Raw genomic sequence first — 57369 nt, 5'->3', positions numbered from 1 at the left:
TTCTTTTTTGTTCGCGCTTTCCTCGCGATTTGGGGAGCGGGTGCCTTGTTTGCTGCCATTACCGGATTTCAGGATGATCAGCGATTTCGGCGTGATGGCGTTGCCATCATGGCAACTTATGTAAATCCTGATCGATCTCTCGATCGCCAGGTTCAAATGGGGGTCCTGCAATATCAGGTTGATGGCGTCGTTTATCGCTTGAACTCTATTTATGGAATCGGCCTGTTCGAAGTGGGTGAGCGGGAAAAGGTTTATTATTTGCGCTCTAACCCGCAGGAGGCCCGTCAAGAGTCCTATTCGAACTTCAACTTGCTTTGGCTTGTGTTCGGCGTGCTCGGGCTATTTGCCTCAATCTTCGGCGGCATGATCGCCAAGAGAATCTGGTAAATCACGGCAGTCGTTCCCATTGGCAACACGAGTTCGGAGCATCGACTCCCCCCCTTTCGCAAGTGCAGCAATTCCGCTAATCGGGCGACCGATCATTTCTACGTCACGGAGTCTCCAGTCATGACCGCCACCGATCCCGTCGTTTTTCTGTCCTATGCGCGCACCCCGATGGGCGCGATGCAGGGCTCGCTTTCCGACGCCAGCGCGACCGATCTCGGCGCGACCGCGGTCAAGGCGGCGGTCGAGCGCGCGGGCGTGTCGGGAGACGATGTCGAACGCATCTATATGGGCTGCGTCCTGCCCGCCGGGCTCGGCCAGGCGCCTGCGCGTCAGGCGGCGATCAAGGCCGGCCTGCCCAAGTCGGTGCAGGCGACCACGGTCAACAAGGTCTGCGGATCGGGCATGCAGACCGTCATCATGGGCGCCGAAGCGCTCGCCGCGGGCAGCGTCGACCTGATCGTCGCGGGCGGCATGGAATCGATGACGAACGCGCCCTATCTGCTCAAGAAGCACCGTTCGGGCGCGCGCATCGGTCATGACACGGCCTATGACCATATGTTCCTCGACGGGCTCGAGGACGCCTATGACGCAGGCCGCGCGATGGGCACTTTCGCGCAGGACACCGCCGACGCCTATCAGCTCTCGCGTCAGGCGCAGGACGATTACACGATCGAATCGCTGAGCCGCGCCAAGGGTGCGATCGCCGACGGCGCCTTCGCCGCCGAAATTGCGCCGGTGACGATTTCGGGTCGCAAGGGCGACGTGATCGTCGACACCGACGAGGCACCGGGCAAGGCGATGCCCGACAAGATCCCGACGCTGCGCCCGGCCTTTGCCAAGGACGGCACGATCACGGCCGCGACCAGCTCGTCGATTTCGGACGGTGCCGCCGCAGTCGTGCTGACGCGCCAGTCGGTCGCCGAGGCCAAGGGCGCGAAGCCCGTCGCGCGCCTCGTCGCGCATGCCGCGCACGCGCAGGAGCCCAAGGATTTCACCGTCGCCCCCGTCGGCGCGATCAACAAGCTGCTCGCCAAGACCGGCTGGAGCATCGGTGATGTCGACCTGTTCGAGGTCAACGAAGCCTTTGCCTGCGTCGCGATGTTCGCGATGCACGATCTCGGCATCCCGCACGAAAAGATCAACGTTCACGGCGGCGCAACCGCGCTCGGCCATCCGATCGGCGCGAGCGGCACGCGCATCATCACGACGCTGATCGCCGCGCTCCAACGCCACGGCAAAAAGCGCGGCATCGCGAGCCTGTGCATCGGCGGCGGCGAAGCGACGGCGGTTGCGGTCGAGCTGGTATAAGGCGGAACCGGGCTAGACCGAACCACCGACTTCCCTGTCTTGTAATCCCGGCGAAGGCCGGGATGACGTTGCAGCGTCGAACGATCGCGCGCCAATGAATGTGTCGTCGCCGCGACAATTTGCGACACTAATGTCTTCAAAATAAACGCAGCGTTCCGAATCCGTTCAAATCGCCGCGCCTAATCCTTTCGCTGTCATCGGGCAGATCCCCTCCCCCCTGACGGAATGAAAGGAATGGCAAATGAAGAAGACCAATTTTCTCGCCGCCGGCCTGATCGCCGCGATGATGGTGCCCGCCGTCGCGCAGGCCCAGTCCCGCGAAATCCGCGAAGACCGCCGCGAAGTCCGCGAGGAGCGGCGCGAATATAATCAGGCGCTGCGCCACGGCGACCGCCACGACATTCGCGAGGAACGCCGCGAATATAACGACGCGCGCCGCGACCTGCGCGACAGCAAGCGCGACTGGCGCCGCGACCATCGCTATCAAAACTATCGTGCGCCCTTCCGCTATCAGCAGTTCCGCGTCGGCGCGACGCTGCGGCCGAGCTATTATGCCCCCGCCTATCGGATCGGCTACGACCGCCGCTGGGGCGTTCCGCAGGCCGGACGCAACCTGGTCTATGTCCGGCATTACAACGACCTGCTGCTGGTGAACGTCCGCAGCGGCAAGGTCGTCCGCGTCTATCACAACCACTTTCGCTGGCGCTGAATCAGCTGGCAAAAAGGGGCCGGGCGGGAAACCGCCCGGCCCTTTTGCATCTGCGGACGGGGGTGTTGAGATCGAGAGCCGTCGTTGCAACCGCCCCCCGACCCGGAAAAAATCGGTGCTGATCGCTTGCCTTTCGCGCCCGGCGTTGCTTCGATTGCGCAGATGACAAACCGCCCGACTCACCTCGACGACAGCGGCGCCGCGCATATGGTCGATGTCGGCGCCAAACCCGTAACGCAGCGTCGCGCGGTGGCCGGGGGGCGCATTGCCATGGCGCCCGCGGCGCTCGAAGCGATCCGCAACGGCAACGCGCCCAAGGGCGACGTCCTCTCGACAGCGCGGATCGCAGGGATCATGGCTGCAAAGCGCACCGCCGACCTCATTCCGCTCTGCCACCCGCTTGCGCTCAGCAGCGTCAGCATCGATTTCGATTGGGAGGCAGACGGCCTTTCGGTGCGCGCGACCGCAACGACCAGCGGACCGACCGGGGTCGAGATGGAAGCGCTCACCGCCGCTTCGGTCGCGCTCCTCACGCTTTACGACATGGCGAAGGCGCTCGACCGCGCGATGGTGGTCAGCGATATCCGTCTTCTCGAAAAGAGCGGCGGCCGTTCGGGCGACTGGCGCGCCGAATGAACGCGCTGCTCGCCGTCGAAACCGCCCAAGCCCGGCTTTTCGCGCTGCAGGCGCCACTTCCGTACAAAGAAATATCTATATTCGAGCTATTTGGACGCTATCTTTCACAAGACGTGATAGCGAAACGCAGCCAGCCCGCAGCGCCCTTGTCGGCGATGGACGGCTATGCAATCCGCTTTAACGACCTGCCCGGTCCGTGGCGCATCGTCGGCGAGGTGGCGGCAGGTTCGGTGCCGCCGCGCGCTCTCGCCACGGGCGAGGCCTTCCGCATCTTTACCGGCGCGATGGTGCCAGCGGGCGCCGACACCGTCGTCGTGCAGGAGGATGTTGCGGTCGATGGCTCGACCCTGACACTCACCGGCGAAGGCCCCGGGGCGCGCGGGCGCCATATCCGCGCAGCCGGGGGAGACTTCAGCACGGGCGACCTCCTCCTAGAAGCAGGGTCGCTGCTCACCCCCGGCGCGATTGCGGCGGCGATTATGGGCGGCGCGGCGCGGGTTGCGGTCGGCTCGCTGCCACGCGTCGCCATCCTCACCACCGGCGACGAGCTTGTCGCACCGGGCGCACCGCCAGCACCGGGGCAGATCCCCGACAGCAATGGCGCGATGCTCGCCGCGATGCTCGCGCACCAGCCCGCCCGGCTCGGAGATATTTGCCATATCGGCGACGATCGCGCCTCAATGTCACAGCTAATCAAGGATTTGGCGCGACGTCACGACGTCATCGTGACCGTCGGGGGCGCCTCGGTCGGCGACCATGACCATGTGCGCGGCGCGCTTGCCGACGCGGACGGACGACTCGACTTCTGGAAGATCGCGATGCGCCCCGGCAAGCCGCTGATCGCCGGGACGGTCGGCGACGCAGTACTCCTCGGCCTGCCCGGCAACCCATCGTCGGCCTTCGTGACCGCGACGCTATTCCTGCTGCCGCTCCTCCGCCACCTCGCGGGCGCGCGCGATCCGCTGCCGCGCATTGAATATGCGCCGCTCGGCGCGCCGCTCGGCCCCGGTGGCGCGCGGCGCGACTATCTGCGCGCGCGGCGCGTCGGCGGTGCGATTGTGCCGCTCGACAGTCAGGACAGCGGACAGACGATGCCGCTCGCCAACGCCGATGCCCTGCTCGTTCGCGAGATCGATGCAGCTGCGGCCGAGGTGGGCGCCCCCGCCGCCTATATCGCGATCGCTTGACAAGTTCCGCTCTGTTCCACTATCGTTCCCCTTATGTCCGGTAATGGCCATTTGGAGAACGACCGATGTTGACCGCGAAGCAGCATGAACTGCTCCACTTCATCCAGGAGCGCCTCGACGCGAGCGGCATTTCGCCGTCGTTCGAGGAGATGAAGGAAGCGCTGGGCCTCAAGTCGAAATCGGGAATCCACCGGCTGATAAGCGCGTTGGAAGAAAGGGGTTTTCTTCGTCGCCTCCCCAACCGCGCCCGCGCGCTGGAGGTGCTGAAACTGCCCGAAGGCGCGAAGGCCGCGCCGGCACGCGACAATATCGTTCCGCTGCGCAAACCTGCACCTGCGCTCAAGCCGATTGCCGCGAACGACATCATTGAAGTGCCGCTGCACGGCAAGATCGCCGCCGGCGTCCCGATCGAGGCGTTCGAGGATCACAACAATCTCGCCGTTCCCGCCGCGCTGCTCGGCGCGGGAGAACATTATGCGCTCGAGGTGTCGGGCGATTCGATGGTCGAGGCGGGGATTTTCGACGGCGACTATGCGCTGATCCAGAAGGCCAGCACCGCGCGCGAGGGCGACATCGTCGTCGCGCTGGTCGACGGGCAGGACGCGACGCTCAAATATTTCCGCCGCGAAGGCACGATGATCCGGCTCGACCCCGCGAACAGCGCCTATGAGCCGCAGCGCTATCCCGCCGAGCGCGTCATCGTGCAGGGCCGTCTGTCGGGACTGCTTCGTCGTTACCACTGAGCTGATGCGGGATGCGCCAAGGGTGGCGGTCGCCGGGGCGTAGCGCCGTCGCGACGCGCGGCTCGGCGCCGAGGTAGATTGCGAGGCCGCCGCTCGTCTCCAGACTGTCGCGGTCGATCGTCAGCCAGCGCGCGACGCACTCGCGCGGTAACCAGCGCTCGCTGATCACGACATCGGCGGCCGCGCACGCCGCCGCCATCTCTGCTCCCTCGATTCGGTCGCGCCCGCGCGAGGCGAGGATCGTACGCCGCCCCGCGCCCTCGCCGCCCTGCTCCCAATGGCAGAAGTCGCGGTTGCACGTCGCTGCGTCGTTGTCGGCGATTGCGGCAAAGGGCAGGTCATAGCCCGCCGCCTCCGACAGGCTGTCGCGGACATACTCGCCCGCACGGTCGCGCAGCAGCGCATAATCGCCGTTCGGCATCGCCGCCGCTATGTGCCGCCCGTCGCCGGTGACGAGGAGATCGGGCCGCGGCTGCATCAGCAAGACAGCCATCCCGGTCAATGCCAAGGGGACGCCCGCCCAGCGCCAACCCGTGCGCCACAGGAGCGCCCATAACCCGCCGAAGATGGTAACGCCGAACCCCCACGACGGAAACACCGGCAAGGTAGCGACTGCGCCCGGTGCGTCGGCGACGGCGTGAGCCAGCGCGATCAGCCCCCGCAGCGCATGGTCGGCGACCCACCAGAAGGGCGCTCCCGCCCCGACACTGTCGAACAGCAAGGCGAGCGCCTCGGCGGGCATGATGACAAAGGTCGTCAGCGGGATTGCGATAACATTGGCGAGCGCGCCATACAGACCCGCCTTGTGGAAATGAAAAAGCGCGATCGGTGCGAGCGTCGCCTCGACGATCAGCCCCGTCAGCAGCAGCCCCACCACGCCGCGACCGAAGCGCAAAACCCATGGTTCTTCGCGACGTGCAAGGAACGCCTGTACGCGGCGGTTCTCGTGGAGCGCGATGATCGCCGTCACCGCAGCGAAACTCAGCTGAAAGCTGGGCCCCGCGAGCGCCTCGGGCCGCCACAGCAACACGAGCAGCGCCCCCGCCGCGACGAGCCGCAAGGTAATCGCCTCCCGCCCCAGCAGAAACGCCCCGAGGACGAGCAACGCGGCGATGCACGAGCGGATCGTCGGCACTTCGGCGCCCGTCAGCCAGGTGTACCCCACCCCCGCCAGCGCCGCGCCCGCCGCCGACGCGACCATCACCACCCCGCGAAGCGCCAACCGCTCGCTGAGCGCCAGTAGCCGCATCAGCAACAGCATCGTAAAGCCGACGACCGCGGTGACGTGCAGCCCGCTGATCGACAGCAGGTGGGCAAGCCCGCTGCGTCGCATGGCTTCGGCATCAGCGTCGCTGATCGCGCCGCGATCGCCGCTCACCAGCGCCGCCGCAATCCCACCCGCCGACCCCGGAACCCGGCTTTGCACATGCGCGCTCAGCCGCGCACGCAGCGGAGCGCCTCGGGCGCCCGCATCCGGCGCGCGCGCCACGGGACCGAGCACGGTGCCCACCGCCCCGATCCGGTCGAACCACGCACGCTGGGCAAAATCATACCCCCCGGGCAGCGCCGCAACCGGCGGCGGCATCAGTCGCGCCCGCACGCCGATATGCTCGCCCGCAACCAGGCCGGCGCCCTGCTCGGTACGCAGCGTCAGCCGCACGCGCGGAGGCAAATCGGTGCGCGCGTGCGGGCGCACGACAAGGCGCATCTGTCCGCGCGCCGGCAGTGGCTCGACGCGTTCGATCTCCGCCGAAAATTCGGTGGCTACCGGCTGCGCGAGGACCGGCGCCGCGATCCACCAGGCGCGCGTCCAGATCAGCAGCAGCCCCATCGCAGCAGTCGCCGCCGCGATCGTCATCGCCCGCCCCGCACGCCGATGCCATCCAATTGCATAGCCGCTCAGCGCCACCGCACAGAGGATCAAGAGTGCGCCGGTCCAGTGCATTTCGCCCGGCAGCGCAAACCAGGCCGCGATGCCGCCGCCGAGTGCGACCGGAAGCCATAGCGCAACGCGCTCGCGTTCGGCTTCCAGCCGCGCCTCGATCGCATCGAACAGACGAAAAAAAGCGGGAAATCGAAGCGGGCCAAAGGAGATTTGAAGCTGCCTTGTCGCCATGCTAGGGGCAGCCCCCGATCCCCGTTCCGCCCCATCGGCGCGCGCGGCAAACTGAGTGAAAGAAACCAGCGTGGCAACCGAAAATCCAACCGATCTGGCAGAAGCGACCGGCGCCGACGTCGTGACGCGCTTTGCGCCCTCGCCTACCGGTTTTCTGCACATCGGCGGCGCACGCACCGCGCTGTTCAACTGGCTGTTCGCGCGCCATCACGGCGGTAAGTTCCTGCTGCGGATCGAGGACACCGACCGCGCGCGCTCGACCGAGCCGGCGATCGAGGCGATTCTCGACGGGATGCGCTGGCTCGATCTCGACTGGGACGGCGAAACGGTGTTCCAGTTCGCGCGCGCCGATCGCCACGCGGCAGTCGCGCACGAACTGCTCGCCAAAGGGGCGGCCTATCGCTGCTACCTGACCCAGGACGAACTCGCCGCCATGCGCGCCGAGGCGCAGGAAAAGCGCATGCCTTTCCGCGTGCGCAGCCCGTGGCGCGACCGCGACGACGGCGATCCCGCCGCGCCGCACGTCCTTCGCCTCCGCGCGCCGCAGGACGGCGCGGTGACGATAACGGACCGCGTCCAGGGCGACGTCACCGTCCAGAACGCCGAGCTCGACGATTTCATCCTGCTGCGGAGCGACGGCACCCCGACCTATATGCTCAGCGTCGTCGTCGACGATAACGACATGGGCGTCACCCACGTCATCCGCGGCGACGATCACCTCAACAACGCGTTTCGCCAGCTCGCGCTGATCCGCGCGATGGAGTGGCGCGAGCCCGTCTATGCGCATGTGCCGCTGATTCACGGCGCCGATGGCGCGAAACTGTCGAAACGGCACGGGGCGCTCGGCGTCGACGCCTATCGCGACGACATGGGCTATCTGCCCGAAGCGGTGAACAATTATCTCCTCCGCCTCGGCTGGGGGCATGGCGATGCCGAAATCATCAGCCGCGAACAGGCGGTCGAATGGTTCGATCTCGACCATGTCGGGCGGTCGCCGTCGCGCTTCGACTTCAAAAAGCTGGAAAATCTCAACGGCCACTATCTGCGCGAAGCCGATAATGACCGCCTTGCCGATCTTGTCGCGCCGCGAGTCGCAAAACGCGTGGACCGCCCGCTCGACGGCGCCGACCGCGATTTGCTGGCGCGGGCGATGGATGCTCTCAAACCGCGCGCCAGGACGCTCGACGAGATCGCCGAAGGCGCCGTCTTCCTGTTCCTTCCCGACCCGTTGACGATGGACGAGAAGGCGGTCGAGGTGCTAAAGGCAGCGCCGCAAGGACTGCTCTCCGCCACGGCGAAGCGTCTGCGCGAAATTGACGATTGGACAACAGAAGAGCTGGAAGCGGCGGTGCGCGCCGAAGCCGAAGCTGCCGAACTGGGGCTCGGCAAGCTGGCGCAACCCTTGCGCGCTGCGCTGACTGGCCGAACGGTTTCCCCGGGAATTTTCGACGTGCTGCTCCTGCTCGGGCGCGATACCAGTCTCGCGCGACTTGACGCAGCGCAACATTATCCGGCAGGGGCGTAGCCAATCTCTCTCTCGCCGTCATAACAGGGGACAAGAATGACCGACCAGACCGCCACGATCACCCTGGGGGACACCAGCGTCGATAGCCCGGTTCTCAAGGGCAGCGTCGGCCCCGACGTCGTCGACATCCGCAAATTCTACGGCCAGACCGGCGCTTTCACCTATGATCCGGGCTTTACGTCGACCGCCAGCTGCGAATCGAAGCTGACCTATATCGACGGCGACGAAGGCGTGCTGCTCCACCGCGGCTATCCGATTGGCGAACTTGCCGAGCATTCAAGCTTCATGGAGGTCGCCTACCTCCTCCTCAACGGGGAACTCCCCTCGGCCGACGCGCTGGCGCATTTCGACAATACGATCACCCGTCACACGATGCTGCACGAACAGCTCGCGACCTTCTATCGCGGTTTCCGCCGCGACGCCCACCCGATGGCAATCATGTGCGGCGTCGTCGGCGCATTGTCGGCCTTCTACCACGACTCGACCGACATCCAGGACCCGCATCAGCGCATGATCGCGAGCCACCGCTTGATCGCCAAGATGCCGACGATCGCGGCGATGGCATACAAATATTCGGTGGGTCAGCCCTTCATCTATCCGCGCAACGATCTGAGCTACACCGGCAATTTCCTGAACATGACATTTGCCGTTCCGGCCGAAGATTACGAAATTCACCCCGCCGTCGAACGCGCGCTCGACCGCATCTTCATCCTGCACGCCGATCATGAGCAGAATGCCTCGACCTCGACCGTCCGCCTCGCGGGCTCGTCGGGCGCCAATCCCTTTGCGTGCATCGCGGCGGGCATCGCCTGCCTGTGGGGGCCCGCGCATGGCGGCGCCAACGAGGCGGCGCTCAACATGCTGCGCGAAATCGGCCGTCCGGAGCGCATCCCCGAATATATCGCACGCGCGAAGGACAAGGACGATCCGTTCCGCCTGATGGGCTTCGGCCACCGCGTCTACAAGAATTACGACCCGCGCGCGACCGTGATGCAGAAGACGGTGCGCGAGGTGTTCGCGGCACTCAAGGTCAACGATCCGGTCTTCGAGGTTGCGCTGCAACTCGAAGAAATGGCGCTCAGCGACGATTACTTCGCCGAAAAGAAGCTCTTTCCGAACGTCGATTTCTATTCGGGCGTCATCCTGTCGGCGATCGGTTTCCCGACGACGATGTTCACCGCACTCTTCGCGCTCGCACGCACTGTCGGCTGGGTCGCGCAGTGGAACGAGATGATCTCGGACCCCGCGCAGAAGATCGGTCGCCCGCGCCAGCTCTACACCGGCCCGACGCAGCGACCTTATGTTCCGGTGGACAAGCGCTAAGCCACGACAAACCAACGATTTGCGAGGGCGGTGCCGGCAACGGCGCCGCCCTTTTTATCCGTCGCGCGCGGGAAGGCTCAGCGTGAAGCGCGCGCCCTGCCCGGGGGCGCTGTCGACCGCAAGGTCGCCGTCCATCGCGAGCGCGAGGCGGCGCGCGATGTAAAGACCAAGCCCCGATCCGCCGCCGTCGGTGCGCCCCAATCGCTCGAACTTGTTGAACACGACGGTTTGGTCTTCCGCCGACATCCCCTGCCCTTGGTCAGCAACGGTCACTGTCGCCCGGTCGCCTTCACGATCGAGGCGAATCCATATCTGCGAATGGTCGGGCGAATAGCGGATCGCATTGCCGATCAGATTGAGCAGAATCTGCAGCACCCGTCGAAACTCGCCCGTTGCCGGCATCAGATCGTCCTTGCGCGGCGCATCGATGCGGATGTTCTTTTCCTCTGCCTTCATCGCCAGCAACCCGACCGCGCGACGCGCAAGGTCGCCAAGGTCGATTTCGTCGCGCGCCGCCTTGAACCCCGGACGCTCGATGTTCTGAAGGTCGGCAAGATCGTCGACCAGCCCCAGCAGGTGACGCCCGGCATGGGCAATATCGCCGGCGTAGCGCGCATAATCGGCACGAATAGGACCGTCGAACTGTCCCGAAATTGTCTCGGCTGTCGCGATGATACGGCTCAGCGGACCGCGCAGCGCGCCGTCGATACGCCGCCCGAATTGCGGGTCGGACAGCGGGAGCGATCCGAACGCCGGGTCGGTTGCAGGCGCCACCACGGCCTCGTCACTCGCCTCGAAGGGCGCAACGCTACCGCGAAAGCCCGTGAAGCGTCGCGTGCCGTCGAAAACCGGATCGCCCGACAGCGCCATGCCGACGCGCGCGTCGGGCGTCGCGATGCGGACCCGCTGCCCCTCAAAATGCGCTTGCCGTGCCAAAGCGCGCAGAACGGGAAAATTCCCGTCGTCGTCGGGTTGCAATTCGAACACTTCGGACAGCGATCGACCCTCCCACCCCGCGGGAACCGGGGGCGCGTCCGATCCCGAACGCAAGGCTACGAGACGCAGTTGCTGGTCGCATTCCCAGGTCCATCCGCGCGGGTCGGAAATGGCGCCGGCCGCCAGCGAGCGCTGCGGATCGACGATGGGCCGCGTCCGCCAATCGCTGATTTCCAGGTTTGCGCCGTCGTCATCGGGAAGGATGCGAACGATCGCATGGATGTCGCTATGATCGTCGGCTGCATAAAGCGGGCGGGTGACTTCGCGCCCGAGCCGCTGCGCCAGTGCGACGAGCCGCGCCAGCTGTGGCAGCGCGAGCGGCCGGTCGAGGCCGCCGCCCGCGCGCTGCTGAAGGCGGAGCAGCGGCGTGTCCGCACTCACAAGCGTGCCCGACTGGTCGATCCGGGCGCGGACGATCCGCTCCGTCGTCATGCGCCGTCCCCCGGCAGACCGTCGAAGGAAGAGAATGCGGCGAGCCGCGCGGCCGGTTCGTCTCCGGCATTGGCGCCCGACACCGCGCGCGCAGGAAGCATGGCCAGCGATACTTCGAGAGGCGCAATCGTGCGTCGGTCGAGTCCCAGCGGCGCGAGCAACGCTGGCAGCGACGCAATCTCGGCCGTCAGCAGCGCGATCGCCATCGCGCCATAGCTTCGCTGCGTTTCGACCGCAGCCAGCGCAATCAGCGACGGCCAGTCATGGCGTGCGATCGCGATCGCGGACGCTCTGCCGATGTCTGGGCCGAGCGCGGCACGATAAGCCGCAGCCGCATGATCGATGCCATGATCGTTCGGCGCGGCCTCGATGGCGGACCGCACGGCCTCGCCCAACAGCGCAGCACCGTCCACGTCTGCACTGGACCGGGCGAGTTGCCACGCCGCCACGTCGAGGAGCAAGGCGCGACGGACATCGGCGTCAAGGTCGACAAGCGCGATACAGGGGTTGCCCTGCCCGTCGAAGCGACGGCGATCGGCAATCCGCAGCGCGAGCGCGGTGCGGTCGACGTCGCTCGATATGGCCTCGGCCGCGTCCTCTGCGATCTCGGCGCCAGCATCGTCGGCTGTCGGCGTTTCCCCACCCAACTGGGCGATCTGCCCGCGCCAGCGATGCTCTTCGGCGCGCGCAAAACAGGCGACGGCGATGCGCTGTGCCGACGGAATGCCGCCGCGCAGCCAGTCGCTCCACAGCGCCGCGGCATCGATCCCGACGTCGAGCTGCGCGGCTATGTCGGCGATCAGACGCCGAGCAATGCCCAGCGCCAGCGCGCGCTGTTCCTCGGTCAGCCTTCCCACCGACGGCGCCGCCAGATAGTCGCCCAGCTCGCGCAGGCGCGCCGACAGCGTCGGCGACGGCAGATCGATGCCGGACGAGGGAAAGGGTTCAATCATGCACGATGGCCAATATCAGCTTAGCGTTAATACGCGCTAAACCTTGAACGCCGCTGTTTTACTGCACTTGCGGGCGACGAGCGAAGCGGAGCCAGACGAGGATCTGGAGCAGCGCCAATAGCGGCAGGATTGCGAACATCAACGTCGCGATTCCGAACAGCAGCGCGGGTGCGAGCATGATCCATGCCTGCTCGGCATCGGGCAAAAGCCAATGAAACCGCCGCTTTTCGCCCACATCCTCATAAAGGGCGCGCGCCAGCAGGATGGCGGCGGCGAGGCAGGGTGCGAGCGCCGCTTCGGAATAGCTTGGCGCGGCGGGCGCGGGTCCGCCGAGCGACACCAGCCACGGGAAAAAGGCGAGCAGTATCAAACCGAACGCACGAATTGTGGCGCGGGCGCGGTCGTGCGCGGCGCTTTCGGCGCGAAAGGCGGACAGGAAGCGCATGGCGGCGAGCCCCAGCCCACCGGTCACGGCGACAAGGGCCCCCGCCGCCGCCAGGCCGCTGCCCGCCAGCGCGGCCGCCGCAATCCACAGCAGCCCCGTGACGACCGGAAGATAGCGTGCGGTCAGCGGCGAGCGGACGACCAGCGGCCCCGCCAAGCGCACCAGCGGCATCAGGAACGCCGACCGGCCGAACCCCATGCCGCCATATTCGACCTGCTGGAGGCTCGACTGCTCGATCGCCGCCGCTGTCGGGCGGTCGGCGACAATCGCGATCTCACCCTGCTCGAACAACGCCGGCTCGCAATAGAGCCGCCGCGATCCCGCCTGCACCGCGACGCGCAGCAAGGTCAGCATCATATCCCACTCGCCCGGCATTGCCGCGAGTTCGGCGACCATCGGCTGCGATATGTTTGCGAGCCCGCCCCAGCGCCGCGCCGCGTCGATACGCTCGAACCCCTGCGTGAGCACCGTGTCGCCGGTGACGAGAATTGCGGGCGAACCGGGACGCGCAATGGCCGCATAATGCGTCGGACCCGCACGCAATCCGTCCGCAACGAGCAGGAGCCGGTCGTCGGCGCGCACCATGGCGAGCAGGTCGGCCGCACTCCGTACCGGCGTGACGGTCAACCCGCGACGCCGGATGCGATCGCAGGTCGCGAGCAACTCGGACGGCACCGCACCGACCGCGACGGCGATCTGCGTCACGCCGACGTCGGCGAGGCGCGCCGCCTGTCGTTCGATCAGCGTTTCGCCCGCCACCGTTACCAGCGCGCGGAGTCCGCCGTCGGGCAGCGTCTCAGTCGCTCCGACCAGCGCGATCAGGGCCACTTGTCCCCCCGGAAATGGCAAAAAATCATCGCCCAAAAGCTTTAGGGCCGAAGGCACAATTGGCAAGCCGCGATGTTGCGCCGGAATGTTGCCGCCCGCGATGCCAAAGCGCGCGCTTCAACGGCGTATCCGGGCGAAAAAATTCGTCGAAAACCGTCCGAATCGCTGGCCTTCGCAGCGCCCATCGGCTAGGCAAAAAGCATCTCCCGAAAAGAAGAAAAAGGCCGGGTCTTGACCGAAGAAAATTCGCCTATGCCGCCGTCGGACGATGGGATTTCGTCGATCAACATCGTCGATGAAATGAAGACGTCCTATCTTGATTACGCGATGAGCGTGATCATCAGCCGCGCGCTCCCCGACGTGCGCGACGGCCTCAAGCCGGTGCATCGCCGAATTCTCTATTCGGCCTATGAAAGCGGCTATGTCGCCAGCAAGCCCTATCGCAAGTCGGCGCGCATCGTCGGCGATGTCATGGGTAAATATCACCCGCACGGCGACAGCTCGATCTACGACGCCCTGGCGCGCATGACGCAGGATTGGTCGATGAGCGTCCCGCTGATCGACGGTCAGGGCAATTTCGGGTCGATGGACCCCGATCCGCCGGCAGCGATGCGTTACACCGAATCGCGCCTCGCCAAGGTCGCAATCACGCTGCTCGACGACCTCGACAAGGAAACGGTCGATTTCCAGCCCAATTATGACGGCTCGGAGAGCGAACCGACCGTGCTTCCCGCGCGCTTCCCGAACCTGCTCGTCAATGGCGCCGGCGGTATCGCGGTCGGCATGGCGACGAACATCCCGCCGCACAATCTTGGCGAGGTCATCAACGCGACGCTCGCGACGATCGACAATCCCGCGATCACGCTCGAAGAGTTGATGGCGATTGTCCCCGGTCCCGATTTTCCGACCGGCGCGATGATTCTTGGCCAAGGCGGCGCGCGCAATGCCTATGCCACCGGCCGCGGCTCGATCATGATGCGCGCCACGCATGAGATTGAAGAAGGACGCGGCGATCGCCGTTCGATCGTCCTCACCTCCATCCCCTATCAGGTCGGCAAATCGGGCCTTGTCGAAAAGATTGCCGAGGCCGCGCGCGACAAGCGGATCGAGGGCGTCGCCGATATCCGCGACGAAACCAATCGCGAGGGCGTGCGCGTGGTCATCGACCTGAAACGCGACGCGACACCCGACGTCGTGCTCAACCAGCTCTGGCGCCACACGCCGGCGCAGTCGAGCTTCCCCGCGAACATGCTCGCAATCCGCGGCGGTCGCCCGGAGATGATGGGGCTCAAGGACATTCTGACCGCCTTCATCGCGTTCCGCGAAGAGGTGATTACCCGCCGCTGCAAGTTCGAACTCGCCAAGGCGCGCGATCGGGCGCACATCTTGCTCGGCCTTGTCGTCGCGGTCTCGAACCTCGACGAAGTCGTCCGCATTATCCGCGGCGCCCCCAACCCCGCTGCCGCACGCGAGGCACTGATCGCCCGCGAATGGCCGATGGGCGAAATCGCCCCCTACATCCGTCTGGTCGAAGCGATCGAGGGCGAGATGGAAGAGGCAGCGAGCTACAGCCTTTCCGAAGCGCAGGTAAAGGCGATCCTTGACCTTCGCCTCCACCGACTGACCGCACTTGGCCGCGACGACATCGGCAACGAACTCAAGGCCCTCGCGACCGAGATCGAGGAACTTTTGTCGATCCTCGCCGACCGCGCGAAACTCTATGCGGTGATCCGCGACGAACTCGTTGCGGTGCGCGACGAATTCGCGACACCGCGCCGAACGCTGATGGCGCCTGCCGCCGACGGGATCGAGGACGAGGATCTGATCGAGCGCGAGGAGATGGTCGTGACCGTTACCCTCGACGGCTATATCAAGCGCACCCCGCTCGACACTTTCCGCGCCCAGCGCCGCGGTGGCAAGGGCCGCGCGGGCATGGCGACCAAGGACGAGGATGTCGTCACCGAGTTGTTCGTCACCTCGACGCACACGCCGGTCCTCTTCTTCTCGACCGCCGGCAAGGTCTATCGCATGAAAGTGTGGCGCCTGCCCGAAGGCGGCCCCGCAACGCGCGGCCGTCCGATGGTCAACCTGCTCCCGCTCGCGCAGGGTGAGACGATTTCGACAGTTCTCCCGCTGCCCGAGGATGAGGAAGAATGGGGCAAGCTCCACGTCATGTTCGCGACCGCGAAGGGCAGCGTGCGCCGCAACAGCATGGACGCCTTCACCAACGTCCCCTCGAACGGCAAGATCGCGATGAAGTTCGAGGGCGATGACGAGGACGACCGGCTGATCGGCGTCGCATTGCTCGACGAGAGCGACGACGTGCTGCTCGCGACGCGGCAGGGCAAGGCAATCCGCTTTGCCGGCGACGATGTGCGCGAGTTCCAGAGCCGCAATTCGACCGGCGTCCGGGGCATGAAGCTGGCAAAGGGCGACGAGGTGATCTCGCTGTCGATCCTCCACAAGGTCGGCATCGCCGATCAGGAGGAACGCGAGGATTATCTGCGCCATGCGCCGTGGAAGGGCGAAGATCCCGACCGCCAGCCGCGCAAGATGAACGACGAACGTCACGCCTTCCTCGCCGAACGCGAACAGTTCATCCTCACGGTATGCGCCAATGGCTATGGCAAGCTGTCGTCGGCATTCGAATATCGCCGCACCGGCCGCGGCGGCCAGGGCATTACCAACATCGACAATATTGGCCGCAACGGCCCCGTCGTCGCGAGCTTCCCCGCGACGCAGGCGCACCAACTCATGCTCGTCACCGACCAGGCAAAGCTGATCCGTATGGGGCTCGACAGTCTGCGCGTCATCGGCCGCGGTTCGGCGGGCGTGCGGTTGTTCGACGTCGCCGAGGGTGAACATGTCGTGTCGGCGGCGCTGATCGAGGATAGCGAAGAGGAAGCGGAGGGCACCGACGCGGAAGCTTCGGCCGAAGCCGCGCCCGAATGACCGCCACCACCGCGTTCAAGATCCTGACCGCCGAGCAGTGGGCGGTGTTCGAGCGCGACCGCGTCTTTCGCGGCGCGCCGGTGGACATCGCCGACGGCTATATCCACCTTTCGACCGCCGAACAGCTCGATGGCACGCTTGCCAGGCATTTTGCGGGCCAGAAGCGACTGACCATTGCCGAGGTCGACCTGACCAGGGTCGCCGACACGATACGCTGGGAAGCGGCGCGCGACGGCGATCTGTTTCCGCACATCTACGGCGACCTGCCGATGGAAGCGGTGATTGGCGTGCGACCGCGCGACTAGGTTCCTGACCCTAGCGCGAACGCCTCGATCCCTAGGTCAGCAACTTGAACAGGGCTGCGCCAAATGAGCGATGCGGCCCCTGGTCGAAAAACGCCACTTCAAGGCTCTGCTCGATGAAGAGCGCGGGCGCCACAAAGAGCCATGCGGCCCGAACAGATTGTTCGGCGATCGCCCGCCGGCCACGCCCTTCCGAACTTCGGCGCTGCATGCTCCCGGACCTCATATTTGCGAAAAGAGCCCCGCCATCGCTGGCGGAGCTCTTCCAGGCCGCACACAGCACAACGCTGTCGAGGACCCTTGCCCTGTCGCTCGGGGTCGCGGCGAGCGGCAGGAATCGGATGGTGTCCCCACGCTCATCCTTGTTGGCGGGCGAGACTGCGAGAGCCTTAACCCTTGGCAAGCCGATGCTTATTTGGATTGCGCGGGCCGTTCATCCCCCTCAAGGGGGATGGTCAGCCGAGCACAGGAGCGAGAAGCCGCATCAGCTCGGCCTCGCCGTCGACCGCACATTTAAGGTAAATCTGCTTGATCTGCCCACGCAGCGTTTCGGGCGTCACTCCCCGCTCGTCCGCGATTTGCGTGCGCGGCTTTCCCTCGAACAGGCGCACGGCAATGTCGGCTTCCGCGGGACTGAGCCGATAGATTGCGGACAGATAGAGCGCGACGCCCGACCGATCGCGCTTGGGGCCGCTCGCGACGAGAATGGCGTGGGGCAATTTGCCGAGCGACCAGTCGCGCCGCGGCAAGCGGAATCCTTCGATGATGACGGCGGGACGGTTGCGCCGGACCGGCAAGCTCGTCCGCACATGATCAAACCCGTCATCGACAATGAGCGCCTGCACCGCCTGGCCAAGCGTCAACGGTGCTCCCGCCGCATCGATCGACGCCCCGGCGAGCCGGACGTCGCCCGATTTCAATAGAGATTCCGCCCCCGACGTATGGGCAAGCAGGTGCCCGCGCGCATCGACGATAAACGCGCTGACATTGATCGCATCGAACGCCCCGGCCATCAGCTTTGCCTGCTCACCCTCGATCTTTTCCTGCAGGCGAACGGCGCGGCGCGCTGCTGTGGCGCCCGACGCGAACCGCCTGCGCTGGTCCGCGGTCGTGCGGCCGTCCTTGCGGTTGCGCAGGGTCGCGAGACCGATGACGCCGAATTTGTCGATGACCAGGTTCGTCTGGCACCCGAACGGGATGCCGATTTCCTCGCACCATTCGACATATTCGAGTGAAGCGAGGCCGGGCATCACGGCGTCGTAATGATCCTCGTGCAGCACCGGGTCATAATAGCCGCGTTCGACATGCCGGTTCGAAGCGGCAACGCGGAAATTCTGCGTTTCCGCGCCCCAGCCTTGCTCGGCAAAATGTTCGACCAGCCCGGGTGCGAAATTTGTCACGAGGTTGAACGGAATTTCACGGGCGCCGCCGACGCCGATCAACTGGCCGTGGCTCGATCCGGTATGCCGCGCCAGCGCGTCGAGCGCGTCGAGCCATGTCTCGGGCTGCAACGCAGCCTGCATGAAAATCTCGTCCCAATCCGGTTCGGCACGCCGCCCCATCGCCCCCGCCAGCAAAGCCCGCCGGGCATGATCCCCCGACTGAATTGGTTCTATCGCCGAAGTTTCTAAATTTGCTAGCAAAACGCGACGAACCGATGTCCGCCGGATAGGATCTGGCCAATCCGGCACCCCTGGGGCGCCGCGATTGCCATTCGAACCGTTTCAATCGCGGAAGCGCGAAGCCTTCCTTACGCCGGCTTCCAGCTTTTGCGTTCTTCGGCCTGTTTGAGCACCTCGAACGCCGCCTGTCCCGTCGCGAAGCGTTTCGCCGCCTCCTCGTCGCCGGGTTTGACGTCGGGGTGGCATTCCTTGGCATAGGCGCGCCACGCCTTTTTGGTCGCGTCGAAATCGGCGTCGGGGTCGAGCCCCAGCACTTCGAGCGCGCGCATTTCGTCGGCGCTGCGGCTGCCGTCACCCGCGCCGCCCCAGCTATAATGCTGTGCGCGGGCATAGCTGCGCGCACCGCGTGCTTCCTCGGCAGCGCGTTCGGCGGCGTCTTCGGCCGACAGTCCCGCAAAATAATCCCAACCGCGGTTATACTCGGCGGCATGCGCTTCGCAAAAATACCAGCGTTCAGGACTGTTTGGCGATTTGGGCGCGGGACATTTGCCCGGCGCCTCGCAGCCGTGCCGGTCGCAGAGACGCACGCGCTGCGCCTCACGCGACGCGCCATAGGCGCGCCAGCGGGGAAAGCCCCAGTCGTCGGATCTCTTCGCACGGCTCATCGCGTCGATGTAGCGAGTGGCGCCGCAGATTGCTAGCCGTGCCTAGGCCTTGGGCGCGTAGCCGAACGCCTTTTCGGCCAGTTTCACCACTGCGGGGTCGCGTTCGGGCGGCGTCATCGGCACCGCGGCCTCGAGCACTTCGGCCACATGGGTGAGCGCAGCGATCCGCGCCGCCTTCTTGTTGTTGCCGTCGATCACCTTCCACGGCGCCCAGCGCGTATCCGTCTGCTCGAACATATCTGCGAGCGCGATCATATAGGCCTTGCGCTTTGCCCTGTTGCGAAAATCCTCGGTCCCCGTCTTCCAGCGCTTCCACGGCTTGTCGAGCCGGTCGGCAAAGCGCTTGTCCTGTTCGTCCTGCGTGACATGAACGAACAGCTTGACGAGGTTGGTGTTGCTCCCGGTCAGCTGCGCCTCGAACTCGTTGATCTCGTCATAGCCCTTGCGCCACTCGGCCTCGCTGGCGAACCCCTCGACGCGTTCGACGAGGACGCGGCCGTACCAGCTGCGATCGAAGATCGATATTTCGCGGTTGCCGGGAAGCCGCTTCCAGAAGCGCCACAGAAAATGGCGTGCTTTTTCCTCGTCGCTCGGCGCACCGATCGGCCATACTTCGAAATAGCGCGGGTCGAGCAGCGCGGTCATCCGCTTGATGATCCCACCCTTCCCCGCGGCGTCCCAGCCTTCGAGCATGATGACGCTGCGCTGTGCGTGGGTGATATGCGCGGCCTGCACGCGTTCGAGCCGCTCCTGCAGCGTCTTCAGTGCTTCGCCGTAATTGCCGTCAAGTTTCGCGCCGGACTCATAGTCGGCGAGATCGATCGTCATCGCAAAACCCCTCGCGTGAACGCCGCTGCTACCACAGCGGCGCCCGCGAGGCGAAGCGGCAAAGGGGGCGAAGCTGTCCCGTTTGGGAACGGAATCGCGCGCGCGATCAGCTCTTGGGGCCGTCAACGATCCGGATGCCGAGTTCTTTCAGCTGCTTGTCGCTGACCGGCGCCGGCGCGCCCATCATCAGGTCTTCGGCCTTCTGGTTCATCGGGAAGACCACGACCTCGCGAATATTGGGCTCGTCGGCGAGCAGCATCACGATGCGATCGACGCCCGGTGCCGATCCGCCGTGCGGCGGCGCGCCGAACTTGAACGCGTTGATCATGCCGCTGAAATTCGCATCGACCTCGGCCTGCGAATAGCCCGCAATCTCGAACGCCTTGTACATGATATCGGGGCGATGGTTCCGGATCGCGCCCGACGACAGTTCGACGCCGTTACAGACGATGTCATATTGCCAGGCGAGGATGTCGAGCGGGTCTTTGGTCTGGAGCGCTTCCAGCTCGCCCTGCGGCATCGAAAAGGGGTTGTGGCTGAAATCGATCTTGCCGGTGTCCTCGTCGGCCTCGAACATCGGGAAGTCGACGATCCAGCACATTTCGAACTTGTTTTCGTCGATCAGCTCAAGCTGTTCGGCAACGCGCGTGCGCGCCAGACCCGCCAGCTTCGCCGCGACCGCTTCCTTGCCCGCGGCAAAGAACAGCCCGTCATCGGGGCCGAGACCGAGTTCGGCGGCAAGCGCGTCCATCTTCTCCGGGCCGTGGTTCTTGGCGATCGGGCCGCCCCACTCGCCGCCCTTGCGCGTCGCATAGCCGAGGCCCGCAAAGCCTTCGCCTTGCGCCCAGCTGTTCATTTCGTCGAAGAATTTGCGGCTCTTTTCGGCAGTACCCGGCGCGGGAACCGCGCGCACGACGTCGCCCGCCGCTACGATGTCGGCGAAGCGGCCGAAGCCCGACCCTTCGAAATGCGCCGACACGTCGCTGATGATCAGCGGGTTGCGAAGGTCGGGCTTGTCGTTGCCATATTTCAGCATCGATTCGCGGTACGGAATGCGCGGGAAGCTGCCGGCAGGCGTCACCGACTTGCCGTTCGCAAATTCCTCGAACACGCCCGCGAGCACCGGTTCGATGGCGTTGAAGACGTCATCCTGCGTAACGAAACTCATCTCGAAATCGAGCTGATAGAATTCGCCGGGCGAACGATCGGCGCGCGCGTCTTCATCGCGGAAGCAGGGCGCGATCTGGAAATAACGGTCGAAACCCGCGACCATCAGCAGCTGCTTGAACATCTGCGGCGCCTGCGGCAGCGCATAGAATTTGCCGGGATGGACGCGGCTGGGCACCAGATAGTCGCGCGCGCCCTCGGGCGACGAGGCGGTCAGGATCGGCGTTTGATATTCGGTGAAGCCCTGTTCGACCATGCGGCGGCGCAAGGACGCGATGACGTTCGAGCGCAGGAGGATATTGCGGTGGAGTCGCTCGCGGCGCAGGTCGAGGAAGCGGTATTTCAGGCGGATATCCTCGGGATACTCCTGTTCGCCCGCGACCGGCAGCGGCAGTTCGGCCGCCGCCGACTGCACCGAAACCTCGCACGCGCGCACCTCGATCTCGCCGGTCGGAAGGTTCGCATTGACCGTCTCGGCCGAACGCGCGACGACCTCGCCGGTGATCGTCACCACGCTCTCGGCGCGCAGGCCGTCGAGCGTCGCGAACGCGGCATCGCTCGAGTCCGCCACAATCTGCGTCAGCCCATAATGGTCGCGCAGGTCGACGAAGAGCAGCCCGCCATGATCGCGCTTGCGATGCACCCAGCCCGACACGCGGACCGTCTGTCCGACATCCTGGCTGCGAAGCTGGCCGCAATGATGGGTGCGATAGGCGTGCATTTCGATGGTCTTTCAGTGGTTGGGGGAAATCACGCGATATGTGATTTATGGCCGCGCCTAAGGCAGGGCGGCGCGCCATTTGTCAAGGGCAGAGGCGCATTTCAGCAAGTCAGGCCGAGTCCGTCGAGCACGTCGCTCGCAAACAGGCGGCGGTGGGCCGGATCGGGGATCAGCCGGTCGCGCGCCGCGCACCAGCGGCTGAAACCCTCGCCATAATCGCTCTCGACCCGCGCGGCGTCGAGATTGCAGCTCTTGGCCCAGTGGCGCGTGAAGGCGATCCCTTCGGCATCGAGCCGTTCGACGACGCGCGCATAGGCATCGGCGGTGCGCTGGCTGCGCGGACCGTCGAAATCTATCACCGCATTGTGCGCAAAACGCGCAGGGGCGAGCAGTCCTTGCGCCCGCTCCATGAAGCGCAAGGTAACAACGGTGGAGCCGCCGTGGCGCGCATACACGCCGCAAATCTGCTCGAACACATAGGCAAGATCGGCGCGGTCGATCGTCACCGAAGCGTTGAACAGGTCGGCGAGCGGGCGATGCGTGTCGAGTCCCTCGCCCCAGCTTCCGTACACCGGCGGGTCTTGAACATCGGGACCGCCCGCATAGCCGAGCTTCATTGCGAATTGCAGCAGCCAGCCGCGCGCCCACGGATAATCGTCGAGCAGCCGCCCGAGCAGGCTCAGCGCGTCATATCCGGCGCCTAGCTCGCCGGGCGTCGCTCGCGGGTAATCGTCGCGCCATGGCTCGCGATAGAGGAAGCGCAGCATCGCCGGCCGCTTGAACGGCTTGTAGGGGTTGACGATCATCTGGACGAAATCGGGGTCGCGGTCGAGCGCATAGGCCGCCGAAAAGCGGCGAAACTCTCCCGCGGAAAGCCAGTTCAGCGCGCGCCGGTCGACCCGGCGCAAGTTCTGGATCGGGCGGACGAGGAACCGCGGCACGCTCGATACGACGAGCGCGGTGACGACCCCGAGCGCGCCGACCGGCAGTTGCGCCGCCGCGAAAAGCGCATCGTCGCGGACCGCTTGCGATCCGGTGGCCGCAATGAATTCATCGCTCATCACGCCCGCTGTCGGCTCGACCCATTGCGCGCCTGCCGGTGTGACGATCTGGATCGCGCGGATATGGTCCTGGATACCGCCGTGCGCGACCATCGAACCATGGGTGCCGGTGGCGGCGGCTCCGGCAAAGGTCTGGCCGTTTCCCGCTCCGCTCGTCCACAAGGATCGCCCCTGCGCCTCCAGCTTGTCCGACACCTCGTCGACGAGCGCGCCCGCCTCGACGAGCATCAGCGACGCGGCATCGACGCCGGGACGCACATCGTCCCCGGCAATCCGGAAGCACCGGTTGAAGCGCCGCGTGTGCAGCAGCCAGCAATGCGACGCGATATTGATGTTCGATGGCGACCACCCTGCCCCCAATGGCCGGACATGCCGTCCCGCCGCCTGCGCCGCCGCCAGCCACTCGCGCACTTCACGAGCGGCAGCGGCCAGTTCGTCGCGCCCGCGCTCGGCATCGACGCTCCGCAAGGCAAAGCGCGTCGCCGCCTCGCAGGTGCCTGTGCCGTGATAGTTGGTCCAGCGCCCTTCGCGCCCCAGTTGCACGATCGGCATCAGGCGACCCCGAGCGGCTGGACCCCGGCATGCGCGCGCCACGCGACGGTCACAGGCCGAAGATACCCCAACGTCGCGATGGCGACGAGCATTTGCCGCCGCGTCGCAAAGACGCGCAGATCGCAGAGCCCGTGGTCGGCTTCGGGCGTGACGAAGGGCAGCCGCGCCGCGCTTGCGAAACCCCAGCCCTTCAGGGTTACGACCATCCGTTCCTCGTCGAGCGGGCGCGGGTTGGCGATCGAGACGAAAATGTCGGCCTGTCCGGTCAGATACTGGCCGTACAGCGCGAACAGCAGCAGGGCGCACAGCCCCCAGCCCATCCACATCATCATGTTACCCCCTCATGTTACCCAGTCCGGTTGATCCGGTTCGCGACCCGAAGAGAGAGTGGTATTTTTTCGTGCCTGTCTTCGCCAACTAGCTGTATAGGCGCGTTATGCAAGTCCATCCGTTGATCGAGTCCAGTGCGGCGCTCCAGCAATTCGTAGCTTTGATAAAAGACAGCGATTTCATCGCCGTCGACACCGAATTCATGCGCGAAAACACCTTCTGGCCCGAGCTGTGTCTGATCCAGGTGGCGAACAGCGACCATGCCGCCGCAATCGACCCGATGGCGCCGGGGATCGAACTGAAGCCGCTGCTCGACCTGCTTGTCGACAATGAAGAGGTATTGAAGGTCTTCCATGCCGGCGGTCAGGATGTCGAAATCATCTATAATCTGACCGGCAAGACGCCCCACCCCATCTTCGACACGCAGATCGGCCAGATGGCGCTCGGCCAGGCTGAGCAGGTCGGCTATTCGAACCTTGTCGAGGCGTGGCTCGGCATCGCGCTCGACAAGGGCGCGCGTTTTACCGATTGGAGCCGGCGACCGCTCGACAAGCGCCAGATCGACTATGCGATCGGCGACGTCACCCACCTCGCCAAGATTTTCCCGATGATGCTCAAAAAGCTCGTCAAGACGGGCCGCGGCCACTGGCTCGACGAGGAAATGGAGAAACTCGCCGATCCCGCCAATTACAATCTCGATCCCGACAGGGCGTGGCAGCGCATCAAGATACCCTCGCGCAAGCCCGACGTTCTGGGACGTTTGAAGGCGCTGGCCGCATGGCGCGAGCGCGAGGCGCGCAACAAGAATCTGCCGCGCGGTCGCATCGTCAAGGACGAAACGCTCGCCGACCTCGCTGCGCATCCCCCGAAGGACCAGGACGGGCTTGGCCGCGTCCGCGGATTGTCGGCGACCTGGAAATCGAACGACATCGGCGCGCGGCTGATCGAAGCGCTCACCGGCGCGCAGCCGCTTTCCAAGGAGGATATGCCCGACCGCGCGCCACGCGGTCCCGGCCTCGGCAAGGAGGGCGCGCTCGTCGCCGACCTGCTCAAGTTGCTCCTCAAGATACGTTCGCGCGAACTCAATGTCGCCGCGCGCCTCATCGCGCGCAGCGACGACCTCGAAGCGCTTGCGGCGGGACGCCGCGACGGGATCGCGATGATGCAAGGCTGGCGCTATGACGTGTTCGGCCACGCCGCGCTCGACCTTGTCGAAGGGCGCGTCGGCTTTGCCGTCAAGCATGGCAAGATGGTAATGAGCGAGATCGAGCCCTCGGTCGCCGCCGACCCGACCTAGGGCCCTGACCCTAGAGCAGTTTCAGCTCGCCTTTCATGTCGAGCGCCTGCGCTAGCGAACGCAGGCGCCGTTCGACCGATTCGCCCGCCAGATGGTGCCAGCCGGGATTGAGGCGGAGCGTCAGATTGCCGTCCTCGATCGCGACCGCGCTGGCCTTGAGCGGCGCCTCGATCCCGCCGGTCAGCCGCTGCGCGAGGCGGATCGCGAGCCCCCATTGCCGCGCCCGCGCCAGCCGTTCGGCGCTCACGAGACTGTCCATCATCGGAAAATCGGAATCGGCCCCGCCAAACCCGGCATGGAGCGCGCGCGCGAGCAATATGCGGCCCGGAATGTCGATGCTGCGCCAGTTGCCGTGCAGACCGATTTCGGTCCCGCGCTCGGCGCGGAAATCGGGGTTCGCCGACCATGCGACGTCGCTCAGCAGGCTCGCCGCGAGCCGGATGCGGCTGTCGGCGACGTCCTCGTCGGCGAACAGCGGCGCGATCCAGTTTGCGATCGCGCGTCCATGCGGAGCAAAGCGCGCGAGCCGTTTCCCCTCGAACTCGGCGGCCACGATCAGCGGATCCTGCGCGCGCATGTCGTCGTCGAGCGCCTGGTAAAGCAGCCCCTCGCGCAGCCCCGACGACGACACCGTCATTTCGGGCACGTCGATGATGTTGGCGAGCGCGGCGAGCAGCGCCGCCGCGTCGGGCAAGGTCGCGGCGCGGTTCGACGCCATGCCCGGAATCGCTTTCAATTCCTCATAGCTCAGCCGCTTGGTCGCGCGCACGAGCCGGCGCAGCGCCCCGCGCGGCAAGCGATGCTGGTCGAGCACGGGAAGCGGGTCGCGCGTCAGTTCGAGGTCGAGGCGTGCGAGCGCGCGCCATGATCCGCCGACGAGATACAGCGGAACGCCGGTCAGGCCGCCCGGCCAACCCTCGGCTTTCAGCATCTTGCGCACCGCGCGTTCGAATTCGGGCTGTCCGTTCTTGCGGAGCGGCGGCAAGCGAAGGACGCCAAGCGGAAACGATGCGCAGCGGCCCACCTTGCCGTTCGACACTTCGGCGAGTTCGAGGCTTCCGCCACCAAGGTCGACCGCAATACCGTGCGCGTCGGGAATCGCCGACAGCACGCCGCAGCCCGCTGCCTCGGCCTCTTCTGCACCCGACAGCAGGCGGATGGCGAGGCCCGCCGCCGCGGCGCCCGCCACGAAATCGGGACCGTTGGTCGCGTCGCGCACCGCTGCGGTCGCGACGCATTGCAGATCGGTGACCTCCATGTTGCGCGCGAGCAGCGCATATCGGCGCAGCGCGACCAGTCCGCGCTCGGCATCGGCATCGGCGATGCGGCCGTCGATCGACAGCCCGCGGCCAAGCCCTGCCGCGACCTTTTCGTTGAAGATCACCGCGGGCGCGCGCGCGGGTCCCTCATAGACGACAAGGCGAACCGAGTTCGAACCGATGTCGATGACCGCCGATCGGCGCACCGCCTGCCGTGATGAACGCCCCCCTGGCAAAAAATCACCCCTCGCGATTGGTAAAGGCAAGCGTCGGAACATCCTGCCGCTTGTGCAGCGCCGTTCCGCGGCCCGACAGCGATGGGTTGTTCATGAAATAATGGTGCAGGTTGAACGGCTTGTCGCCCGGCGTCAGCCGCACGAAAGTGCCATCGGGCTGCAGCACCCAGCTTTGTTCATTGTCGATCAGATTGGCGACGAGCACCTGGTCGAGAATCTGGTCGTGCACCGTCGGATTCTCGATCGGGATCATATATTCGACGCGGCGGTCGAAATTGCGCGGCATCCAGTCGGCGCTCGAAATATAGACTTTGGCGCGCTGATGCGGCAGCGGCGCGCCATTGGCGAACACCCACACGCGGCTGTGCTCCAGAAAGCGGCCGACGACCGACTTCACGCGGATCGTCTCCGACAGGCCGGGAACGCCGGGGCGCAGGCAACAGATGCCGCGCACGATCAATTCGATCGGCACGCCGACACGGCTCGCCTCGTATAATTTGTCGATGATGTCGGGGTCGACGAGGCTGTTCATCTTCGCCCACACCCCCGACGGCTGGCCCGCCCTGGCGGCAGCGATTTCGGCGTCGATCAGCTCGGACAGATGATGCCGCATATTGAGCGGCGACATGGTGATAAGCTCCAGCCGCTCGGGCTCGACATAGCCGGTGATATAGTTGAACAATTGCGCCGCATCGCGCCCTGCGCGCGGGTCGGCGGTGAAAAAGCTGAGGTCGGTGTAAATGCGCGCGGTGACCGGGTGGTAATTGCCCGTGCCGAAGTGACAATAGGTGCGATACCCCTGCCCTTCGCGACGCACGACCATCGAAATCTTTGCGTGCGTCTTCCACTCGATAAAGCCGTAAACGACCTGCACGCCCGCGCGTTCGAGCTGGTTTGCCCACAGGAGATTCTGTTCTTCGTCAAAACGCGCCTTCAGCTCGACGACCGCGGTCACCGACTTGCCCGCCTCGGCTGCCTCGATCAGCGCGCGAATGACCGGCGACTGGTTGCCCGCGCGATAGAGCGTCTGCTTGATCGCCACGACATCGGGGTCCGCAGCCGCTTGGCGCAGGAAGGAGAGGACGACGTCGAAGCTCTCATAAGGATGGTGGACAAGGATGTCCTTGCTGCGGATCGCCGCGAAACAGTCGCCGCCATGCTCGCGGATGCGCTCGGGAAAGCGCGGCGAATAGGCAGGGAATTTCAGGTCGGGCCGGTCGACGTCAACGAGCGAGGACAGCGCGGCAAGCCCCACGAACCCGCCGATCTTGGCGACGATCGCTTCATGGCCCTGAATATCGGCGTTCAGCACTTCGGCGATTTCGGCCGACATATCGGCCTCGAGCTCGAGCAGGATAACGCGCCCGCGGCGGCGGCGGCGGATCGCGGTACGGAACAATCGCACCAGATCCTCGGCCTCTTCCTCCAGCTCGATATCGCTGTCGCGGATGATGCGGAATACGCCGAGCGAGCGGCTCACAAATCCCGGAAACAACTGATCGCCGAAAATCTCGATCAGATATTCGATGGGGACAAACGCCGTCGCTTCGCCCGGAACCGGAACGAAGCGCGGCAGCGACGCCGGAATCATCACCAGCTCGCGCACCGTCTCGCCGTTCGACTTGCGCTGGAGGTCGAAAATCACCCCGAGCCCGCGGTTGGGGATGAAGGGGAACGGGTGCGCGGGGTCGAGCACCTGCGGCGTCAGGATCGGGAAAATCTGTTCGTTGAAATATTGGCTCAGCGCGGCGCGCAACCTGGCCGCGTCCGAACCTGCGCCGTGGACGACGATGCCCTGCTCGGCGAGCTGTTTGTGCAGCCGTTGCCATTCGCTCTGCTGCTGGTCGACGAGCCGGTTCACCTCTGCCTCGATTTCGGCAAGCTGTTGACCCGGCGAGCGCCCGTCGGCGGACGGATCGTCGATTCCCTGGAGCTGCTGCCCCTTGAGCCCCGCGACGCGCACCATGAAGAATTCGTCGAGATTGCTTCCCGAAATCGACAGGAACCGCAACCGTTCGAGCAACGGATGCGCCGGGTTTCGCGCTTCCTCCATCACCCGCCGGTTGAACGCCAGCCAGCTCAGCTCGCGGTTGAAAAAGCGGTCGGGACCGAAGGACGGCGCCGCGGTGTCGGCGTCGAAATCGGCGAGTATCGAGGGGCGGGTCAACGACATGGGGGCACATCCTGCCTTTCGAGGAGATCGGGATCGATCAGCCCCTGTGACAATAATGTTTCACGCGTAAGTCGAATGCCGACGCGGCGCCCCTGCTCGAGCGATGCCGCGTCGAGCGCCGCGACGATCCGGTGGATCATGGAATAGCTGCGTTCCATGCGTGGCACTATATAGGCTGCAACCTCGGGCGCCAGCGCCATCCCGCGCTGCGCGAACAGCGCCTCGATGAGGTCGCGTGCTAGGCAATCGTCGGGTTCGGCTATCGTCAACACCGGCACCGCGCGCAGCCGCGACGCGAGATCGGGCAGCTCGACATGCCATTCGGACGGCGGCGCATCGGCGATGATCAGCAACGGTGAGCCCGACGCCTGCGCGCTGTTCCAGGCATGGAACATTTCCTCTTCGCTGACGCTGTCGTGCCCGTCGATGACGCGTCCGCCGGTGTCGCGCGCGAACAGGCGACCGATCAGGCTGCGCCCCGACCCGCGCGGCCCCGTCAGCACTGCGGTCCGCACCGGCCAGGTCGACACGTGGCGCAAATATCGCACGGCGTCGGCGTTGCTCGTCCCGACGACCAGCGGCGCGTCGTTCGAACCGCCTGCGCTCCAATCGAGCGGCAAGGCGATCTGGCTGGTCGGCGCGCGCGCCATCAGCGGCTGATCCGCAGTTGCCCGCCGCCTTCCTGCACGGTGAAGCCCCGCGCCGCGAGCGCGGCGCGCAACGCGTTGATGTCGCCGCGGAAGGTGACGCGCATCACCGACGTCCCGCCGAGCGCAAGGCTCGTCGTCGACGCCGACTGCACGCCCGCGACACCCGCGACGGCCCGCTCCGTCGCGGTCACCGACTCGACGTCGGGCGAGCTATATTGGACGGTGAAGCTCTGCACGCCGTTGGCCGGCGCGACGGGAACGCTCGCGTCGGTCTCGACGGGCAATTCGTCGCCATCGCCGGTCACCTCCTCGGGCAGATCCTCGACCTCGACGGGCTTTTCGAGCACCAGATAGGCGTCGGTCTTGAGGATGCCCGCGGTCAGCGCGTCGGTATAGATGGCGTCCATCCGCGCGACCGCCTTTTCCATCATGTCGGGAAGCGCGGCGGGGCTCGGGCCGGTCATCGTGAAGCTCGAAATCAGCTTGTTGTCGGGCCCGAATCGCGCGCTGAAGCGGCCGGTGATCGGTCCGCCCGGATAGGCATATTCGATGCGCGCGACGGGCATCAGCACGTCGGCGGCGCCATATTGATCGAGGATCACGCGCCACCACACGCGCCCGCGCCGACCGGTCTGCCCGGCGTTGAGGAGCAATGTGTCCGCGCCCGTTCCCGCTGTGCGAACATAATCGATCGCGCTTTGCCCCGTATTATATTCGGCCCAGGCGCGCTGCCATTCGCTGCGCTGTTCGAACACCTGCGGAATGCCGTCGATCGAATAGACGGGGATGACGAGCAGCGGCGGCGAACGCAGCGTGCGCCCGCTGACCCCCAAAATCTGTCCGGCGCGCACGCGGTCGAACTGGACGCCGAGCGTCGCGACATAGCGGCGCGGCCCGATCTGCTCATGCTCGGTAACGATTGCGGTGACGATCCCGTCGAGCACCGAATCGGACAGCGCCGGACCGTCGGAGCCGTGAACGCGGCGATAGAGCTGCGCCCACCCCTTGCGCTGCGCCTCGCGCCAGCCCTTTTCGCGCGCGTCGTCGGCATTGTCGCCGGTGACGTCGACCCTGATCCCGCTCGCCAGATAATCGCCGCTGCTGTTGATCGGGGTGATCCCGCGGTCGCCGCGGGCGATCTGTCCTTCGACGACACCGACGAGCAGAATGGCGAAAAGCAGCGCAGCCAGCGCGGTCCAGCGCGCGCCATGACGGGCCATCGCCTCGCGGAATATCGGGCTGGCAGAGCGGGGAAAGACGGCCGAATTCATATCTTCTCTTTGCTTTGCCCCCGAACCCGCCCGAAAGGCAAGTGCGCGGGCAAGGAAATCATGGCATTTGTCGCCGGGAGTCGTTAGTCGCGCGAGCCATGGATTCCAAGCACAACACGTCAGACGGACAAACGGCGGGCCAACCTGCCTCCTACACCTATGCCGGGGCCGGCGTGTCGATCGACGCCGGCAATGCGCTGGTCCGTGCCATCGCCCCGCTCGCCCGCGCGACACGGCGGTCCGGCGCCGACGCCGACCTTGGCGGATTCGGCGGCTTTTTCGACCTGAAGGCGGCGGGTTTCAACGACCCGCTGCTCGTCGCCGCAAACGACGGCGTCGGAACCAAGCTCAAGCTCGCAATCGAATCGGGCAAGCATGACGGCGTCGGCATCGACCTGGTCGCGATGTGCGCGAACGACCTGATCGTGCAGGGTGCCGAGCCGCTCTTCTTCCTCGATTATTATGCGACCGGAAAACTCGACAATAGGCAAGCGACTGCCGTCGTCGCGAGCATCGCCGAGGGATGCAAGCAGGCGGGCTGCGCGCTGATCGGCGGCGAAACCGCCGAAATGCCGGGCATGTATGCCGAGGGCGACTATGACCTCGCGGGCTTCTGCGTCGGCGCGGTCGAGCGCGACCAGGTACTCACCGCCGACAAGGTCGCCGCGGGCGACGTCATCCTCGGCCTCGCTTCGTCGGGCGTCCATTCGAACGGCTTCTCGCTCGTCCGGCGGCTTGCCGCCGACAAGGGGTGGAAGCTCGACCGTCCGGCGCTGTTCGACCAGACCACCCTGCTGATCGACGCGCTGATGGCACCGACGCGCATCTATGTGAAAAGCCTGCTCCCGCTAGTGAAAACGGGAAAGATCCACGCGCTCGCGCATATCACCGGCGGCGGCCTCCTCGAAAATATCCCGCGCGTGCTGCCCAAAACGCTCCACGCCCACATCGACGCCGACGCGTGGGAGCAGCCGCGGCTGATGGCCTTCCTGCAGGCGCAGGGCAATATCGAGCCCGAAGAGATGGCGCGCACCTTCAACTGCGGCATCGGCATGGCGGTGGTCGTCGCCGGGACGGACGTTGACGACGTGACGGCGGCGCTCGAAGCCGCTGGCGAGACCGTCCACCGCATCGGCCATATCACCGCCGGCGAAAAGGGATGCACGGTCAGCGGCAGCGCCGAAAGCTGGAGCGCGCGCGCGGGGTGGAGCGCGACGCATAATGGCTAAGGCGCGCGTCGCCGTCCTGATCTCCGGCGCCGGCACCAATATGGCGGCGCTCCTCTACGCCGCGAAGGCAGAAACATGCCCTTATGAGCTGGTCCTCGTCGCGAGCAACGACCCCGCCGCGCCGGGCCTTGCGATTGCCGAGGCCGAGGGCATCGCGACCTGGGCGCAGTCGCACAAGGGGTTGGACCGCGCCGTCTTCGACACGCTGGTCGACGAACAGCTCCGCGCCGCAGGCGCCGAATATGTCGCGCTCGCGGGCTATATGCGTATCCTGTCGGACGATTTCGTCGCGCGCTGGGAGGGACGGATGCTCAACATCCACCCGAGCCTGCTTCCCAGATACAAGGGGCTGAACACCCACGCGCAGGCGATCGAAAACGGTGACAGCCACGGCGGGTGCAGCGTCCATATCGTCACCCCCGCGCTCGACGACGGCCCCGTGCTCGCGCAAACGCCGGTCGCGATCGTTCCCGGCGACACGCCCGAAACGCTCGCCGCGCGCGTCCGATTTGCCGAGCATCAGCTTTATCCCGCCACGCTCGCGGCCTATGTCGCGCGCGAACGCTCGCCCGATTATCTGCGCGCCCGCGTCCGCGAACTCGCGCTCGCGCTGCCCGAAACCGACGAGGTCGTCTCGCACGGAATGCCCTGCTTCGGCATCGTGAAGGGCAAGAAATTCGCCTATTTCACCGAGGATCATCACGGCGACGGCAAGATCGCGCTGCTCGTCAAGATCAGCGGCGCCGACGAGCAGGCGCAGCTTATCGAACTCGACGAGGACCGCTATTACCGCCCCGCCTATTTCGGCGACACGTGGATCGGCATCCGTCTCGACCTCGGCGACACCGACTGGGACGCCGTTGGCGAATGGCTGCGCAAGAGCTGGCTCGCGATTGCGCCAAAGAAGCTGACCGGATTGATTGGAATCGCAGAGGAATTCTGATCGGTGTCGCGACGCTCGGGCGCACGCCAGCCTAGACATGCGTCGCCTTCCCCCTACGATGGGCGGTTCAACAGGGGGAGAGGAACATGATTTTCAGGAAGATTCTGATGGGTCTGTCGGCGACCGCGACTTTGACCGCGACCGCGCCGGCCTATGCAGGGACCGACCCGTTTATCGGCGAGGTCATGCTGACCGCGAACAGCTATTGCCCGCGGAACTGGGCCGAAGCCAATGGCCAGCTGTTGCAGATCGGCCAATATCAGGCGCTATTCGCTCTTCTCGGCACGACCTACGGTGGCGATGGCCGCACGACCTTCGCACTCCCCGATTTGCGTGGCCGGGCGCCCGTCCATTTTGTCGGAGCCTATCCGCGGCCCGGTGTCAAAAGCGGGAATCTGCCAGCCGCCAGCCCCGGTCCCGATGCGCCCAGCGTTCGAACGACCCCGACATTGGCGATGCGATACTGCGTGGCCCTTGTGGGAGTTTTCCCGCCGCGCAGCTGAACAGAAAAAGGCCGCCGGGACGTCCCGGCGGCCTCTTTCATTTCCGGTTCGGCAAATATTATCCGACGATTTCTTCGGGCTTGAAGAAATAGGCGATCTCGATCGCCGCATTTTCGTCGCTGTCCGAACCATGGACCGAGTTTGCCTCGATGCCTTCGGCAAAAGTCTTGCGGATCGTGCCTTCGGCAGCGTCGGCAGGGTTGGTCGCGCCCATGATGTCACGGTTGCGCTTCACCGCATCTTCGCCTTCGAGCACCTGCACAACGACCGGACCCGAGGTCATGAATTCACACAGTTCGCCGAAGAAGGGGCGCTCCTTGTGGACCGCGTAAAAGCCTTCGGCCTGCTCCTTGGTCATATGGATGCGCTTCGACGCGACGACGCGCAGGCCGGCGTCTTCCAGCATCTTGGTGACCGCGCCGGTCAGGTTGCGGCGGGTCGCGTCGGGCTTGATAATCGAAAAGGTGCGGGTGACCGCCATGGGAAAGCTCCTGCGTTGATATATTCTGTAATGCGCGCGCCTCTAGCCGCGCTTTTGCTGCACCGCAAGGAGAGATGAGGACGCCTAAGGGCCCTCGGCCCAGCGCCCGCGCTCGTCCTGTTTCCAGAAATGGATTTCGGTGCCCTCGGTCGCACCGAGTTTACGCCATGTCGCGCGCGCGTCGTCGATGCGGCTGTTGTCGAACAGCAGGAACGTACGCGCAAAGCCCAGCGCTTCGTCGCGCCATTCGCCGTCGGCGAGCGCCAAATGTGTTGCGCCGTTCACGGCGGACGCATCGAGCGTTCCCGCGATCAGGATCGGTTCGATCGCCTCGTCGGGCGTCCCCGCTGCCCCGTGCGGCAGGAAGCTTGCGGGCTGCTGTGTCCACAGCGCCGCGTCGATCGCCTGCCGCTGCATCGCCGAGGCGGCCACGACGAGCAACCGCTCGCCGCCCGCGAGAACGCGCGCCGCGATCGCGGGGAGCACATGCTCGACCGGATCGCGGGTCAGGCGGTAGAAATCGACGCGCGGCATGGCCCGTTTACGCCTCCCCCGCCTGCGCGGGGGCGACAACGACAGGCGAGGTTGCCGGTAACGCCATCACCCCTCGAAATTGTCGGCGATAAAGCGGTCGAGCAGGCGCACGCCATAGCCCGTTGCGCCCTTCGCCCACACCGGACCGTCCTTGTCGGACCAAGCCATGCCCGCGATGTCGAGGTGCGCCCACGCCACGCCTTCGCCGACATAGCGCTTCAAAAACTGCGCGGCGGTGATCGACCCGCCCTCGCGCGGGCCGACATTCTTCATGTCGGCGATCGGGCTGTCGATCAGCTTGTCATATGCCGGCGAGAGCGGGAAGCGCCACAGCTTGTTGCCGCTCGCCTCGCCTGCCGCCTGCAACTGGTCGGCCAGTTCGTCGTCGTTCGCGAACATGCCCGCATATTCGTGGCCGAGCGAGATCACCATTGCGCCGGTGAGCGTCGCGAGGTCGACGATGACCTTGGGATCATAGCTTTTCTGCACCCAGCTGATCGCGTCGCACAGAACCAGCCGCCCCTCGGCGTCGGTGTTGAGCACCTCGACCGTCTGGCCCGACATGGTGGTGACGATGTCGCCGGGACGCATCGCATTGCCGTCGGGCATATTCTCGACAAGGCCGACGACGCCGACGACATTGGCCTTTGCCTTGCGCCCTGCAATCGCCTTCATCGCGCCCGCGACGGCGCCCGCGCCGCCCATGTCCCACTTCATCATGTCCATTCCGGCGGCGGGCTTGATGCTGATGCCGCCGGTGTCGAAGGTCACGCCCTTGCCGACGAAAACCACCGGCGCCTCGCCTTCCTTGCCGCCGTTCCAGCGCATCGCGAGCAGGCGCGGCGGGCGCGTCGAGCCCTGCGCGACGCCGAGCAGCGCGCCCATGCCGAGCGCCTTCATCTGCCGCTCGTCGAGCACTTCGATTTCGACGCCCAGGTCCGACAGATGCTGGCAGCGTTCGACGAAGCTTTCGGGATAGAGGATGTTCGGCGGCTCGGCGACGAGCGTCTGCGTGAGCGCGACGCCATCGGCCACCGCCGAATAGCTGCCCCAACGCGCCGACAGGTCGCCCGCAGGCGAAGCAATCACCAGGTTCGTCAGAGTCGGCTTCGCATTGTCGGGAAGCCGCGTGCGATAACGGTCGAGCCGCCAGTTGCGCAGCCGAGCGCCCATCGCGAATGCGAGCACATCGTCTTCGTCGCAATCGCCGGCGCTTGCAAAGTCGACGTGAGCGGTCGTCACGCCGCTCGTCTGGAGGCGCGCGGTCAGCGCCGCGCCGCCGCGCTCGAGGTCATGGATCGTGCCGTCGCCGATGCCCACGAGCAACAGGCGCCGCGCCTTGCCGCCGTCGATGGCCGCTGTCTCGGCGACCGACCCCGCCGCGCCTTCAAAGCGCGCCTGCGCAGCGGCAGCGCCGAGCAGCGCCTCGAGCGATGCGGCCTCGCCCTTGCGAACGGGGAATGCGACGACGTCGGCAGACGCATCGATTTGCGCGACAAACTGGATGTCCATGCCTTAACTTTCTTATGCGGTGATTGATTGGAACGTGCCGGACCGATAGGGGTTTCGCCTGCGAGTTGCAAAAACAAAGCAGCCGGTCCAAGCCCGGGCGGACGCAAGATAAGGTGTGGGACACAGAAATTAAATGAGCTGGGCATTGTTCCATCAACCCGCGTCGCGACAAGCCTGGCTGGCGACCGCGGGCAGCGTCGCGCTTGTCGCCTGCCCCGCATTTGCACAGGAAGCGGGTCAGGCGGCCCCGCCAACCGCGGCGCCGGACGAACCTGACCTGCGGCCACCTGCAATCGAGCCCACCGCCTCCGACGTACCGGCGACCGACAGTCCCGACGAGATCGCATTTGCCGCGGACAATCTGAATTACGACAGCGAATCCGACGTCGTCGTCGCCGAAGGCAATGTCCAGATGAACCGCGACGGCATTTCGATGCGCGCGGGCCGCGTGACTTGGAACCGCGCGACGGGCCAGGTCGTTGCCGAGGACGACGTCGCGATCACCAATCCCGAAGGCGACATCGCCTATGGCGACCGTATCGAACTGACCGACAGCCTGCGCGACGGGGTGGTCGACAATCTGCTCGTCGTGCTTGAAAATGGCGCACGGCTAGCGGCGGTGCGCGGCACGCGCTTCGACAACGGCAACATCGAACTCGAAAACGCCGCCTACACGCCTTGCCCTGTCGAGGACGCGGCCGGCTGCGCCAAAGACCCGAGCTGGCAGATTCGCGCCGTGCGCGTCACCTATGACCGCGCGAAGAACAAGGTGCGCTACAAGGGCGCGCGCGTCGAAATCTTCGGCCTGCCGCTCATTCCCCTCCCCGGCCTTTCGCATCCCGCGAACCAGGAAGCGGGCAGCGGCCTCCTCGTTCCCGAAGTGCGCCTCGACCGCACCAACGGTTTCGAGATTGCCGTTCCCTATTACCTGCGGCTGGCGCCCGATCGCGACCTCACGATCACGCCGCATATCTACACCAGCGCCGCACCGATGATCGAAGGCGAGTTTCGCGCGCTCACCGACATCGGTTCGTTCCGTATCAACGGCTATGCGACGCACAGCTCGGTCGTCCCCGTGTCGGGGCCGGTGATCGACCGCAACCGCCAGTTCCGTGGCTATCTGGAAAGCGCCGGCAAGTTCCAGTTCTCGCCGCGGTGGAGCTTCACCTATTCGGGACGTATTGCAACCGACCGCACCTTCATGCGCCGCTATGACATCAGCCGCGACGACCGGCTGCGCTCGACCTTCGAGCTCGAGCGCATCGGCGGGCAAAGCTATCTGTCGATCGCGGGCTGGGCGACGCAGACGCTGCGCGTCAACGACGAACAGGGCCAACAGCCGATTGCGCTGCCGATCATCGACTATCGCCAGCGGCTTGCCGACCCTCTGCTCGGCGGCCAGATCGAATTCCAGCTCAACACGCTGGCGATCGGACGGACGGCGGGACAGGATACGCAGCGCGCGTTTGCGGGCGCGCGCTGGGATCTGCGCCGGCTGACCGGCCTCGGGCAGGAAGTGACACTGACTGCGCTCGTGCGCGGCGACGTCTATCACAGCGACGAGAATCTTCTCACCGCCATTCCCGGCTATCGCGGCGAATCGGGATGGCAGGGGCGCGGAATCGCTGCGGTCGCCGCGGACATGCGCTGGCCGTTCATCGGCGAACTGTTCGGCGGGACGCAGACGCTGACCCCGCGCGTCCAGATCGTCGCGACCCCCTCGATCAAGAATCTCGACATTCCGAACGAGGATTCGCGCGCTTTCGATCTCGAGGACAGCAATCTCTTCGCGATCAACCGCTTTTCGGGCTACGACCGGTTCGAGGACGGCGCGCGCATCACCTATGGCGTCGAATGGAACTTCAGCCGCCCCGGCTTCAACGTCAACAGCGTCGTCGGGCAAAGCTACCGCCTGTCGGACAAGCCCAGCCTGTTTCCCGACGGCACCGGACTGACCGACCGCACTTCGGACGTCGTCGGGCGCACCACGGTTTCCTACCGCAACTTCCTGCGCCTCACGCACCGCTTCCGGCTCGACAAGGACAGTCTGGCGGTCCGGCGCAACGAATTTGACGCGACGATCGGGGGTCGGTCGACCTATGCCGTGCTGGGATATTCGCGGCTCAACCGCGATATCCTGTTGCTCGGCGAAGATTTGCAGGATCGCGAGGAAATTCGCGCAGGCGGGCGCGTCGCGGTTGCGCGCAACTGGTCGATTTTCGGTTCGGCGATCGTCGACCTGACCAGCCGCAACGACGATCCGCTCAGCATGGCTGACGGGTTCGAACCGATCCGTCACCGGCTCGGCATCGCCTATGACGATGATTGCCTTTCGATCGCTTTGACCTGGCGGCGCGACTATATCGACACGGGCGACGCGCGGCGCGGCAACAGCTTTTCCTTCCGCATCGCCTTCCGCAACCTTGGCTTCTGATACCCTCTCGCTCAGCCTGTGTTCAGCGAAGGGGGGCTATTCGCGGCCCAAAGGGGTCCGTTGGCGGATTGCGCTGGACCATCGGGCATTTCCGCTGATACGGAGCGTCCCAGCATTTCTCGAATAGGGTGAAAATGACCAAGATTTCGACCATGATTGGCCTGATCGCCGTGGCGGCCGTGGGCGTATCGCCCGTGCTGGCGCAGACCGTTGCCGGCAGTGACGACGTCCCGACGACCAGCCTCAACATCCCCGGCAATGTCCAGATCTTTGGCGACGGCAAGCCCAATGTCTATCGCCCGTCGGCCACGGTGAACGGCGAGATCATCACCGCGACCGACATCGAACAGCGCATGGCGCTGATCCGCATTGCGAACAACAATCTTGAACTTCCCCCCGAAGAGATCGAGCGGCTGCGCCAGCAGGTGTTCAGCAACCTCATCGACGAAAAGCTGCAGATCCAGGAGGCACGCGCCGCCGACATCACGATCGACGAGAATCTGATCAACCAGCAGTTCGAGCGGCTCGCGACGCGTTTTCGCCAGACGCCCGAACAATTCACCGAATATCTGGCATCGAAAGGATCGTCGGCTGCCGCTGTGAAGCAGCAGATCCGCGGCGAATTCGCATGGGACCGCCTGTTGTCGCGCAACATCCAGTCGACCACCAATGTTTCGACCGAAGAGGTCGAACTCGTCATGAAGCAGATGAACGACGCCAAGGGGCAGGATGAATTCCACCTCGGCGAGATTTACCTCTCCGCAACGCCGGAAAATGCGGCAGCGGTCGTCGAAAATGCCCGCAAGATCATCGAGGCGCTTCAGGCAGGCGGCAGCTTTCCCGCCTATGCGCGCCAGTTTTCCGAAGCCTCGACGGCGGTCGTCGGCGGCGATCTCGGCTGGGTGCGCGCGGCGCAGCTTCCGGCGACGATGGCTGAAGCCGCAATGTCGATGCAGCCGGGCCAGCTTGTCGGGCCGATCGAGGTGCCGGGCGGCGTGTCGATCATGATGATGGTCGACCGGCGCCAGGTGCTTACCGCCGATCCGCGCGATGCGCTGCTCAGCCTCAAGCAGCTTTCGCTCGAATTTCCCGCTGGCACGACGCAGGAGCGCGCGACCGAACTCGCGGCGCAATTTGCTACGGCAACGCGGACGATCGCGGGTTGCGGCGCCGCGGACGCGGTTGCCGAACGGCTCGGCGCCAGCGTTGTTTCGCGCGACAATATCGCGATGCGCCAGTTGCCGCCGCCGCTGCAGGCGACGTTGGCGACGCTGCAGGTCGGACAGACGACCCAGCCCTTCGGCTCGGCCAACGACGGCATCAGCGTGCTCGTCCTGTGCGGTCGCGACCTGCCGCCGTCGGCAAACGCTCCCGATGCCGACCAGATCGAGCAGCGTCTTCTCGACGAAAAGGTCAACAAGCGCGCCCAACGCTACCTCCGCGACCTCCGCCGGGATGCCGTCATCGAATATAGCTGATGTCGGGTCTGTCCCCACGCCGCCCACTTGCGGTTACGATGGGCGACCCTGCGGGCGTCGGCCCCGAAGTCGCCGCGCATGCCTGGGCACTGCGGCGCGAGCATGATCTGCCGCCCTTCGTCGCGATCGGCGATGCCGCTGCAATCGAATCGCAGTGGGAAGGACCGGTCCGACGGGTGAGCGATATGGACGGCGTCGCGGAGATTTTCCACGATGCGCTGCCCGTCCTCCATCTCGAAGAGAGCGGCCCGCTTACACTCGGTCAACCGACGCCGGCGGGCGCGACCTGCGCGCTCCACGCGCTCGAGACGGGGATCGGCCTTACGCGCACGCAGGCGACATCGGCGCTGGTGACCGGGCCGGTGTCGAAGCACGCACTGCACGGCATTGGCTACACCCACCCCGGCCAGACCGAGTTCATTGCCGAACGCTGCGGCGTCACCGCGACGAACGCGGTCATGATGCTCGCAGCCCCCGGTCTTCGCGTCGTCCCGCTCACCGTCCACATCCCGCTCGCCGCGGTGCCCGAGCAACTGACGGCCGAGATCATCGTCGCCAAGGCGCGGATCGTCGCGCGCGGACTGCGCCGCGATTTCGGGATCGCCTCGCCGCGCCTCGCGATTGCCGGCCTCAATCCCCATGCAGGCGAAAACGGCCAGCTCGGCAGCGAGGAGGCCGAGATTATGGCACCCGCCATCGCCCAGATCGCGGCAGAGGGCATCATCATCGACGGCCCGCTCGCCGCCGACAGCCTGTTCGCGCCCGACGTGCGCAAACATTATGACGCGCTGCTGTGCGGCTATCACGATCAGGCGCTCGCGCCGTTCAAGGCGCTCCATTTCCACGACGGGGTCAATCTGACGCTCGGCCTGCCGATTATCCGCACCTCGCCCGATCACGGCACCGCGTTCAACATTGCGGGAAGCGGCCGCGCCGATCCCGGGCCGACGATTGCTGCGATTCAGCTTGCTGGCAAACTCGCGACCAATCGCGAGCACAGCGTCGCGCCCGCCAAGTGACGCGCGACCTTCCGCCGCTGCGCGAAACGGTCAAGGCGCACGGCCTGTCGGCAAGCAAGGCGCTCGGCCAGAATTTCCTCTTCGACGAACAATTGCTCGACCGCATAGCCGCGATCCCCGGCGATCTTGACGGCGCGACGGTGTTCGAGGTTGGCCCCGGTCCCGGCGGCCTCACCCGCGCGCTGCTCCGCGCCGGGGCGCGCGTGATCGCGGTCGAACGCGACGACCGCTGCCTGCCCCTCCTCGCCGAACTGTCGCAAGCGTTCGACGGGCGGCTCACGGTTGTCGCCGGCGATGCGATGGCGGTCGACGTCGATGCGCTCACCGGCGGCGCGCCCTATCACATCGTCGCCAACCTCCCCTACAACGTCGGCACCGCGCTGTTCACGCGCTGGCTCGAGCCCAGGGCATGGCCGCCGCAATGGCGCTCGCTGACGCTGATGTTCCAGCTCGAGGTCGCCGAGCGCATCGTCGCGCCCGTGGGGAGCAACGCCTATGGGCGGCTCAGCGTGCTCGCGCAGTGGCGGTCGAGCGCGCGCATCGCGATGAAGGTCCACCGCTCGGCCTTCACTCCGCCGCCCAAGGTGATGTCGGCAATCGTCCAGATCCTGCCGACGGCGCAGCCCGAGGGCGTCGATCCCGCGCTGCTGTCACGCCTCACCGAAAAGGGCTTCGGCCAGCGGCGCAAGATGCTGCGCCAGAGCCTGAAATCGGTCGAGGGAGCGGTCCCCGCGCTCGAAGCGCTCGGCATCGACCCGACGCGCCGCGCCGAGACGGTCAGCGTCGGCGAATGGGTGGAGCTGGCGCGCGCTCTGGCGCGTTAATTCTTCTGGGCTGAACTCACGACGACCTTGGGCGCAACGGCCTCGGCCGCCACGACGCGCTTTTCGGCGCTGGCGTTGATGCTGCGTTCGAGCGCAGCGACCTGCGGGCATTTTTGCGCGCAAAGGCGCTGCGCCGTCGCCAGCTTCTCGCGCGCGAGCTCAAGCGCGCCTTTGTCGGCGAGCGCTTCGCCCTGCCCGGTCAACGCGATAATGTCATTGGGTTCGAGCAACAGGGCCTCGCGATAGAGGCCGATCGCCTTGCCGGGAAGCCCCTGCGCGCGCGCCACCTGCGCGAGCGCGACAATCGCGGACCGGTTGCGCGGGTCCGCGGCAAGCGCCGACTCATAATAGTCGACAGCGAGGTTGAGATCGCCCGCCTCCTGCGCCTTTTGCCCTTCGGCCTGGAGCGCGATCGATTGCGGCAGGATGTCATTGTCTGCGCGCTGGGCATCGGAGGCGACGGGCATGCTGGCAAGGACAAGGCCGGCTCCGAGGGCCAGAAAACTGACGCGCATGGCATTCTCCCATCGTTTCATTCGTGACGAGCCTAACATGGCGCCGTCAACCGTGCGAGAAAAAATCCGTCGCATGCGTCATGCCCGGGAGTCAGCAGGAATCCCGCGCCTGCCGGGCGCCCGATGCCGCCCGGGAGCAGGTCGGCGTCGGCGCTCCAGCCGCGATTGCGTTGCAGAAATTGGTCCACCTGATCCCGCCCCTCTCGCGCGATGATCGAGCAGACAGCATAGAGCAGCTTGCCCCCCGGCGCCACCAATGCGGCACCGATGTCCATCAGCCGCGCCTGGTCGGCGACGTGCCGATCGAGCCGCGCGGGCGAGAGCCGCCAGCGCAATTCGGGGCTGCGCCGCCATGTCCCGCTCCCCGAACAGGGCGCATCGACAAAGACCCGCGATACGCGCGCCTGCCAGTCGGCGAGCATCGCCGCCTCCTTGCCGGGATCGAGCAGCCGCGTCTCGATCCGCGTCGCCCCGGCGCGCTCGGCGCGCGGCGCGAGCTGCTGGAGCCGCGCGCGATTGGTGTCGCATGCCAGGATTTCGGCGTCGTTCGCGGTCAGCGAGGCGATGGCAAGCGTCTTCCCGCCGCCGCCCGCGCACAGGTCGACAATCGCCTCGCCCGCCGCGGCGCCAAGCGCTGCCGACGCATATTGGCTCGCGGCATCCTGCACCTCGAACAGCCCTTCGGCGTAGGCCGGGTGCTGCGCGGCAGCGGTTTCGGGTAGCAACCGCCAACCGTCGGCCAACCCTTCGATCGCGGCGCCCTCGGGAAAGTGCGCGGCAAGCGCGTCACGCGAACCCTTGATCCGGTTGGTGCGCAGGTCGAGCGGCGCGCGCGCCAGCATTGCCGCCTGCTCGTCTTCACCCGCAAGCGGGTCGAACAGACCCGCCAGCGCCGGCGGCGCCAGCCCCGTTTCCGCACGCTCCTCGTCGGGGCGGATCGGCGCAGGCCCATAGGGCGATCCGTCGAAAAGCGCCGCGAGCGCAGGATCGCCGTCGGCAAGCGCGAGCATCGCGGCGCGACCCGATGGCGGGGCCGACCGCACGGCACGGATCGCGTCATAGACATGCGCGCGGATCGCGCGGCGGTCCTTCGACCCGGCATAGCGGCGCGCGCGCATGGCCTCCGCGAAAATCGCATCGGCCGGCGCCCCGCCCTCGCGCGCGGCGACGGCAATGGCGTCGAGGATTTCGATAGCCGTCTGGACGCGCGCGGCGGGGGTCATGGCATGTTCAAGCCCCTCCCCTTCAGGGGAGGGGTTGGGGTGGGGGCTGCTGATGTAGCGCAAGGGCGATAGGTCCCACCCGCTGCGACTAGCGAACAAGTCCGCAAGTCTCGCTGCCCTCCCCTGAAGGGGAGGGCGTGGCCCAAGAGCGCCTGCGACATGTTATCCCGCCGGATAATTCGGCGCCTCGCGCGTGATCGCAACATCGTGGACATGGCTTTCGCGCAGTCCGGCGTTGGTGATGCGCACGAATTTCGCCCGCTCGCGAAAATCGGCGAGTGTACGGCTGCCGGTATAGCCCATCGCCGCCTTCACCCCGCCGACGAGCTGGTGGATCACATCCTTCGCCGCACCCTTGAACGGCACCTGCCCCTCGATCCCTTCGGGGACGAGCTTCATCTGGTCCTTGATGTCCTGCTGGAAATAACGGTCGGCCGACCCCCGCGCCATCGCGCCGACGCTGCCCATGCCGCGATAGCTTTTATAGGTGCGCCCCTGGAACAGGAAGGTTTCGCCCGGCGCCTCGGCGGTGCCCGCGAGCAGCGAGCCGACCATCACGCTCGACGCGCCAGCCGCCAGCGCCTTGGCAATATCGCCCGAAGTGCGCAGCCCGCCGTCGGCAACGACCGGAACGCCCTGTTTCGCCGCGACATCGACGCTGTCGAGGATTGCGGTAAGCTGCGGCACGCCGACGCCCGCGACGACCCGCGTGGTGCAGATCGACCCCGGCCCGATACCGACCTTGATGCCGTCGGCACCGCGGTCGATCAGCGCGCGCGTCGCATCGCCCGTCGCGACATTGCCCGCCATCACCTGCACGCGGTTCGACAATTTCTTGATCCGCTCGACGGTCTCGCCGACCATCTTGCTGTGGCCGTGCGCGGTATCGACGACAATCAGGTCGCACTCGGCGTCGAGCAGCGCCTCGGCGCGTTCGATGCCCGTGTCGCCCGTGTTCGTCGCCGCCGCGACGCGCAGGCGCGCGCTCGCATCCTTGGTCGCGTCGGGGAAATTGACCGCCTTTTCCATGTCCTTGACGGTGATAAGGCCGATACAATGATAATCGTCGTCGACGACGAGCAGCTTCTCGATGCGCCGCTGGTGGAGCAGCTTGCGCGCCTCGTCCTGCCCGACGCCCGGGCGTACCGTCGCCAGATTGTCGGCGGTCATCAACTCGCGCACCGGCTGTCCCGGATTGTCGGCAAAGCGGACGTCGCGGTGGGTCAATATGCCGACCAGCTTGCCGCCCGGTTCGACGACCGGGATGCCCGAAATCTTGTGCTGGTCCATCAGCGCGGTTGCATAGGACAGCGGCGCGTCGGGTGTAATCGTGATCGGGTTGACGATCATCCCGCTTTCAAAGCGCTTCACCTGCCGCACCGCCGCCGCCTGCTCCTCGACCGTCATGTTGCGGTGGAGCACGCCGAGGCCGCCGATCTGCGCCATCAGGATCGCCATGTCGGCCTCGGTCACCGTGTCCATCGCCGACGACAGGATCGGGATATTCAGGCTGATCTCGCTCGTCAGCCGGGTGGACAGGTTGGCGTCCGACGGCAGCATGTCCGACGGGCCGGGCACCAGCAACACGTCGTCGAATGTCAGACCGGTCGAGATTTCCATAGGGGCCACTTTCTGGTGCGGGCGGCGCCTGTCCCGGATGCGGCGGAACGGCACACGCGATTCGTTCGGTGGCGGCCCATGTAACCAGTCGCGGCCATGCGCGCCAGTGGGGCATGATTCTTTATTTTACGCGCCGCCTGGGCAGGAGTACGACCTTGCGTCGCAGCCCCGATGTAACCGGTTGCATAGTTCAACGGTGGCGGTTACATCGTCGTCATAACAATTGTCCGGGAAGAGGATTTTCCATGAACGAGCCCCATCAGGCATCGGCGCCCGCAACGGGCCGCTCGACCGCCGTCGCGGCTTTTGCCGCTGTTACCGTGCTCTTCTTTGCCTGGGGCTTCATCACGTCCTTGATCGACCCGCTGGTCGCCGCGGTCAAAGGCATTTTCACGCTCAGCGATGCCGAGGCGCAGCTGTCGGCATCGGCCTTTTTCATCGCCTATGGCCTGATGTCCTTTCCCGCAGCGGCGCTGATCGCGCGTTTTCATTCGGTCCCGTCGATCCTCACCGCGCTGGTAACGATGGTCGCGGGCTGCCTCGTCATGCTCGCGGCGGCCAATCTTGCGGTCTATCCGCTCGTCCTCGCGGGGCTCTTCATGCTCGCGAGCGGCATCACCATCCTCCAGGTCGCCGCCAACCCGCTCGCCGCGGCGCTCGGCGATCCCGCGCGCAGCCATTTCCGCCTGACCTTCAGCCAGACTTTCAATTCGTTCGGCACCTTCCTCGGCCCGCTGATCGGCGCGCACCTCTTCCTCGAAGGGGTCGAGGTCAAGGACGGCGTCGCGATCAGCGACGCGGTGCGCGACCAGGCGCTTGCGGGGATCGATTCGGCCTATTTCTGGATATGCGGCCTCATCATCGCGCTCATCCTTTTTTTCTGGGTTGCCCGTCGGATCGTCAACGAGGCCGTGCCCCCTGCCCCCGTGGCCGCGCGCGCCGGCATGGGCGAACTGATCCGCGAGGCGCTGTCGTCGCGTTGGGCGCTGCTCGGCGCGCTCGCCATCTTCCTTTATGTCGGCGCCGAGGTCGCGATCGGCACGCAGATGGCGCTGTTCCTCAACAGCGATGCAGTCTGGGGCCAGTCCGATGCCGCTTTCGGCGTGCCGCTGCTCGGCTTTGCGATGGGCAGCGACGGCGTCGCGGGCGTGTCGCTGCAGGAAGCGGGCAAGGCCGTCGCCTTTTACTGGGGCGGCGCGATGGTCGGTCGCGCGATCGGGTCGGTGCTGCTCGCGCGCGTCTCGGCCGCGAAACTTCTCGTCGTCTTCACCGCCGCGGCCGTCCTGATGTGCCTCTATGTCGTGCTCGTCGGCGGTGTCGGCGCGGGCTTCGTCGCGCTGGGCATCGGCCTGTTCAACTCGATCATGTTCCCCGTGATCTTCACCCTCACGCTCGAACGCTCGACCGCGCGCGCCGAGGCGACGTCGGGGCTGCTCTGCACCGCGATCGTCGGCGGCGCGGCAATCCCCTTCCTCGTCGGCAATCTCTCCGACGCGCTCGGCTATGCGACGGCCTTCATCCTCCCGGCCCTCTGCTATGCGGTGCTGTGCGGATTCGCCCTCGCGGCGGGCCGCGCGCGCGTGCAGGGTGCGGCGGCCGCGATCACGGTCCATTGACCGCGAGCCGCCGGGCGGCGTGAGAGGGGGAAGCTGACATGGCCGGACTGTCGATCCGCGATGCGCGCAAGAGCTTCGGCGACACCGAAGTCCTGAAGGGCGTCTCCATCGACGTCGCCGACGGCGAGTTTGCGGTGATCGTCGGCCCTTCGGGCTGCGGCAAATCGACGCTGCTGCGCGCCGTTGCTGGGCTCGAGGAGCTCGACGGCGGCAGCATCGCCATCGGCGAGCGCGACGTCACCGCTCTCGCCCCGTCCGAACGCGGGATCGCGATGGTCTTCCAATCCTATGCGCTCTACCCGCACCTCACCGTGCGCGAGAATATGGCGTTCGCGCTCCGCATCGCAAAGGCCGACAAGCGCGCGATCGACGAAGCGGTGCGCCGCGCCGCCGCGATCCTCAATATCGAAGAACTGCTCGACCGCAAGCCCGCCGCGCTTTCGGGCGGCCAGCGCCAGCGCGTCGCCATCGGCCGCGCCATCGTCCGCGCACCGCAACTCTTCCTTTTCGACGAGCCGCTTTCGAACCTCGACGCCGACCTGCGCGTGCGGATGCGATACGAGTTCGCCGAGTTGCACCGCGCGCTCGGTACGACGACGCTCTATGTCACGCACGACCAGGTCGAGGCGATGACGCTCGCCGACCGCATCATCGTGCTGCGCGACGGCCGGATCGAGCAGGTCGGCCCGCCGCGCGAGCTTTACGAACGGCCGGCCAATCTCTTCGTCGCGCAATTCCTCGGTTCGCCGCGGATGAACATCCTCGCCGCCACCGCGACCGGCGACGGCGCGGCGACGCTCGCCGACGGCCAGCGCATCGCGCTCCCCACGCTCGCCGCACCGCCTGCTGCCGGAACGCCGCTCTCGGTCGGCATCCGGCCCGAGGACATCGACGTTGGCGAGGCTCCCGACGCGTTCGCTTTCACCATCGCATTCGTCGAGCGCCTCGGCGGCCTCGCTACCGTTCATCTGCGCCGCGACGGGCTCGAACCGCTCGCATGCCAGCTCCGCGACGACGGCAATCTCGCCGAAGGTCAGGCCCTCATGGCCCGGCTTCCCGCCGACCGCCTCCACCTCTTTGATGTGCAAGGCAATTCCTGTGTGCGAGGGCGCGCGGAATGACCTTGCCACACCCCCCTGTAACCGGTTACCATGAGCGACTTTTCGCGCCCGGACTCCATTCGAAAACGGGAGTCGCAATCGCGGTCCGGCGCCGATCGGGGAAGAGGGGGCCGTCGTCATGGCAACGTTAAGGGATGTCGCGCGCGAAGCGGGCGTATCGGTCGCGACCGCATCGCGCGCAATCAACGGCTTGGGCAATGTCACGGCGCCGACCCGCGCCGCGGTGATGGCGGCGGTCAAGAAGCTCAATTTCGTTCCCCACAGCGGCGCGCGCAGCCTGACACGGCGCAAGACCGACACCGTCGGCGTCATCCTGCCCGACCTGTTCGGCGAATTCTTCTCCGAAATTATCCGCGGCATCGACCTTGTCGCGCATGAATCGGGGATGCACCTGCTGCTCGGCAACATGCACGGCAGCGCGCACGAGACTGCCGCCGCGATCGCGTCGATGCGCGGGCGCGTCGACGGGCTGCTCGTGATGCCGCCCGAGCTCAAGCCCGAAACGCTTGCGGGCCACCTCGACCCCGCGCTGCCGACCGTTCTGCTCAACTATGAGGCGAGCTCGCTCGACATCCCCTATGTCGCCGTCGACAATTATCGCGGCGCCTATGTGATGACCGAGGCGCTGCTCGCGCAGGGCGCGCGGCACGTCGTGCACATTGCAGGCCCCAAGCACAACCGCGACGCGCGCGACCGCCAGCGCGGTTTCGTCGACGCGATGGCGAGGATCGCCGGCGAGCGCAGTCCGGTGATCCTGCCCGGCGACTTTTCCGAAGAGGCGGGGATGGAGGCGGCGCGCCTGCTCGCGCAGGGGCAGATGCCCGTCGACGCCGTCTTTGCCGCGAACGACCTGATGGCGGTCGGCTGCATCATGCAGCTCGGCGAAACGGGCAAAAAGGTGCCCGCCGACATCCTCGTTGCGGGCTTCGACGATATCCCGCTCGCCCGCCATGTCAGCCCGACGCTCACGACGATGCAGGTGCATATCGACCAGCTCGGCTCGACGGGCATGATGATGCTTCTCCGCATGCTGCGTGGCGAGACGCTCGGTGCGTCGAGCTCGACGGTGCTGACTCCGGCGTTGATCGCACGCGGCACGACAGCGCGCCCCGCGTCGGCGCTGGCCGGGAGTGCGGTCCAGCCATGATTGTCTCCGCGCCCTCGCTCCCATGCAGGTGACGCGGCGCCAGATGACGGGCGCGCTCGCGGCGCTGCCTCTGACGGGCGCGCTCGCTGGCTGCGGCGCGCGCGGCGACGACGCGCTCACCGTCTGGGCGATGGGCAATGAAGCGGCGAGCCTTCCCGATCTGGTCGCCGCGCTCGACTGGCCCGCCGACGCCCCGCCGATCCGCGTCCAGGCGCTGCCGTGGAGCGCCGCGCATGCCAAGCTGCTCACCGGCTTTGCGGGCGGCTCGCTTCCCGCTGTCGGCCAGGTCGGCAACAGCTGGATCGCCGAGATGGCGGCAATCGGCGCCATCGCCCCCGTTCCCGCCGCCGCCGAACCGCTGCTCGCCGACCAGTTCGCCGCCGTGGTCGACACCAACCGCATCGACGGACAGGCGTGGGCGATCCCCTGGTATGTCGACACGCGGCTGCAATTCTATCGCAAGGACATGTTCGCGCGCGCCGGCCATGCCGCGCCGCCGCTCGAATGGGACGCGTGGAAGCGGGCGTTGCACGACGTCAAGCGCATCGCGGGCGACGGCAATTATGCGCTGCTGCTCCCGCTCAACGAATTCGAGCAATTGCTCACCATCGCGCTGTCTTCGGGCGCGCGGCTGCTCCGCGACGAAGGCACGCGCGGCGCCTTTTCCGACCCCGAGTTCAAGGCGGCGCTCGCCTTCTACAGATCGCTGTTCGACGAGGGACTCGCGCCCGTCGTCACCGCGGCGCAGGTATCGAACATCTGGAACGAGTTCGCGCGCGGCTGGTTCAGCATTTTCACCTCGGGCCCGTGGACGATCGGCGATCTGCGCAGCCGCCTTGCGCCCGCGATGCAGGACAAATGGGCGACCGCCCCCAACCCCGGCCCCGACGGCATCGGATCGGCGGCGCCGGGCGGGTCCAGCCTCGTCGTCTTCGCCGGGAACGGCAACAGTTCGATGGCATGGGATCTTGTCGGGCGGCTTCTTGCCCCCGAAACGCAGCTGCGCTTCCACCGGCTCACCGGCAACCTTCCGGCGCGCCGCTCGGTGTGGCAGCAAGCAGGTCTCGCGCGCGATCCGATCGTCGCGCCTTTTGCCGCGCAGCTCGACCGCGCGACCGCCGTGCCCAAGGTTCCCGAATGGGAACGTATCGTCACCGAGATGCAGGTCGTCGCCGAACGCATGGTGCGCGGCCAGTTCAGCGTCGATCAGGCGGCGCGCGAGATCGACGCACGCGCCGACCGGCTGCTCGAAAAGCGGCGCTGGATGCTGGACAAGGCGCGCGCGGCATGAGCGTCGCGGGAACCGCTCGCGAGGCGCGCGCGGGGCGCATGATGAGCGCGCCCGCGCTCGCCGCGATCGCGCTTTTCTTTTTCCTGCCGGCGGCGGCGTCGCTCGTGCTCAGCTTCACCGATTTCGACATTTACGCGCTCGCCGACATTTCGAACCTGCGCTTCGTCGGCTTGCAGAATTACGAGCGGCTCGTCGAAAACCCGCTTTTCTGGAAAGCGATGACGAACAGCCTGCTCTTCGTCGTCGTCGGCACCCCTTTCGTTGTCGCGCTGTCGCTGCTGGCGGCGATCCTCGTCAATTCGCACTGGCTGAAATGGCGTCCCCTTTGGCGCGTCGCGCTGTTCGCGCCCTATGTCACGACGCTCGTCGCGACCGCGGTCGTATGGCGATACCTGCTCCACACGCGATACGGGCTCGTCAATTACCTGCTGTCCTTGTTCGGCGTCGGGCCGGTCGACTGGCTCGGCAGCCCGACCGCATCGCTCCCCGCGATCCTGCTGTTCGTCGGGTGGAAAACCTTCGGCTACAGCATGATCATCTTCCTCGCCGCGCTGCAGACGGTGCCGCGCGAGCTTGACGAGGCGGCACGGCTCGACGGCGCGGGATGGTTCATGCGGCTGCGCCACGTCACCCTTCCCGCCATTGCGCCAACGGTGCTGCTCGTATCGGTGCTGACCGTCGCAGCGATGTTCCAGCTTTTCGCCGAACCCTATGTGATCACGCAGGGCGGCCCTGCCCAGTCGACCGTCACCGTCCTCTATTTCATGTATGAAGAGGGCTTCAAATGGTGGAACCTCGGCTCGGGCGCCGCAGTCGCCTTCATCCTCTTTCTCTGCATCCTCGCCGTGACCTTCGTCCAGCTCCATTTCGCCAAGCGCGGAGGGGCAATATGAACGCGCGCCGCACCGCCGTCACGCTGGCCGCCGCGCTCGTCGCGCTGCTGACGATCGCGCCCTTGCTGTGGATGCTGTCGGTCAGTTTCATGGCACGCGGAGAGGCGGCGCAGTTTCCTCCGCCCCTGCTCCCGGCGGCGCCCGGCCTCGACAATTACCGGATGCTCTTCGACAGCTTCGGCGTCGGCCGTTTCCTCGCGAACAGCCTGCTTGTCTCGACGCTCGCGACGCTGCTCGCGCTGCTTTTCACCATCCCTGCGGGCTATGCCTTTGCAAAGCTGCGCTTCCGCGGGCGCGACGCGATCTTCCGCCTGCTCGTCGCGGCGCTTGTCGTGCCGGGACAGATCGGGATGCTGCCGCTTTTTCTCGAACTCAAGGCGATGGGGCTCGTCAACAGCTATGCCGGCGCGCTCATTCCGTGGCTCGCGGGGATATTCGGCATTTTCCTCGTCCGCCAATATTGCCTGTCGATCCCCGACGAAATGCTCGAAGCCGCGCGTATCGACGGCGCGAGCGAGGCGCAGATACTGCGCCGCATCGTCCTGCCGATCCTCGCGCCGATCGTCGTCACGCTCGCGCTGTTCGTCTTTCTCGGCAGCTGGAACGACTTCATGTGGCCGCTGATCATCCTGTCGGACCAGGATCTCTACACGCTCCCCGTCGCGCTCGCCGCGATGAGCCGCGAGCATGTGCAGGACAATGAATTGATGATGGCGGGTTCGGTCGTCACGACCCTGCCTGTGCTCATCCTCTTCCTCGCGCTCCAGCGCTTCTACCTCAGCGGCCTCCTGACCGGGAGTGTCAAAGGATGATTATGACCCGACCAACTTCCCTTTTCCGAACGCCCCTCGCTCTCGTCCTCGGTGCGCTGGCGCTGGCGGCGGCGTCGCCTGCAATCGCGCAGCCGGCCGCCGACGGCCAGCATCCCCAGCCCGCGATTGCAGAGGGCAATTATCCCTATCAGCTCTTTCTCCCGCGCGGCTATTCGGCGGACAAGGCGGCGAAATGGCCGCTGCTGATTTTCCTCCACGGCTCGGGCGAGCGCGGCGACGATGTCGCCAAGGTCAAGGTTCACGGCCCGCCCAAGATCGCCGACCGCAATCCCGATTTTCCCTTCGTCACCGTTTCGCCGCTGCTCGGCGCCGATCAGGATTGGGATGTCGCCAGGCTCGATGCGCTGCTCGACCATGTGACGAAGACGCTGCGCATCGACCGCAGCCGCATCTATCTGACCGGCCTCAGCCGCGGCGGTCACGCAAGCTGGCGCTGGGCGATGGCCGATCCCGGCCGTTTCGCTGCGGTCGCGCCGGTCGCGGGCTATGGCGACACATCGACTGCCTGCGCGCTCAAGGACAAGCCCGTGTGGGCCTTCCACGGCGACCGCGACGACGTGGTGAAGCCCGAAGGCAGCTTCGCGATGCAGCGCGCAATCCGTGCGTGCGGCGGCCTGACCGCTCGCCTGACCATCTACCCCGACCTCGGCCACAATGCGTGGGACCCCGCCTATGACGATCCCTCGCTCTACCTGTGGCTCCTCTCGCACCGTCTTCCGCAGACCAAGGACAAAAAATGACTTCTTCTCCTTTCCCCGACAATTTCCTCTGGGGCGCCGCGACCGCGGCCTATCAGATCGAAGGATCGCCCCTCGCCGACGGCGCTGGCGCGAGCATCTGGCAACGTTTCAGCCACGATCCGCGCCTGATGGCCTCGCCCGGCGATACGGGCGACGTCGCGTGCGATCATTATAATCGCATGGAATCCGACGTCGCGCTGATGAAGGAACTGGGGCTTCAGGCCTATCGCTTCAGCGTCAATTGGGGCCGCGTGCTGCCCGAGGGCGTCGGACGCGTGAACGACCCGGGGCTCGATTTCTACAAGCGCCTCGTCGATGCGCTGCTCGAACAGGGCATCGAGCCGCTGTTGACGCTCCACCATTGGGATCTTCCCGTTGCGCTCGACGATCGCGGCGGCTGGCTCAACCGCGACAGCGCCGACTGGTTCGCCGAATATGCCGCCACCATGTACCGCGCGCTCGACGGGCGCGTGAAGAAATGGGTGACGCTCAACGAACCCTGGGTCATCACCGACGGCGGCTATCTCCACGGCGCACTCGCGCCGGGGCACCGCAACATGTTCGAGGCGCCGATCGCCAGCCACAATCTGATGCGCGCCCACGGCGCCGCGGTCGCTGCCTACCGGGCCGAGGGCGCGCACGAAATCGGGCTCGTCGTCAACATCGAACCCAAATATCCGGCAAGCGACAGCGCCGAGGACCGCGCCGCGACCGCACGCGCCGAAGCCTATATGAACCGCCAATATCTCGATCCGGCGCTCAAGGGGCGTTATCCGAAGGAAATGGCTGAAATCTTCGGCGAAGCCTGGCCCGAATGGCCGGCCGACGATTTCAAGCTGATCTGTCAGCCGGTCGATTTCATCGGGATCAACTATTACACGCGCAACGTCGTGCGCCACGATCCGAACCAGTGGCCGCTGCGTGCCTCGCCGGTCAAACAGGTGGCGACGCACACGACGACCGACTGGGAAGTCCATCCTCCCGCGCTCACCGACATGCTCGTCTGGTTCCGCGACATTTACGGCAACATACCGCTCTACATCACCGAAAATGGCGCCGCCTTCTATGACCCGCCGGTCGCGGGGCCCGACGGCATCGACGATCCGCTGCGCGCCGACTATCTGCGCACGCACATCGCCGCGATCGGCGAGGCGATCCGCCGCGGCGTCGACGTGCGCGGCTATATGGCGTGGTCGCTCATGGACAATCTCGAATGGTCGCTCGGCTATTCGAAGCGTTTCGGCATCGTCCATGTCGATTATGAAACGCAGGTCCGCACGCCGAAGCGCAGCGCGCGCTTCTACAGCGAGGTGATCGCGAGCAACGGCGCGAACCTCGGCTGATGCGCTGGCTCGCTCTCCTGCTGGCGGCATTGCTCGCGCTGCCCGCGGTGGCGAAGGAGCGCGCCGAGCGCTTCAGCGCGATGACCTTCAACATCCGTCTCGACATTGCGTCCGATGGCGACAACGCGTGGGTCCACCGGCGCCATGCCGTCACCGCGCTCGTCGCCTATCACGCTCCCGATTTTGTCGGGATGCAGGAAGTGCTGCCGGGGCAGAAGCGCGAGGTCGAGGCCGACCTTCCCGCCTATGCCTGGGTCGGCGTCGCGCGCGACGATGGCCACGACAAGGGCGAATATTCGCCGCTCGGCTTTCGGCGCGACCGCTATGCGCTGCGCGCATCGGGGACCTTCTGGCTTTCGCCGACCCCCGATGTTCCCGGCAAGGCCTGGGACGCCGCCTACCCGCGCATCGCAACCTGGGCGCGCCTCGAAAGCCGGCGGACAAGGCGGCAGTTTCTTGTCGTGAACACCCATTTCGATCATGTCGGTGCGGTCGCCAAACTCGAAAGCGCGCGGCAGCTCGTGCAGTGGATCGACAATTTCCGCCGCGACGGCGACGCGGTTGTCCTGCTCGGCGACTTCAACAGCCCGACCGGCAGCCCGCCCTATACTGCGCTCATCGCAGGCGCCACGCTCCGCGACACCCTCCCCCTCAGCCGCACCCCCCACTACGGCCCACGCGGCACCTTCACCAACTTCCAGATCACCCGCCTCACCGACCATCCCATCGACCATATTTTCGTCGGTGGCGGCATCACCGTGCTCCGCCACGCGACGCTCACCGACCAGACCGGCGGCAAGCTGCCATCCGACCATTACCCCGTGTTCGCCGACCTGTGCATCGGCAAGGATTGCTGAGATGAAACGCTTTCTCGCCCCCGCAATCGCGACGGCGCTCGCCGCCTGCACCGCCGCGCCGCCCACCAGCCTGCCGCGCCCGCCCGCCGAAACGCGCACCGCGACCGAGCTGTCGGCCGGCTGGCAGTTCCGTTTCGACAACGCGCTAACCCCCGACGCTGCGCTCGCCCTGCCCGACACTGCGTGGGAAGCCGTCCAGCTCCCCCACACATGGAACCGCCTCGGCGAATATCGCATCGGGAGGACCGAGGCGACCGACAATCGCCAAGGGCTCGGCTGGTACCGGCTCAACATCGACGGCGCGGCGCTTCCCGCCGGAAAGCGCCATGTTATCGAGTTCGACGCGGTGGGCAACATCGCCGACGTCTGGGTCAATGGCCGCCATGCCGGACGTCACGCGGGCGCCTTTTCGCGCTTCCGCCTCGACCTCACCGACCTGCTCAATCCGAGCGGCGTCAACACGCTCGTTCTGCGGGCCGACAATAATGCGCCAAAGCCGGGCAGCAGCACCGAGCATGTCAATCCGCTCAACGGCGACTTCTTCATCCACGGCGGCATCTATCGCCCGGCGCGCCTGCTTCATGTCGCACCGAGCCATTTCGCGCTCGACGATTATGGCGGCCCCGGCGTCTATGCGACCCCCCGCTTCGCTGCCGATGGCAGCGCCACACTGTCGGTCCGCGCACGTCTGGCGGGAACGACGTCGGCGCAGAGCCTCGTCACCATTCTCCGCAACGCCGATGGCACCACGGTCGCCGAGGCGACGACCCCGCTCGCCGCCGGGCAGACAGAGGCGCAACAGACGCTGTCGGTTGCGGCGCCGCGCCGCTGGAACGGCCGCGCCGATCCCTATCTCTACCGGCTAGAAGCGCAGCTCGTCGAACGCAGCGGCGCGGTCGACAGCGTGACTGTCCCCGTCGGCTTTCGCGAGTTCCGCATCGATCCCGACAAGGGTTTCTTCCTCAACGGCCGCCACGTCCGACTCCACGGCGTATCACGCCATCAGGATTATCTCGGCAAGGGCTGGGCACTCGATCCCGAGGATCATGAGCGCGACATGGAGCTGATCGCCGAAATGGGCGCGAACACCGTGCGTTTCGCGCACTATCAGCATGCGCCGCTGTGGTTCGAACTCGCCGATCGATACGGCATGACCGTTTGGGCCGAGCTGCCGTTCGTCAATGCCGTCGCCTTCACCGACGCACCGGCTTCGCCCGAACTCGTGGCCAATGCGCGGCAGCAGATGCTCGAGCTGATACGCCAGAATTACAACCATCCCTCGGTCATCACCTGGGGTATCGGGAACGAGGTCGACATCGACCTCGCTTTCAACCGCCTCGGTCCCAAGGCCGACGCGCGCGCGCTGCTGCGCGAACTCAACGCGCTGACTCACGCCGAAGACCCGACGCGCCCGACGGTGATCGCCGATTGCTGCGAGGCGACGCCGGGCGATAAGGCGCCCTATCTGCCGCCGCTCACCGGGGAAGCCGACCTGATGGGCTATAACCGCTATTTCGGCTGGTATTACGGTAAACCAGCCGACCTTGGACCGCATCTAGACGCCCTCCACGCGCGTTATCCGCACGTCCCGCTGTCAGTCAGCGAATATGGCGCGGGCGGCGCCACCTCGCAGCATGTCGAGACCCCAGAAACGTTCAAGATCAAGACCGCGGGCCGTCCGCATCCCGAAGAGTTTGAATCCTGGATTCACGAGCAAAGCTGGCCGCAACTGCGCGACCGCCCCTATTTGTGGGCGAACTGGATTTGGAACATGTTCGATTTTTCTTCGAAAATCCGGCAGGAAGGCGACGCGACCGACATCAACGACAAGGGCCTCGTGACCTTCGATCGCAAGGTAAAGAAGGACGTCTTCTTCTATTACAAAGCCCAATGGTCGCCGGAGCCGGTCGTCCACATCACAAGCCGCCGCTGGACGGAGCGCACCGAGCCGAAGACGAAGATCAAGGTCTATAGCAATGCCGACCGCGTCACGCTGACGCTCAACGGCGCGCCGCTCGGCGAGGTTCCGTGCGTCGACCGCATTTGCACGCTCGAAGGCGTCACGCTCGCCCCTGGTCGCAATGTCGCGACCGCCAGCGCGACCTTTGTAGACGGCAAGGTCGAGGACCGCGTCGAATGGACGCTGACCGCCGCCCCCTGAAAAAGAACCGCCCGCGTCAGGCCGCGACGCGGGCGGCAGGAGGAGAGTGACAAATTTTGCGGACTATTTGGCGTCGTCGAGCCATCCGCCGGTGAAGCCGATGCGCTTCAACCCGCGCTGGATATGCGGGTTCTTGCGCATCACTTTCCACACGAGGCCGCTGCGATGGTTTTCCATCATCGCGAGGATCGGTCCCTGGTCGATGCCGATGTAATCGCCCGCGACCCATCCCTTTTGCGCGTCGACCTCGCCCGAGCGCGAGGGGAATTCAGTGAAGGTGAAGCTGGGATTGATCGCGTCCTTGAACCCATAGCGGGTATAGAGCCGCGCGCCATATTTAGAACGCATGGCCATCAGAGCGGGTATCGTCACTTCGGG

At 66.0% G+C, this 57369-nt stretch carries 50 protein-coding genes (2 of these 50 running past the window's edge); 28 read left to right on the top strand and 22 right to left on the bottom strand.

Annotated features, from left to right (window positions below):
• From H7692_RS00510 to lexA, 6 genes are all read left to right on the top strand, one after another.
• On the top strand, positions 1 to 387 hold the 3' end of the coding sequence (locus tag H7692_RS00510; RefSeq protein WP_222136286.1) for a hypothetical protein. Its footprint begins 501 nt before the window's first position; the window shows 387 of its 888 coding nt (coding positions 502-888); the start codon falls outside the window, past its left edge; it ends in the stop codon at positions 385 to 387.
• A gap of 120 nt (positions 388 to 507) precedes the next feature.
• A complete protein-coding gene (locus H7692_RS00505; protein WP_222136287.1) occupies positions 508 to 1695 on the top strand; it encodes an acetyl-CoA C-acyltransferase in 1188 nt (395 codons plus the stop codon).
• A gap of 241 nt (positions 1696 to 1936) precedes the next feature.
• Positions 1937 to 2404, top strand: a complete 468-nt coding sequence (locus H7692_RS00500) for an RcnB family protein (RefSeq protein WP_222136288.1) — start codon at positions 1937 to 1939, stop codon at positions 2402 to 2404.
• A gap of 162 nt (positions 2405 to 2566) precedes the next feature.
• The gene (gene moaC / locus H7692_RS00495; protein WP_201924890.1) at positions 2567 to 3040 is read left to right on the top strand and encodes a cyclic pyranopterin monophosphate synthase MoaC; all 474 of its coding nucleotides are present in this window, start codon (positions 2567 to 2569) and stop codon (positions 3038 to 3040) included.
• A complete protein-coding gene (locus H7692_RS00490) occupies positions 3037 to 4227 on the top strand; it encodes a molybdopterin molybdotransferase MoeA (protein WP_222136289.1) in 1191 nt (396 codons plus the stop codon). The genes moaC and H7692_RS00490 overlap by 4 nt, the downstream gene beginning before the upstream one ends.
• 65 nt (positions 4228 to 4292) lie before the next feature.
• Complete coding sequence (gene lexA / locus H7692_RS00485) at positions 4293 to 4970, top strand: transcriptional repressor LexA (protein WP_222136290.1); 678 nt, start codon at positions 4293 to 4295, stop codon at positions 4968 to 4970.
• On the opposite strand, the gene H7692_RS00480 is transcribed toward lexA, so the two are convergent.
• Complete coding sequence (locus tag H7692_RS00480) at positions 4924 to 7086, bottom strand: ComEC/Rec2 family competence protein (protein WP_222136291.1); 2163 nt, start codon at positions 7084 to 7086, stop codon at positions 4924 to 4926. The two genes, lexA and H7692_RS00480, sit on opposite strands and share 47 nt — an antisense overlap.
• A gap of 70 nt (positions 7087 to 7156) precedes the next feature.
• On the opposite strand from H7692_RS00480, the gene gltX reads away from it, so the two are divergent.
• Together gltX and H7692_RS00470 are read left to right on the top strand one after the other, a co-directional pair.
• Positions 7157 to 8611, top strand: coding sequence for a glutamate--tRNA ligase (gene gltX, locus H7692_RS00475; protein WP_222136292.1), 1455 nt, complete (start codon positions 7157 to 7159; stop codon positions 8609 to 8611).
• A gap of 36 nt (positions 8612 to 8647) precedes the next feature.
• Positions 8648 to 9934 carry a citrate synthase gene (locus H7692_RS00470; protein WP_201924881.1) on the top strand — a complete coding sequence of 429 codons (1287 nt, stop codon included), beginning with the start codon at positions 8648 to 8650 and terminating at the stop codon, positions 9932 to 9934.
• Positions 9935 to 9988: 54 nt separating this feature from the next.
• Here H7692_RS00470 and H7692_RS00465 read toward each other — a convergent pair whose 3' ends face one another.
• Genes H7692_RS00465 through H7692_RS00455 form a run of 3 tightly spaced genes read right to left on the bottom strand, consistent with a single transcriptional unit; the run spans position 9989 to position 13588 of the window.
• Positions 9989 to 11362: a sensor histidine kinase gene (locus H7692_RS00465; RefSeq protein WP_201924873.1), complete on the bottom strand. Its 1374-nt coding sequence runs from the start codon at positions 11360 to 11362 to the stop codon at positions 9989 to 9991.
• Positions 11359 to 12315, bottom strand: a complete 957-nt coding sequence (locus H7692_RS00460; protein ID WP_222136293.1) for a hypothetical protein — start codon at positions 12313 to 12315, stop codon at positions 11359 to 11361. The genes H7692_RS00465 and H7692_RS00460 overlap by 4 nt, the downstream gene beginning before the upstream one ends.
• A gap of 58 nt (positions 12316 to 12373) precedes the next feature.
• Positions 12374 to 13588 carry a hypothetical protein gene (locus tag H7692_RS00455; RefSeq protein WP_222136294.1) on the bottom strand — a complete coding sequence of 405 codons (1215 nt, stop codon included), beginning with the start codon at positions 13586 to 13588 and terminating at the stop codon, positions 12374 to 12376.
• A 252-nt stretch (positions 13589 to 13840) separates the two neighbouring features.
• Between H7692_RS00455 and gyrA the strand changes: the two genes are divergently transcribed.
• Both gyrA and H7692_RS00445 read left to right on the top strand, forming a co-directional pair.
• Positions 13841 to 16540: a DNA gyrase subunit A gene (gyrA, locus tag H7692_RS00450; protein WP_227340031.1), complete on the top strand. Its 2700-nt coding sequence runs from the start codon at positions 13841 to 13843 to the stop codon at positions 16538 to 16540.
• Positions 16537 to 16845 carry a DUF952 domain-containing protein gene (locus tag H7692_RS00445; RefSeq protein ID WP_227339592.1) on the top strand — a complete coding sequence of 103 codons (309 nt, stop codon included), beginning with the start codon at positions 16537 to 16539 and terminating at the stop codon, positions 16843 to 16845. Before gyrA ends, H7692_RS00445 begins: the two co-directional genes overlap by 4 nt.
• Before the next feature lie 31 nt (positions 16846 to 16876).
• On the opposite strand, the gene H7692_RS00440 is transcribed toward H7692_RS00445, so the two are convergent.
• The 7 genes from H7692_RS00440 to H7692_RS00410 form a co-directional block, all read right to left on the bottom strand.
• Positions 16877 to 17053, bottom strand: a complete 177-nt coding sequence (locus H7692_RS00440; RefSeq protein ID WP_222136296.1) for a hypothetical protein — start codon at positions 17051 to 17053, stop codon at positions 16877 to 16879.
• Positions 17054 to 17297: 244 nt separating this feature from the next.
• Positions 17298 to 18404 (bottom strand): helix-turn-helix transcriptional regulator, encoded by a 1107-nt coding sequence (locus H7692_RS00435; RefSeq protein ID WP_222136297.1) that lies wholly within the window; start codon positions 18402 to 18404, stop codon positions 17298 to 17300.
• 188 nt (positions 18405 to 18592) lie between these two features.
• A complete protein-coding gene (locus H7692_RS00430) occupies positions 18593 to 19129 on the bottom strand; it encodes a J domain-containing protein (protein WP_201924866.1) in 537 nt (178 codons plus the stop codon).
• 42 nt (positions 19130 to 19171) lie between these two features.
• A complete protein-coding gene (locus tag H7692_RS00425; protein ID WP_222136298.1) occupies positions 19172 to 19957 on the bottom strand; it encodes a polyphosphate kinase 2 family protein in 786 nt (261 codons plus the stop codon).
• A 106-nt stretch (positions 19958 to 20063) separates the two neighbouring features.
• On the bottom strand, positions 20064 to 21845 hold the full coding sequence (gene aspS, locus H7692_RS00420) for an aspartate--tRNA ligase (protein ID WP_227339590.1): 1782 nt from the start codon (positions 21843 to 21845) through the stop codon (positions 20064 to 20066).
• Between the two features lie 101 nt (positions 21846 to 21946).
• Entirely contained in the window at positions 21947 to 23458 is a 1512-nt protein-coding gene (locus tag H7692_RS00415) for an FAD-binding protein (RefSeq protein WP_227339588.1), read from the bottom strand.
• Positions 23458 to 23790, bottom strand: coding sequence for a hypothetical protein (locus H7692_RS00410; RefSeq protein WP_201924854.1), 333 nt, complete (start codon positions 23788 to 23790; stop codon positions 23458 to 23460). Before H7692_RS00410 ends, H7692_RS00415 begins: the two co-directional genes overlap by 1 nt.
• 104 nt (positions 23791 to 23894) lie before the next feature.
• Here H7692_RS00410 and rnd point away from each other — a divergent pair, with 104 nt between their 5' ends.
• The gene (gene rnd / locus H7692_RS00405) at positions 23895 to 25085 is read left to right on the top strand and encodes a ribonuclease D (RefSeq protein WP_227339587.1); all 1191 of its coding nucleotides are present in this window, start codon (positions 23895 to 23897) and stop codon (positions 25083 to 25085) included.
• A 10-nt stretch (positions 25086 to 25095) separates the two neighbouring features.
• Here the strand turns inward: rnd and H7692_RS00400 are convergent, their stop codons facing one another.
• From H7692_RS00400 to H7692_RS00385, 4 genes are read right to left on the bottom strand one after another with little or no spacing between them, the layout of a single operon-like run.
• Positions 25096 to 26622 carry a Ppx/GppA family phosphatase gene (locus H7692_RS00400; protein ID WP_201924850.1) on the bottom strand — a complete coding sequence of 509 codons (1527 nt, stop codon included), beginning with the start codon at positions 26620 to 26622 and terminating at the stop codon, positions 25096 to 25098.
• Positions 26585 to 28753: an RNA degradosome polyphosphate kinase gene (locus tag H7692_RS00395; protein WP_227339583.1), complete on the bottom strand. Its 2169-nt coding sequence runs from the start codon at positions 28751 to 28753 to the stop codon at positions 26585 to 26587. The genes H7692_RS00400 and H7692_RS00395 overlap by 38 nt, the downstream gene beginning before the upstream one ends.
• Positions 28744 to 29403, bottom strand: a complete 660-nt coding sequence (locus tag H7692_RS00390; RefSeq protein WP_227339581.1) for an HdaA/DnaA family protein — start codon at positions 29401 to 29403, stop codon at positions 28744 to 28746. Before H7692_RS00390 ends, H7692_RS00395 begins: the two co-directional genes overlap by 10 nt.
• A complete protein-coding gene (locus tag H7692_RS00385; RefSeq protein ID WP_227339579.1) occupies positions 29403 to 30623 on the bottom strand; it encodes a heavy-metal-associated domain-containing protein in 1221 nt (406 codons plus the stop codon). Before H7692_RS00385 ends, H7692_RS00390 begins: the two co-directional genes overlap by 1 nt.
• Before the next feature lie 149 nt (positions 30624 to 30772).
• Between H7692_RS00385 and purM the strand changes: the two genes are divergently transcribed.
• The 3 genes from purM (at position 30773) to H7692_RS00370 (ending at position 33349) form a co-directional block, all read left to right on the top strand.
• Positions 30773 to 31903, top strand: a complete 1131-nt coding sequence (purM, locus tag H7692_RS00380) for a phosphoribosylformylglycinamidine cyclo-ligase (RefSeq protein ID WP_227339577.1) — start codon at positions 30773 to 30775, stop codon at positions 31901 to 31903.
• The gene (gene purN / locus H7692_RS00375) at positions 31896 to 32846 is read left to right on the top strand and encodes a phosphoribosylglycinamide formyltransferase (RefSeq protein ID WP_227339576.1); all 951 of its coding nucleotides are present in this window, start codon (positions 31896 to 31898) and stop codon (positions 32844 to 32846) included. Before purM ends, purN begins: the two co-directional genes overlap by 8 nt.
• A gap of 86 nt (positions 32847 to 32932) precedes the next feature.
• Complete coding sequence (locus H7692_RS00370) at positions 32933 to 33349, top strand: phage tail protein (RefSeq protein ID WP_227339574.1); 417 nt, start codon at positions 32933 to 32935, stop codon at positions 33347 to 33349.
• A 58-nt stretch (positions 33350 to 33407) separates the two neighbouring features.
• Here the strand turns inward: H7692_RS00370 and ndk are convergent, their stop codons facing one another.
• From ndk to H7692_RS00355, 3 genes are all read right to left on the bottom strand, one after another.
• The gene (gene ndk / locus H7692_RS00365; RefSeq protein WP_201924844.1) at positions 33408 to 33830 is read right to left on the bottom strand and encodes a nucleoside-diphosphate kinase; all 423 of its coding nucleotides are present in this window, start codon (positions 33828 to 33830) and stop codon (positions 33408 to 33410) included.
• A gap of 84 nt (positions 33831 to 33914) precedes the next feature.
• Positions 33915 to 34364: a DNA polymerase III subunit chi gene (locus tag H7692_RS00360; protein ID WP_227339572.1), complete on the bottom strand. Its 450-nt coding sequence runs from the start codon at positions 34362 to 34364 to the stop codon at positions 33915 to 33917.
• A 66-nt stretch (positions 34365 to 34430) separates the two neighbouring features.
• Positions 34431 to 35876: a leucyl aminopeptidase gene (locus H7692_RS00355; protein WP_227339570.1), complete on the bottom strand. Its 1446-nt coding sequence runs from the start codon at positions 35874 to 35876 to the stop codon at positions 34431 to 34433.
• Between the two features lie 133 nt (positions 35877 to 36009).
• Here H7692_RS00355 and H7692_RS00350 point away from each other — a divergent pair, with 133 nt between their 5' ends.
• From H7692_RS00350 to rsmA, 4 genes are all read left to right on the top strand, one after another.
• Positions 36010 to 38310, top strand: a complete 2301-nt coding sequence (locus H7692_RS00350) for an LPS-assembly protein LptD (RefSeq protein WP_222136306.1) — start codon at positions 36010 to 36012, stop codon at positions 38308 to 38310.
• A 134-nt stretch (positions 38311 to 38444) separates the two neighbouring features.
• On the top strand, positions 38445 to 39788 hold the full coding sequence (locus H7692_RS00345) for a peptidylprolyl isomerase (protein WP_201924840.1): 1344 nt from the start codon (positions 38445 to 38447) through the stop codon (positions 39786 to 39788).
• Positions 39788 to 40807, top strand: coding sequence for a 4-hydroxythreonine-4-phosphate dehydrogenase PdxA (gene pdxA / locus H7692_RS00340; protein ID WP_222136307.1), 1020 nt, complete (start codon positions 39788 to 39790; stop codon positions 40805 to 40807). Before H7692_RS00345 ends, pdxA begins: the two co-directional genes overlap by 1 nt.
• Positions 40804 to 41631: a 16S rRNA (adenine(1518)-N(6)/adenine(1519)-N(6))-dimethyltransferase RsmA gene (gene rsmA, locus H7692_RS00335; RefSeq protein WP_227339568.1), complete on the top strand. Its 828-nt coding sequence runs from the start codon at positions 40804 to 40806 to the stop codon at positions 41629 to 41631. The genes pdxA and rsmA overlap by 4 nt, the downstream gene beginning before the upstream one ends.
• Here rsmA and H7692_RS00330 read toward each other — a convergent pair.
• The 3 genes from H7692_RS00330 to guaB form a co-directional block, all read right to left on the bottom strand.
• Positions 41628 to 42146: a tetratricopeptide repeat protein gene (locus H7692_RS00330; protein ID WP_227339567.1), complete on the bottom strand. Its 519-nt coding sequence runs from the start codon at positions 42144 to 42146 to the stop codon at positions 41628 to 41630. The genes rsmA and H7692_RS00330 overlap by 4 nt on opposite strands.
• A 32-nt stretch (positions 42147 to 42178) precedes the next feature.
• Positions 42179 to 43369, bottom strand: coding sequence for an RsmB/NOP family class I SAM-dependent RNA methyltransferase (locus H7692_RS00325; protein WP_227339565.1), 1191 nt, complete (start codon positions 43367 to 43369; stop codon positions 42179 to 42181).
• Positions 43370 to 43531: 162 nt separating this feature from the next.
• Positions 43532 to 44989 carry an IMP dehydrogenase gene (guaB, locus tag H7692_RS00320; RefSeq protein WP_201924835.1) on the bottom strand — a complete coding sequence of 486 codons (1458 nt, stop codon included), beginning with the start codon at positions 44987 to 44989 and terminating at the stop codon, positions 43532 to 43534.
• Positions 44990 to 45234: 245 nt separating this feature from the next.
• Between guaB and H7692_RS00315 the strand changes: the two genes are divergently transcribed.
• The 10 genes from H7692_RS00315 (at position 45235) to H7692_RS00270 (ending at position 56991) form a co-directional block, all read left to right on the top strand.
• Complete coding sequence (locus H7692_RS00315) at positions 45235 to 46605, top strand: MFS transporter (RefSeq protein WP_222136310.1); 1371 nt, start codon at positions 45235 to 45237, stop codon at positions 46603 to 46605.
• 38 nt (positions 46606 to 46643) lie between these two features.
• Positions 46644 to 47726, top strand: coding sequence for an ABC transporter ATP-binding protein (locus H7692_RS00310; protein WP_222136311.1), 1083 nt, complete (start codon positions 46644 to 46646; stop codon positions 47724 to 47726).
• Between the two features lie 118 nt (positions 47727 to 47844).
• On the top strand, positions 47845 to 48873 hold the full coding sequence (locus tag H7692_RS00305) for a LacI family DNA-binding transcriptional regulator (protein WP_222136312.1): 1029 nt from the start codon (positions 47845 to 47847) through the stop codon (positions 48871 to 48873).
• A 22-nt stretch (positions 48874 to 48895) separates the two neighbouring features.
• Positions 48896 to 50164 carry an extracellular solute-binding protein gene (locus H7692_RS00300; protein WP_222136313.1) on the top strand — a complete coding sequence of 423 codons (1269 nt, stop codon included), beginning with the start codon at positions 48896 to 48898 and terminating at the stop codon, positions 50162 to 50164.
• A complete protein-coding gene (locus tag H7692_RS00295; RefSeq protein WP_227339557.1) occupies positions 50161 to 51057 on the top strand; it encodes a carbohydrate ABC transporter permease in 897 nt (298 codons plus the stop codon). Before H7692_RS00300 ends, H7692_RS00295 begins: the two co-directional genes overlap by 4 nt.
• On the top strand, positions 51054 to 51869 hold the full coding sequence (locus H7692_RS00290; protein ID WP_227339555.1) for a carbohydrate ABC transporter permease: 816 nt from the start codon (positions 51054 to 51056) through the stop codon (positions 51867 to 51869). The genes H7692_RS00295 and H7692_RS00290 overlap by 4 nt, the downstream gene beginning before the upstream one ends.
• Before the next feature lie 2 nt (positions 51870 to 51871).
• Complete coding sequence (locus H7692_RS00285) at positions 51872 to 52630, top strand: alpha/beta hydrolase-fold protein (protein ID WP_222136314.1); 759 nt, start codon at positions 51872 to 51874, stop codon at positions 52628 to 52630.
• The gene (locus H7692_RS00280; RefSeq protein ID WP_201924828.1) at positions 52627 to 53973 is read left to right on the top strand and encodes a GH1 family beta-glucosidase; all 1347 of its coding nucleotides are present in this window, start codon (positions 52627 to 52629) and stop codon (positions 53971 to 53973) included. The genes H7692_RS00285 and H7692_RS00280 overlap by 4 nt, the downstream gene beginning before the upstream one ends.
• Positions 53973 to 54830, top strand: coding sequence for an endonuclease/exonuclease/phosphatase family protein (locus tag H7692_RS00275; RefSeq protein WP_222136315.1), 858 nt, complete (start codon positions 53973 to 53975; stop codon positions 54828 to 54830). Before H7692_RS00280 ends, H7692_RS00275 begins: the two co-directional genes overlap by 1 nt.
• 1 nt (position 54831) lies before the next feature.
• The gene (locus H7692_RS00270) at positions 54832 to 56991 is read left to right on the top strand and encodes a glycoside hydrolase family 2 protein (protein WP_222136316.1); all 2160 of its coding nucleotides are present in this window, start codon (positions 54832 to 54834) and stop codon (positions 56989 to 56991) included.
• A 63-nt stretch (positions 56992 to 57054) separates the two neighbouring features.
• Here H7692_RS00270 and H7692_RS00265 read toward each other — a convergent pair whose 3' ends face one another.
• Positions 57055 to 57369: the final stretch of a glucoamylase family protein gene (locus H7692_RS00265; protein WP_222136317.1), read on the bottom strand. Its footprint extends 1188 nt past the window's final position; the window shows 315 of its 1503 coding nt (coding positions 1189-1503); its start codon lies off the right edge, out of view; the stop codon is at positions 57055 to 57057.

It is taken from the genome of Sphingopyxis sp. P8, assembly GCF_020622175.1.
Classification (GTDB): Bacteria; Pseudomonadota; Alphaproteobacteria; order Sphingomonadales; family Sphingomonadaceae; genus Sphingopyxis; species Sphingopyxis jiangsuensis.
Note: the sequence above shows the minus strand (reverse complement) of the source record. Positions and strands in the feature narration are given on the sequence as shown.

What these genes read in the sequence shown, in the direction of transcription:
- H7692_RS00435 (WP_222136297.1), bottom strand. Translation starts at nt 18,404, where the DNA reads ATGGGGCGGCGTGCCGAACCGGATTGGGACGAGATTTTCATGCAGGCT.
- H7692_RS00330 (WP_227339567.1), bottom strand. Translation starts at nt 42,146, where the DNA reads ATGCGCGTCAGTTTTCTGGCCCTCGGAGCCGGCCTTGTCCTTGCCAGC.
- H7692_RS00285 (WP_222136314.1), top strand. Translation starts at nt 51,872, where the DNA reads ATGACCCGACCAACTTCCCTTTTCCGAACGCCCCTCGCTCTCGTCCTC.
- guaB (WP_201924835.1), bottom strand. Translation starts at nt 44,989, where the DNA reads ATGGAAATCTCGACCGGTCTGACATTCGACGACGTGTTGCTGGTGCCC.
- H7692_RS00310 (WP_222136311.1), top strand. Translation starts at nt 46,644, where the DNA reads ATGGCCGGACTGTCGATCCGCGATGCGCGCAAGAGCTTCGGCGACACC.
- purM (WP_227339577.1), top strand. Translation starts at nt 30,773, where the DNA reads ATGGATTCCAAGCACAACACGTCAGACGGACAAACGGCGGGCCAACCT.
- H7692_RS00440 (WP_222136296.1), bottom strand. Translation starts at nt 17,053, where the DNA reads ATGCAGCGCCGAAGTTCGGAAGGGCGTGGCCGGCGGGCGATCGCCGAA.
- H7692_RS00280 (WP_201924828.1), top strand. Translation starts at nt 52,627, where the DNA reads ATGACTTCTTCTCCTTTCCCCGACAATTTCCTCTGGGGCGCCGCGACC.
- H7692_RS00415 (WP_227339588.1), bottom strand. Translation starts at nt 23,458, where the DNA reads ATGCCGATCGTGCAACTGGGGCGCGAAGGGCGCTGGACCAACTATCAC.
- H7692_RS00295 (WP_227339557.1), top strand. Translation starts at nt 50,161, where the DNA reads ATGAGCGTCGCGGGAACCGCTCGCGAGGCGCGCGCGGGGCGCATGATG.
- H7692_RS00275 (WP_222136315.1), top strand. Translation starts at nt 53,973, where the DNA reads ATGCGCTGGCTCGCTCTCCTGCTGGCGGCATTGCTCGCGCTGCCCGCG.
- H7692_RS00430 (WP_201924866.1), bottom strand. Translation starts at nt 19,129, where the DNA reads ATGAGCCGTGCGAAGAGATCCGACGACTGGGGCTTTCCCCGCTGGCGC.
- rnd (WP_227339587.1), top strand. Translation starts at nt 23,895, where the DNA reads ATGCAAGTCCATCCGTTGATCGAGTCCAGTGCGGCGCTCCAGCAATTC.
- H7692_RS00395 (WP_227339583.1), bottom strand. Translation starts at nt 28,753, where the DNA reads ATGTCGTTGACCCGCCCCTCGATACTCGCCGATTTCGACGCCGACACC.
- H7692_RS00425 (WP_222136298.1), bottom strand. Translation starts at nt 19,957, where the DNA reads ATGACGATCGATCTCGCCGACTATGAGTCCGGCGCGAAACTTGACGGC.
- purN (WP_227339576.1), top strand. Translation starts at nt 31,896, where the DNA reads ATGGCTAAGGCGCGCGTCGCCGTCCTGATCTCCGGCGCCGGCACCAAT.
- H7692_RS00400 (WP_201924850.1), bottom strand. Translation starts at nt 26,622, where the DNA reads ATGTTCCGACGCTTGCCTTTACCAATCGCGAGGGGTGATTTTTTGCCA.
- H7692_RS00360 (WP_227339572.1), bottom strand. Translation starts at nt 34,364, where the DNA reads ATGCCGCGCGTCGATTTCTACCGCCTGACCCGCGATCCGGTCGAGCAT.
- H7692_RS00480 (WP_222136291.1), bottom strand. Translation starts at nt 7,086, where the DNA reads ATGGCGACAAGGCAGCTTCAAATCTCCTTTGGCCCGCTTCGATTTCCC.
- H7692_RS00470 (WP_201924881.1), top strand. Translation starts at nt 8,648, where the DNA reads ATGACCGACCAGACCGCCACGATCACCCTGGGGGACACCAGCGTCGAT.
- pdxA (WP_222136307.1), top strand. Translation starts at nt 39,788, where the DNA reads ATGTCGGGTCTGTCCCCACGCCGCCCACTTGCGGTTACGATGGGCGAC.
- H7692_RS00465 (WP_201924873.1), bottom strand. Translation starts at nt 11,362, where the DNA reads ATGACGACGGAGCGGATCGTCCGCGCCCGGATCGACCAGTCGGGCACG.
- H7692_RS00300 (WP_222136313.1), top strand. Translation starts at nt 48,896, where the DNA reads ATGCAGGTGACGCGGCGCCAGATGACGGGCGCGCTCGCGGCGCTGCCT.
- moaC (WP_201924890.1), top strand. Translation starts at nt 2,567, where the DNA reads ATGACAAACCGCCCGACTCACCTCGACGACAGCGGCGCCGCGCATATG.
- aspS (WP_227339590.1), bottom strand. Translation starts at nt 21,845, where the DNA reads ATGCACGCCTATCGCACCCATCATTGCGGCCAGCTTCGCAGCCAGGAT.
- H7692_RS00315 (WP_222136310.1), top strand. Translation starts at nt 45,235, where the DNA reads ATGAACGAGCCCCATCAGGCATCGGCGCCCGCAACGGGCCGCTCGACC.
- H7692_RS00350 (WP_222136306.1), top strand. Translation starts at nt 36,010, where the DNA reads ATGAGCTGGGCATTGTTCCATCAACCCGCGTCGCGACAAGCCTGGCTG.
- H7692_RS00500 (WP_222136288.1), top strand. Translation starts at nt 1,937, where the DNA reads ATGAAGAAGACCAATTTTCTCGCCGCCGGCCTGATCGCCGCGATGATG.
- H7692_RS00355 (WP_227339570.1), bottom strand. Translation starts at nt 35,876, where the DNA reads ATGGACATCCAGTTTGTCGCGCAAATCGATGCGTCTGCCGACGTCGTC.
- ndk (WP_201924844.1), bottom strand. Translation starts at nt 33,830, where the DNA reads ATGGCGGTCACCCGCACCTTTTCGATTATCAAGCCCGACGCGACCCGC.
- H7692_RS00460 (WP_222136293.1), bottom strand. Translation starts at nt 12,315, where the DNA reads ATGATTGAACCCTTTCCCTCGTCCGGCATCGATCTGCCGTCGCCGACG.
- H7692_RS00370 (WP_227339574.1), top strand. Translation starts at nt 32,933, where the DNA reads ATGATTTTCAGGAAGATTCTGATGGGTCTGTCGGCGACCGCGACTTTG.
- H7692_RS00410 (WP_201924854.1), bottom strand. Translation starts at nt 23,790, where the DNA reads ATGATGATGTGGATGGGCTGGGGGCTGTGCGCCCTGCTGCTGTTCGCG.
- H7692_RS00385 (WP_227339579.1), bottom strand. Translation starts at nt 30,623, where the DNA reads ATGGCCCGTCATGGCGCGCGCTGGACCGCGCTGGCTGCGCTGCTTTTC.
- H7692_RS00325 (WP_227339565.1), bottom strand. Translation starts at nt 43,369, where the DNA reads ATGACCCCCGCCGCGCGCGTCCAGACGGCTATCGAAATCCTCGACGCC.
- H7692_RS00505 (WP_222136287.1), top strand. Translation starts at nt 508, where the DNA reads ATGACCGCCACCGATCCCGTCGTTTTTCTGTCCTATGCGCGCACCCCG.
- H7692_RS00445 (WP_227339592.1), top strand. Translation starts at nt 16,537, where the DNA reads ATGACCGCCACCACCGCGTTCAAGATCCTGACCGCCGAGCAGTGGGCG.
- H7692_RS00345 (WP_201924840.1), top strand. Translation starts at nt 38,445, where the DNA reads ATGACCAAGATTTCGACCATGATTGGCCTGATCGCCGTGGCGGCCGTG.
- H7692_RS00305 (WP_222136312.1), top strand. Translation starts at nt 47,845, where the DNA reads ATGGCAACGTTAAGGGATGTCGCGCGCGAAGCGGGCGTATCGGTCGCG.
- H7692_RS00390 (WP_227339581.1), bottom strand. Translation starts at nt 29,403, where the DNA reads ATGGCGCGCGCGCCGACCAGCCAGATCGCCTTGCCGCTCGATTGGAGC.
- lexA (WP_222136290.1), top strand. Translation starts at nt 4,293, where the DNA reads ATGTTGACCGCGAAGCAGCATGAACTGCTCCACTTCATCCAGGAGCGC.
- H7692_RS00290 (WP_227339555.1), top strand. Translation starts at nt 51,054, where the DNA reads ATGAACGCGCGCCGCACCGCCGTCACGCTGGCCGCCGCGCTCGTCGCG.
- H7692_RS00270 (WP_222136316.1), top strand. Translation starts at nt 54,832, where the DNA reads ATGAAACGCTTTCTCGCCCCCGCAATCGCGACGGCGCTCGCCGCCTGC.
- gyrA (WP_227340031.1), top strand. Translation starts at nt 13,841, where the DNA reads ATGCCGCCGTCGGACGATGGGATTTCGTCGATCAACATCGTCGATGAA.
- H7692_RS00490 (WP_222136289.1), top strand. Translation starts at nt 3,037, where the DNA reads ATGAACGCGCTGCTCGCCGTCGAAACCGCCCAAGCCCGGCTTTTCGCG.